At 48.2% G+C, this 51252-nt stretch carries 42 protein-coding genes, 1 tRNA gene and 1 riboswitch; of the genes, 29 read left to right on the top strand and 14 right to left on the bottom strand.

Annotated elements, in window-relative coordinates; all coding sequences use genetic code 11:
• The coding region (locus ACWIP2_RS11640) for a putative sulfate/molybdate transporter (protein ID WP_448520106.1) at positions 1-237 on the top strand (237 nt) is incomplete at its 5' end.
• 138 nt (positions 238-375) lie between these two features.
• Positions 376-504, top strand: a complete 129-nt coding sequence (locus tag ACWIP2_RS11635; protein WP_448520105.1) for a hypothetical protein — start codon at positions 376-378, stop codon at positions 502-504.
• A gap of 10 nt (positions 505-514) precedes the next feature.
• On the opposite strand, the gene porD is transcribed toward ACWIP2_RS11635, so the two are convergent.
• From porD to ACWIP2_RS11615, 4 genes are read right to left on the bottom strand one after another with little or no spacing between them, the layout of a single operon-like run.
• A complete protein-coding gene (gene porD, locus ACWIP2_RS11630; RefSeq protein WP_448520104.1) occupies positions 515-1417 on the bottom strand; it encodes a type IX secretion system protein PorD in 903 nt (300 codons plus the stop codon).
• Positions 1407-2627 (bottom strand): bifunctional phosphopantothenoylcysteine decarboxylase/phosphopantothenate--cysteine ligase CoaBC, encoded by a 1221-nt coding sequence (coaBC, locus tag ACWIP2_RS11625; protein ID WP_448520103.1) that lies wholly within the window; start codon positions 2625-2627, stop codon positions 1407-1409. Before coaBC ends, porD begins: the two co-directional genes overlap by 11 nt.
• Positions 2628-2634: 7 nt before the next feature.
• The gene (locus tag ACWIP2_RS11620) at positions 2635-2958 is read right to left on the bottom strand and encodes a DNA-directed RNA polymerase subunit omega (RefSeq protein WP_448520102.1); all 324 of its coding nucleotides are present in this window, start codon (positions 2956-2958) and stop codon (positions 2635-2637) included.
• A 23-nt stretch (positions 2959-2981) separates the two neighbouring features.
• The gene (locus tag ACWIP2_RS11615) at positions 2982-3857 is read right to left on the bottom strand and encodes an outer membrane protein assembly factor BamD (protein ID WP_448520101.1); all 876 of its coding nucleotides are present in this window, start codon (positions 3855-3857) and stop codon (positions 2982-2984) included.
• Positions 3858-4043: 186 nt separating this feature from the next.
• Between ACWIP2_RS11615 and ACWIP2_RS11610 the strand changes: the two genes are divergently transcribed.
• The 3 genes from ACWIP2_RS11610 to ACWIP2_RS11600 all read left to right on the top strand — a co-directional run bounded on the left by ACWIP2_RS11610 (position 4044) and on the right by ACWIP2_RS11600 (position 6820).
• The gene (locus tag ACWIP2_RS11610; RefSeq protein WP_448520100.1) at positions 4044-4760 is read left to right on the top strand and encodes a CBS domain-containing protein; all 717 of its coding nucleotides are present in this window, start codon (positions 4044-4046) and stop codon (positions 4758-4760) included.
• Positions 4760-5635, top strand: a complete 876-nt coding sequence (locus ACWIP2_RS11605; protein ID WP_448520099.1) for an NAD kinase — start codon at positions 4760-4762, stop codon at positions 5633-5635. Before ACWIP2_RS11610 ends, ACWIP2_RS11605 begins: the two co-directional genes overlap by 1 nt.
• A 96-nt stretch (positions 5636-5731) precedes the next feature.
• Positions 5732-6820, top strand: a complete 1089-nt coding sequence (locus tag ACWIP2_RS11600) for a DUF6089 family protein (protein ID WP_448520098.1) — start codon at positions 5732-5734, stop codon at positions 6818-6820.
• Positions 6821-6867: 47 nt separating this feature from the next.
• Here ACWIP2_RS11600 and ACWIP2_RS11595 read toward each other — a convergent pair whose 3' ends face one another.
• The 5 genes from ACWIP2_RS11595 to ACWIP2_RS11575 all read right to left on the bottom strand — a co-directional run bounded on the left by ACWIP2_RS11595 (position 6868) and on the right by ACWIP2_RS11575 (position 11081).
• Positions 6868-7398 carry a hypothetical protein gene (locus ACWIP2_RS11595; protein WP_448520097.1) on the bottom strand — a complete coding sequence of 177 codons (531 nt, stop codon included), beginning with the start codon at positions 7396-7398 and terminating at the stop codon, positions 6868-6870.
• 3 nt (positions 7399-7401) lie between these two features.
• The gene (locus ACWIP2_RS11590) at positions 7402-8292 is read right to left on the bottom strand and encodes a hypothetical protein (protein WP_448520096.1); all 891 of its coding nucleotides are present in this window, start codon (positions 8290-8292) and stop codon (positions 7402-7404) included.
• Positions 8293-8298: 6 nt separating this feature from the next.
• Positions 8299-8832, bottom strand: a complete 534-nt coding sequence (locus ACWIP2_RS11585) for a hypothetical protein (RefSeq protein ID WP_448520095.1) — start codon at positions 8830-8832, stop codon at positions 8299-8301.
• 33 nt (positions 8833-8865) lie between these two features.
• Positions 8866-9855: an ABC transporter ATP-binding protein gene (locus tag ACWIP2_RS11580; protein ID WP_448520094.1), complete on the bottom strand. Its 990-nt coding sequence runs from the start codon at positions 9853-9855 to the stop codon at positions 8866-8868.
• A gap of 167 nt (positions 9856-10022) precedes the next feature.
• Positions 10023-11081, bottom strand: coding sequence for a hypothetical protein (locus tag ACWIP2_RS11575; RefSeq protein WP_448520093.1), 1059 nt, complete (start codon positions 11079-11081; stop codon positions 10023-10025).
• A gap of 272 nt (positions 11082-11353) precedes the next feature.
• On the opposite strand from ACWIP2_RS11575, the gene rpoB reads away from it, so the two are divergent.
• Complete coding sequence (gene rpoB, locus ACWIP2_RS11570; RefSeq protein WP_448520092.1) at positions 11354-15226, top strand: DNA-directed RNA polymerase subunit beta; 3873 nt, start codon at positions 11354-11356, stop codon at positions 15224-15226.
• Positions 15227-15318: 92 nt separating this feature from the next.
• Positions 15319-15987, top strand: coding sequence for a heme exporter protein CcmB (locus ACWIP2_RS11565; RefSeq protein ID WP_448520091.1), 669 nt, complete (start codon positions 15319-15321; stop codon positions 15985-15987).
• A 220-nt stretch (positions 15988-16207) separates the two neighbouring features.
• On the opposite strand, the gene ACWIP2_RS11560 is transcribed toward ACWIP2_RS11565, so the two are convergent.
• Positions 16208-16816 carry a DUF2911 domain-containing protein gene (locus tag ACWIP2_RS11560; RefSeq protein ID WP_448520090.1) on the bottom strand — a complete coding sequence of 203 codons (609 nt, stop codon included), beginning with the start codon at positions 16814-16816 and terminating at the stop codon, positions 16208-16210.
• Positions 16817-17278: 462 nt separating this feature from the next.
• On the opposite strand from ACWIP2_RS11560, the gene ACWIP2_RS11555 reads away from it, so the two are divergent.
• Both ACWIP2_RS11555 and ACWIP2_RS11550 read left to right on the top strand, forming a co-directional pair.
• Positions 17279-18103 carry a hypothetical protein gene (locus ACWIP2_RS11555; protein WP_448520089.1) on the top strand — a complete coding sequence of 275 codons (825 nt, stop codon included), beginning with the start codon at positions 17279-17281 and terminating at the stop codon, positions 18101-18103.
• Positions 18104-18230: 127 nt separating this feature from the next.
• Positions 18231-18737, top strand: coding sequence for a fasciclin domain-containing protein (locus ACWIP2_RS11550; protein WP_448520088.1), 507 nt, complete (start codon positions 18231-18233; stop codon positions 18735-18737).
• A gap of 49 nt (positions 18738-18786) precedes the next feature.
• Here the strand turns inward: ACWIP2_RS11550 and ACWIP2_RS11545 are convergent, their stop codons facing one another.
• Positions 18787-18978 (bottom strand): hypothetical protein, encoded by a 192-nt coding sequence (locus tag ACWIP2_RS11545; RefSeq protein WP_448520087.1) that lies wholly within the window; start codon positions 18976-18978, stop codon positions 18787-18789.
• Positions 18979-19074: 96 nt separating this feature from the next.
• Between ACWIP2_RS11545 and ACWIP2_RS11540 the strand changes: the two genes are divergently transcribed.
• Entirely contained in the window at positions 19075-19218 is a 144-nt protein-coding gene (locus ACWIP2_RS11540) for a hypothetical protein (protein WP_448520086.1), read from the top strand.
• Positions 19219-19406: 188 nt separating this feature from the next.
• Here the strand turns inward: ACWIP2_RS11540 and ACWIP2_RS11535 are convergent.
• Together ACWIP2_RS11535 and ACWIP2_RS11530 are read right to left on the bottom strand one after the other, a co-directional pair.
• Positions 19407-19480: transfer RNA gene (locus tag ACWIP2_RS11535), tRNA-Ile, on the bottom strand.
• Between the two features lie 68 nt (positions 19481-19548).
• Positions 19549-20463, bottom strand: coding sequence for a DUF3078 domain-containing protein (locus tag ACWIP2_RS11530; RefSeq protein ID WP_448520085.1), 915 nt, complete (start codon positions 20461-20463; stop codon positions 19549-19551).
• Between the two features lie 45 nt (positions 20464-20508).
• On the opposite strand from ACWIP2_RS11530, the gene ACWIP2_RS11525 reads away from it, so the two are divergent.
• The 10 genes from ACWIP2_RS11525 to tgt all read left to right on the top strand — a co-directional run bounded on the left by ACWIP2_RS11525 (position 20509) and on the right by tgt (position 32096).
• Entirely contained in the window at positions 20509-21375 is an 867-nt protein-coding gene (locus ACWIP2_RS11525) for a lysophospholipid acyltransferase family protein (RefSeq protein ID WP_448520084.1), read from the top strand.
• Positions 21365-22546: a thioredoxin family protein gene (locus tag ACWIP2_RS11520; protein WP_448520083.1), complete on the top strand. Its 1182-nt coding sequence runs from the start codon at positions 21365-21367 to the stop codon at positions 22544-22546. The genes ACWIP2_RS11525 and ACWIP2_RS11520 overlap by 11 nt, the downstream gene beginning before the upstream one ends.
• A gap of 37 nt (positions 22547-22583) precedes the next feature.
• On the top strand, positions 22584-23900 hold the full coding sequence (locus ACWIP2_RS11515; protein WP_448520082.1) for an aspartate kinase: 1317 nt from the start codon (positions 22584-22586) through the stop codon (positions 23898-23900).
• A gap of 253 nt (positions 23901-24153) precedes the next feature.
• A riboswitch (cobalamin riboswitch) is annotated at positions 24154-24480 on the top strand.
• 108 nt (positions 24481-24588) lie between these two features.
• Positions 24589-26502, top strand: a complete 1914-nt coding sequence (locus ACWIP2_RS11510; RefSeq protein ID WP_448520081.1) for a TonB-dependent receptor — start codon at positions 24589-24591, stop codon at positions 26500-26502.
• Between the two features lie 4 nt (positions 26503-26506).
• Entirely contained in the window at positions 26507-26869 is a 363-nt protein-coding gene (locus ACWIP2_RS11505) for a cysteine-rich CWC family protein (protein ID WP_448520080.1), read from the top strand.
• A complete protein-coding gene (locus ACWIP2_RS11500) occupies positions 26866-27273 on the top strand; it encodes an acyl-CoA thioesterase (RefSeq protein ID WP_448520079.1) in 408 nt (135 codons plus the stop codon). The genes ACWIP2_RS11505 and ACWIP2_RS11500 overlap by 4 nt, the downstream gene beginning before the upstream one ends.
• Positions 27274-27391: 118 nt before the next feature.
• A complete protein-coding gene (locus ACWIP2_RS11495) occupies positions 27392-28447 on the top strand; it encodes a DUF5074 domain-containing protein (protein WP_448520078.1) in 1056 nt (351 codons plus the stop codon).
• Positions 28448-28708: 261 nt separating this feature from the next.
• Positions 28709-30310, top strand: coding sequence for a Na/Pi cotransporter family protein (locus tag ACWIP2_RS11490; RefSeq protein ID WP_448520077.1), 1602 nt, complete (start codon positions 28709-28711; stop codon positions 30308-30310).
• 46 nt (positions 30311-30356) lie between these two features.
• Entirely contained in the window at positions 30357-30893 is a 537-nt protein-coding gene (locus ACWIP2_RS11485; protein ID WP_448520076.1) for a GDYXXLXY domain-containing protein, read from the top strand.
• A gap of 63 nt (positions 30894-30956) precedes the next feature.
• A complete protein-coding gene (gene tgt, locus ACWIP2_RS11480) occupies positions 30957-32096 on the top strand; it encodes a tRNA guanosine(34) transglycosylase Tgt (RefSeq protein ID WP_448520075.1) in 1140 nt (379 codons plus the stop codon).
• 8 nt (positions 32097-32104) lie between these two features.
• Here the strand turns inward: tgt and ACWIP2_RS11475 are convergent, their stop codons facing one another.
• The gene (locus ACWIP2_RS11475; RefSeq protein ID WP_448520074.1) at positions 32105-33847 is read right to left on the bottom strand and encodes a sodium:solute symporter family protein; all 1743 of its coding nucleotides are present in this window, start codon (positions 33845-33847) and stop codon (positions 32105-32107) included.
• Positions 33848-34004: 157 nt separating this feature from the next.
• Between ACWIP2_RS11475 and secA the strand changes: the two genes are divergently transcribed.
• The 9 genes from secA to ACWIP2_RS11430 all read left to right on the top strand — a co-directional run.
• Positions 34005-37382 carry a preprotein translocase subunit SecA gene (gene secA, locus ACWIP2_RS11470; RefSeq protein WP_448520073.1) on the top strand — a complete coding sequence of 1126 codons (3378 nt, stop codon included), beginning with the start codon at positions 34005-34007 and terminating at the stop codon, positions 37380-37382.
• A 250-nt stretch (positions 37383-37632) separates the two neighbouring features.
• Positions 37633-39939 carry a prolyl oligopeptidase family serine peptidase gene (locus ACWIP2_RS11465; protein ID WP_448520072.1) on the top strand — a complete coding sequence of 769 codons (2307 nt, stop codon included), beginning with the start codon at positions 37633-37635 and terminating at the stop codon, positions 39937-39939.
• A gap of 340 nt (positions 39940-40279) precedes the next feature.
• Positions 40280-41824 carry a sodium:solute symporter family transporter gene (locus ACWIP2_RS11460; RefSeq protein WP_448520071.1) on the top strand — a complete coding sequence of 515 codons (1545 nt, stop codon included), beginning with the start codon at positions 40280-40282 and terminating at the stop codon, positions 41822-41824.
• Between the two features lie 111 nt (positions 41825-41935).
• Positions 41936-42898, top strand: coding sequence for an alpha/beta fold hydrolase (locus ACWIP2_RS11455; RefSeq protein ID WP_448520070.1), 963 nt, complete (start codon positions 41936-41938; stop codon positions 42896-42898).
• Positions 42899-43087: 189 nt separating this feature from the next.
• Positions 43088-45598: a TonB-dependent receptor gene (locus tag ACWIP2_RS11450; RefSeq protein ID WP_448520069.1), complete on the top strand. Its 2511-nt coding sequence runs from the start codon at positions 43088-43090 to the stop codon at positions 45596-45598.
• 241 nt (positions 45599-45839) lie between these two features.
• On the top strand, positions 45840-46580 hold the full coding sequence (fabG, locus tag ACWIP2_RS11445; RefSeq protein WP_448520068.1) for a 3-oxoacyl-ACP reductase FabG: 741 nt from the start codon (positions 45840-45842) through the stop codon (positions 46578-46580).
• Positions 46581-46726: 146 nt separating this feature from the next.
• Positions 46727-47716, top strand: coding sequence for a 3-oxoacyl-ACP synthase III family protein (locus ACWIP2_RS11440; RefSeq protein ID WP_448520067.1), 990 nt, complete (start codon positions 46727-46729; stop codon positions 47714-47716).
• A gap of 203 nt (positions 47717-47919) precedes the next feature.
• Complete coding sequence (locus ACWIP2_RS11435; protein WP_448520066.1) at positions 47920-49407, top strand: class I adenylate-forming enzyme family protein; 1488 nt, start codon at positions 47920-47922, stop codon at positions 49405-49407.
• Positions 49408-49693: 286 nt separating this feature from the next.
• Positions 49694-51252 (top strand): FAD-binding oxidoreductase (locus ACWIP2_RS11430; protein ID WP_448520065.1); only part of this gene is annotated, 1559 nt, incomplete at its 3' end.

Raw genomic sequence — 51252 nt, 5'->3', positions numbered from 1 at the left:
CTCAGAATCAATCGGCAGGAGTCGGGAGGCGCATTCGGCGACGTTGGAGCCGATCTGCCGCTGCTCGTAGCTGTCATTATTGCCTCTGGTTTGGACAGTGTGGGAGTATTGATCGTCTTTGGGCTTTTACAAATCCTGACTGCTGTTACCTATCGGATGCCAATGCCGGTACAGCCGCTGAAGACAATGGCTTTGAGCAGGCTATACAGGTCTTTCCCCTACCTGTGCTGGGGGTGATTCTGTTCGTTGAAGGTTTAAGTCTGCTGGTGCTGGTGCGCGATCTTGCGAATGAAAAACGCAACTTTTTTATTGCGCTATTGGCAGGAATGATGGCGTTTGCAATGCTCTAATAGTGAAGCAGACGGCTACACCCATATGTTCTTTATAGGCGACTGGGACTTCGAAAGTTCGTTTGACGATGGCTTCGGGAGCGATTCAGGCTCGGATGGAGGTTCGGACGGGGGAGGCGATTCGGGCTGTGGTGGTTGCGGCGGGGGCGACTAACAGAAGCCACCTACCTCCCAAGCGCCTGATAGCGATTAGCATTCGTTGGGTCTATGCGCGTGAGCATTGTAGCTACTTCTTTGCGTGTAGCAGCATCTGCCTGAGAGAAAATATTGACAATTTCCTCTGCCTTAGAGTCAAAAAAGGCATTGATCATTACTGCATTGGGACGTACCTGATTGACCTGTGCAATTTTTTTAAGCGCTTCTAAGATATTCTTTCTGCCTGCCTCAGAATTTTCGGCAAAGTAGTCTAATCCTTTGCGGTGGTAGAGGTAGAGTGCCTCGCGGTAGCCATTCAACTGCGGATTGTTCAGGTTTTCAGCAATGAAATAACGATTGCGCGTATCGCTATTGTTCCAACCCTGTGCATTGGCTTGCTGAGAGTTATTCATAATATTGAGCAGACGCTCAATATATGGATTGCCGCCACGAGGGGCAAAACTATCTGCATCTAAAGCCAGTATGGTGTAGGCATAATAGGCAAGCATAGCCGTCAGATTGGTAGAAAATACGTTCTCTGTAAAAATCAGCGGCTGCGAAGGCAGGAATTCAAAGTTGAAACTACGGTCAAAAAAGGTAAGCAGGACGGTTTCGTAACTGGCACCGTACACAGGCCGGCTCGATTGGATCTGCACGTTGGCTGTGTAGCGTCCACTAGCTACATCCGTTCCACTGGTGAGTGTAATAAGGATATTGCATCGAATCCGCTCGTGCTGTTTGTAGTTATCGTTAGTCCAGCGCGTAGTGTTCATAAAGGTAGCGATCGCATCGCGGAGCTGCTGGATGACCTGCCGCTCTTGTGTCTGCACCTGTACATCATTGATGATAACATTTGCGTTTAGCTCTTGCGCCGCCGACCAATGGATCATTACCAGACTCAGCCACAGCATCAGTATTCGCTTAAACCACATGAGATTTTACTTGAAGAAGTTCTGTTAGGTGTTGTACGATGATACGGGAGACTTGGTTTTTTGACAGCAACGGCAGTTGCTCGCGCCTACCATCGCGAAAAAGCAATGATACGCGGTTGGTGTCGTGTCCGAAACCTGCGCCCGTATCGTTGAGCGAATTAAGTACAATTAGATCAAAATTTTTGCGCTGCATTTTATCTTGCGCATGCGCCACCTCGTTTTCAGTTTCCAAAGCAAAGCCCACGTGTACTTGGTCAATTCGCAGTTTCTGCCCTGTTTGAGCGGCAATATCCGGATTTTTAACTAACTCTATTGTCAGTGTATCGCCTTGTTTTTTGATTTTCTGGGTGGCTATCTGCGCAGGTGCATAATCGGCTACGGCGGCGCAATGCACAATGATGTCAGCTTTTGCTAGGCGGGAATCTACTGCGGCTTGCATTTCGCGGGCAGTTTGTACGCGAGTAATCTGCACGAGTGTATGCACTAATTGCAGTGCTACCGGCCCCGAAATCAGGTTTACCTCTGCGCCTGCATCTGCAAAAGCCTGCGCAAGTGCATAACCCATTTTACCGGTAGAATGATTCGTAATGTAACGCACAGGATCTATCGGCTCAATGGTTGGCCCGGCAGTGAGTAGCACTTTCTTACCTTGCAATGGGCGAGCGGCAGTGAAAAAATGTACGATCCAATCGGTTAGTTGCTCAGGCGCTGCCATTCGTCCTTTGCCATGCAGCCCGCTGGCCAGTTCACCTTCTTCGGGCGGAATAATCCGGCAGCCGTCTGCTTCCAATAGCCTGATATTGCGCTGCGTGGCAGGATGCAACCACATATCCAGATCCATTGCCGGGGCAACGGCTACAGGACATCGCGCAGAAAGATACACGGCAGTCAGTAGGTTGTCGCAGTGTCCATTAGCCATTTTTGCCAGCGTATTGGCAGTTGCAGGTGCAACAAGCATCAAATCTGCCCAAAGCCCAAGAGCCACATGGTTGCTCCATTCGCCCGTTTTGCTATCGGCTACGTAGCGGCTAAGCACAGGATTTTTGGAAAGCGTAGCCAGCGTAAGCGGCGAAATAAAATCGGAGGCTGCGGCGGTCATAACGACCTGCACGTCAGCCTCCTGTTTAATTAAAAGCCGTACAAGGGTAGCTATCTTATAGGCAGCAATACTGCCGCATACGCCTATTAAAATTTTCTTCCCTTTCAGCATGAAAGTACTATTCGGTATCCTCGCGATAATATATCAGTTTGCCTTCCAAGTATTCGTCCGTAGCGATAGTGGTCGGTTTTGGCAGACGCTCATAATAACGCGAAATTTCTATTTGCTCGCGGTTCTCGTGGATTTCCTCCAGATTATCAATACCGGTTGAAAACTCTTCCAATTTGCTGGCCAACTCTTCCTTGAGTTTGGAGGCAACCTGACGCGAACGCTTAGAAATGATTACTACGGCTTCGTATAAGTTGCCGTTGGCCAAATCAGCTATCTTAGCAATATCGCGTGTGATCAGCGAGGTATTGCTGTTGTATTTAGACTTTGACATATGTTGTAAATTGCTTTGGATGATTAGTTCTGATAGTTCTGAGCTGTTTTTTCGACGCGTTCCTTTTCTTTTTGAATAGCTGCTTCTGTAGCTGCTACATTTTTGAGCTGCCGCTGCGTTGCCTCAAAAATACTTTCAGCTTGCTTCATAAAGATGCTCTTAGGATATTTATCTATAAAGGCTTGATACATGCTGACAACTTCTGTGAAGCGTTCGCGCTTTTTGTCTATGTAACTGTTATCAGCAAGAGCAAACTGCGCTTCAATCTTCCGATAGGCTACCTCCTCCTGATAACGCGAGTCGGGAAAATCCTTCTGGAAGTTATCGTAAGCAATCACTGCTGATTTGTAGCGTTCCAACTGTTGATAAAGTTTAGCATTTTTGAATGCTTTGGCCTCTAACTTGGCACGTAACGAAGTGATCGCCCCGGCAGCCTGCTGGGCATAGGCACTGTTCGGATAGCGGTTGATAAAATCCTGAAAAGCATCAATTGCAACAGTTGTGTTGCTCTGATCTAAGTGGATTGGGGGCGAACTCATGTAGAGCGAGTAACAGTGCATGTAGAGTGCCTCTTCGGCAAATTTACTGCGGTTGTAGGTATCGTGAAATTTCTTGAACTCTGCCGCACTGGTTTCATACTGCCCTTGCTTATAGTAGCAATAGGCCCAGTAAAATTGGGCTTTTTCGGCTTCGGGAGTACCGCGAATGATCGGTACAAGATCCTCCAGCAATACTCCCGCACGGTAGTAGTCGCCCTTTTTTTCATAGTAATCTATCGCTGCGTTATAACGGAATTTCCAATCCTCGTTTTTGATGATTTTCTGGAACTTACTACAGGCAGTGCCGAGTAGCAGCAAAATAACTGTAAGAGGAACAGGTACTTTTTTTTGCAATGACATAACCACAAAATTAAACTTTCGAAGTGCAATCTGCAAAAAAATATGCGATGCTCCGCTTAATTGACGGCAAGACATAAAATTTCTTTTGTGGTTTATCGTTAAAGTTTTATAGATTTGGCTGTTGACAATCAAAGAAAATGAGTACAAGCAACCCCGTTTTATATTTTCCACTAAACCACAAAGCCTATGGATGCAGGCTTAGCCACCTCGCCGAAAGAACATACCGCGCTGGGAATTTTTGCCAAAGATTTTATGAACTTGGCAATACCGCCTTTGAAACCCACTGACACTGTCGGACGAGCCTTGGCGTGGATGGAAGAGTTTCATGTGCACCAACTGCCGCTGGTAGAAAATGGTGAATACAGGGGTATGTTTTCCGAAACCAAGCTATACGATGCCAACTTGCCCGCAGATCATCTGTTGGGCGACATACCTACCGATTTTAAAGATTGTTTTGTAACCGAAGATCAGCACTTCTACGAGGTAATCCGAGTAGCCGAAACCTTCAAAGTACAGACGATCCCCGTGCTTTCCAACGAGCATATTTTCAAAGGGCTGATTGTACTGCAAGACACTGTAGGGGCGCTGGCACGCACCTTTGCTACCCAAAATCCGGGAGGCATTATTGTGCTTTCGATGCCTGCCTACAGCTACTCACTTGCCGAAATCAGCAGGTTGGTGGAGTCTAACAATGCCAAGATACTCAGCAGCTATGTAGAGCCTGACGCACAGGACGCCAACATGGTTAAGGTAACGCTTAAACTCAGTGTCTTGGAAATATCGAGGGTCATTGCTACTTTAGAGCGATTTGGTTACTACGTGGCGGCGCGATTTGATGCAAGTGACGTTGTAGACATCAATCGCGAACGTTTGGATATTCTCTTAAAATATCTTGAGATCTGATGAAAATAGCTTTGCACAGCCGCCCTTTTGATGCTCACAAAGAACCCTACATAAAAACAATTTTTGAAGAACTGCACCGGGCAGGCGCACAGTTGCGCGTATCTGAATCTTTTAACAAGCACTTAGAAGCGTCCGGACATGAAATAGCCTGCGAGTACACTTTTTCGAGCTATCACGAGCTGGCAGACACCGATCTGATGCTTAGCATTGGTGGCGACGGTACGCTACTGGAAACAATTACTTTGGTGCGCCATACGGGCATTCCCATCTTGGGTATCAATCTTGGCAGGCTTGGTTTTCTGGCTACGCTGTCTAAGGAAAATATCGCCAGCGGTCTCCAAGCCGTCATGGAAGGGCGCTACACCATAGAAGAACGCTCGATGTTGCGCTTAGACAGTAGCATCAACCTATTTGGCGACCTTAACTTTGCCCTGAACGAATGCACGATCAGCAAGCGAGACAGCGCCTCTATGATCATTGTACACACCTACTTAGACGGCGAATACCTGAATGCCTACTGGGCAGATGGATTGATCGTAGCCACTCCGACAGGTTCTACTGCCTATTCTATCAGCGTGGGCGGCCCCGTCGTGCTGCCCGATTCACGCAATTTTATTATTTCGCCGATCAGTCCGCACAATCTCAATGTGCGTCCTTTGGTCATACACGATGAAGGAGTTCTTTCCTTTGAGATAGAAGGACGCAATAATAATTTTCTGGTATCGTTAGACTCGCGTTTCCGAACCGTAGACTCGAATGTAAAACTCTCCCTTCGCAAGTCGGATTTCAGTGCAAGATTAATCCGTTTGGGAGGTGATAACTTTCTGCACACACTCCGACAAAAATTGAACTGGGGAACCGATTCGAGAAATTAAATCCGCGTAAATTTGTAAAATTGTTATTTTGAGGCATTTTTTTTGCGCCAAATTATAGAGCAGTTTGGTGCTGCGTTGTTTCCAAAAAGTATGGTTATGAAATCATCTCTTTTACGCTTTTTACTTTTTCTGCTGCCGGCAGCTATGTTGCTGTGTACACAAGAGTCTAAGGCGCAGTTGATTGAGAAAAGGGAAAACCCTAAATTCAAACAAAACCCTAAACATACATGGTCGTGGTTTAACCGTAAAAAATATTGGAGCGTAGGCGGTAGCATCGGTGCAATGAACTATTTCGGCGACATTACCCCACAGCCTCACTTTGCCAGTATGGACTTAGGCTACACCCGTCCTCACATTGCATTGCATGCGACTAAGCGCTATCGCCCCAATTTCAGCGTGCGCTACTCTCTTTCTTGGGGAAGGGTCAAAGGCGATGATACGACTAATATCGGCCCCGATAAGCCGCGCTGGGAACACAATCAGTTTCGCTACATCCGCAACCTGCGCTTCCGCAACGATATTACCGAGTTTGGCGCTATGGGTATATTGGATCTGGTGTCTAATCGTGGTACTTTTTATCAGCGACCTAAACGCGTTATCCCTTATCTGACAGCTGGGGTATCCGTTTTCAGACATAATCCTATTGCAAGAGCACCGGAAGATTTCGGCGGCGATTGGGTAGCTCTTCAGCCGCTCGGAACCGAAGGTCAGGGACATGCCGACGAATACGGCAAACGTTATTCACGCTGGCAAATTGCTATTCCGATGGGTTTTGGTATGCGCTATCGCATCAGCACCCGCTGGGATCTGGCTTTTGAGGTTTCCTACCGCAAACTCTTTACAGATTACATTGACGACGTTAGCCGTAAGTACGTAGATCTGGGCATATTTGGCGACAATGATCTGGCGCGCGCCATGTCCGATCGCTCGTTGGAGGGCGGCAGAAGAATTGACCAACTGGGGCTGACTTTTCGCCCTAACTTCTATACCTATGTGGGTGCGGATGGTCGTGTTTACAGAACACTCGAAGGTTTTGGCAACGAACAATACGAAGACAATATTCGCGGCAATGCTCGCGACAAAGATGTGCTGATTACCGCAGGCATTCACCTGATGTATATTCTGCCCGGTCAGGTGCGCTGTCCCGAACCGTTCAAAAAACGCTTCCGCAGACATCGCTTGTAGTAGCAACTATTACATACAAAAACCGATAGATTCCGTTTTCACTTTGATTAACCGGCAGCAAAGAACTTTCTGGCTATTTTCCAAAGCAACTGAACAATGCCTTTTGCCGTTACCTTGCCAAAAAAATACAAGTACGCTACGGAAATAACCGGACTGAGCAAAAGTATCCACTCTTCTAACAAAAGCGCGCGATAGACCGGATAGAGATTAGTAAGACTTACGGCACCGGTGAGTCCGCTTTCCCAAAAACTTGCCTGCTTTTGAAAGGAATTAAAAAAGGCTTTGATTTTTTCAAAGTGGATTTGCAGTTGCTCTCTATAACAGTTTTGCCATGCTGTATCTGTGCTCAGATCATGCCACTGCTGTTGATGGTAATAGCCACCCGGATGGGGAATAAAATTGATCACATCGCCAAAGCCAATAATTGTTCGCAGGGTAAAAGAGACCTCGCCAAATGTAAAAGTTGTCTCGATAGTATGTTGCCCTTGACTGAGCAGATTCCGAGCAAAACGAAAACCACGCACAGGTTTGAGCAATAGTTCATAAACAGATACATACAATGCTTTGATGCGACGCATTATTTATTTTCTGCGGAAGATCTGGTTAAACGATTTGCCTGCAAGGTTGATGACTGTCGTAAAAAGTGTATTCCAGAATTGTGTAGAGGTACTGATTGAGCGGTTGTGTACATCCATCACCACCTCCTTGATTTGCTCCGGCATATTGATATATTGTGGGGTAATGTAGGAAGTAATATCGCCTTCTACCTGAATAACAGTTTGAAGTACGATCTGCTCGGTACCGATTTCATAGGCTTTGTAAACCATCCCTAACATATCGGGCAGGAAAGGCAGTTCAGCAGCACTATTGATGTGTCCCCAATCGAGGTCGTTGTTCCATTGGGCAGTCTCGTAATGCGAGCGAAAGGGGACACAACCCAGCGGAATCTCGTTGCGTTGGTAACGTAGGAAATTAAAGTGTTCTTTATCAACGTATTGCAACTGCTTTTCAGGATTCTCGTATTCGTTGGACTGCATCAGGGTATCAGGGGCAAGATCGCGGCGAAACAACTTAAATATACCAATGACATTGTAGCTCTGGCTGCTGATGCGCTGCAAAATTTTGTGCCTGCTGTTGAGTGTATTCAAACGGGCTGGGTCTGTTTCCTTTTGCATCAACTCTTCCATGAGTTTCACTCCGCGTCCGGAGATCAAGGCTAATTCCTTATATGAAAATTCTCCTCCAAACTGCCAGCGAAACACTTTGCCTGCATCCGCGGCTGTTAGGTTAGGATCGCTCGGCGACTTTGCCAAGCCATAATCAATCAGCGTTTCGCGGTACATATCAGCAAGTTTGCGCAACAGTACCCGCTTGTTGCCGGGAATTTTTTCGGCAGACATATTTTGCTTGATAATCGTATTGATCTCTAATCGCAGCAGATCGGAAGCAAGGTTTTTGATAAAATCACTCATTGGACTTTATTGATTATTTGGGGCAAATGGGTTGCTCGGATCGTCGTTGGGGTTGATAACAAAACTACCGGTATTATCAGTAATTATTTCATTGGAAAAACCAACGTTGAGTCCTGTGAAACCATCGCCGGCAGGTGGAAGAGTTGTATTCAGATCAGACTTTGCAGCAGTTCCATAAGCAGGTGGCAGGTTGATGCTCAACGGCTCGTTGCCTTGTAACTGCTGGTACATATTAACCAATGACAGAATGGTTGCAATGTTATTTTGGATCACCTGATAGCCATGTGCTTCTTTTTCTTTATGAAATTCGCGTACCCAATCATAGCGCGAGGCAATCAGTTCTTGACTCATACGAACGGTAATATCGCCCATGAGCATATTAATACGGCTTTCCATAATCAGGCAATCGCCTCCGGCATGCTGTACGTTTTCCTTGCTGTCGAGTTTAAAATCGCCTACAATGGTCTTGATTTCCAAAGTTGTCATGCGCGAAAGGCTATTTTTCACGCGCTCCATGAAAGTATTGAGCTGAGTATCCATATCCTTGAGGGTGTTTGAAAATAATGCAACAAGTTAGTTAAAAATTTGTACAAGTTCTGCCATGTCTGCCTGCCCGCTTCTAGAACCATACCGCCATTCGTAGCGAAAATGTGTTGCCGATGGTCTGATGTAATTGCTTGCATTTGAACTGTGCTGTAGTTGGATGCCTCTTTTTGCCAGCGCTTGGCTCAGCCAGTACACCTCGATTTCCGGTAGCTCTAAGCTGACTGCTACGGTTCGCTGCACTGCTGCGGCAGGAAACACGAAATGCCCCGAACTTTGGTCGAAAGATACATGCGAGCCAGAAAACAGGTTGCTGATTTTACCTTCCAGTACAAATTGCTCGGGCAAACCACTGTGTAGTTTGTTGTCGCGATCAATCAGCCAGAGATGATCAGCCATCCGAATAGCGAGTTCTACGTGGTGTGCGCTCAGCAATATTGCTTTCCGATATGCTTTGGCATATGATGAAAGGCTATTGAGCAATTGCGCACTATTGGCAAGATCTAAGTGTGCCATTGGCTCGTCTAACAACAGCAGGGGGGTATCCTGCGCAAGCGCACGTGCAATGAGTAGTTTCTGACACTGTCCGTCGCTCAGTTCCTCGATCATTAGATCTTGCAGATCGGTTGCGTGAACCGCCTGTAGCGCCCGCTCGATCAACTGCCTGTCGTGCGGTGCAAGCCGCCCTGTCCAGCCCGTGTAAGGCGCTCTACCAAGAGCTACTAACTCATAGCCTGACATAAACTGCGTGTGCGGACGTTCGGTAAGCACAACAGCAACCCGACGCGCCAGCCATTCGCTGCTTTGCTTGGCAATGCTATCTGTTCCGATAGTGATGCTGCCGCCTAGTAAAGGTTGCAAACCTGCCAGCGTGCGAATCAGTGTGGACTTGCCCCCGCCGTTGCGCCCCAAAAGTACCGTTAGCGTAGCCGGATATAAGTTCAGATTCAGTCCTTTTAGTAAGGGCATATCTGCATATCCAATGCTCAATTCACGGGTTTGCAAGGCAGGTGATAGCATTTACCGCAAATTTATTGGCTATAAGGAGAGGCTGTCCGAAAAATAATACAGACTTTGGTCTGTGATCTATTAATTGCTTGATAATCGAACAGCTACAGGCTGAAGTTTGTGCTATATTCATCCTTTTTGGACAGCCTCTCACTTGGTTGTTGTAAAAAGGCCTGCTATTAGTTAATATCAAAGTTATAATCGTCCATCACCTGCTGGTTCTGGTAAGTAACGCGGAAGGTAAACTTACCTCTTTCGAGGCGTGGCCTGATCTCAAACTCGCGTGTTACAATGCCGTTGGCAGCAGGTGTAACGGGAGTATTGATAAAACGATAGGGCTGACCATTGCGGAAAAGAGTAATATATAATGTTCTGTCAGCACCTTCGTCAAACATCTGATCGCCTACGCGGAAAGTAACCGTAATTTTTTCTACGCGGGATGCGTTGTGTGTCTGACCTTTCAGTTCCACTTCGTAGTCTCGTCCAAGTCCGCGTCTGAACAGGTATTTAGCTCTGAAATCCACTACTCGCTTGGCAATAGAGGTAGCTGTGCGATTTTGCATGGTGCGAATTTGCTCTTCCTGCTGCTGAATGATGGACTCGGCTGCTGCCAAAGCATCGCGCAGTTTTTCGTTTTCGGAGATTACACTGTCCAACTTGAGCAAAATAGCTGCCTGATCCTGATACAACTGATCAAAGCGTGCTTTTTCTGCTTTTAGCGCTTCTAACTCTTTCTGCGCACCTTTGAATAAGCGAATAGTTTTGCTCAATTGTCCGCTCAAGTTGCGGTTTTTCTTCATGGCTTCTTCCAGATCTAACTTTGTTTTGGCAAGTTGCCCCTTCAAATCGCTAATGTAGCCGCTCATTCCACGATCGCGCGAAGCAATAATATCGTTTAATCGGCGTTCATATTGGATTTTGTTTGCGCGAAGTTGGTCTAACTTACCAACGGCTTCGTTGGCTTTACCGGTCAACATGCTACGATCGGCATTAACTGCTTCTGCCAACTGGGTAAGTTCTACCCGTACAGAATCTGCATTGGGGTAAGGAAATGCACCTTGTGTGTTATTGATTTCTGCGTCATATCGCATAGCTAATTCGTCTAGATCGGAACGCAGTTCTTTTAAAGCCTTCTGGTCGCGCTCTAAATTGGTGCGATTGACCCATATGGCTCCTGCAATCAGGGTGGTTGCTAAAAGGACAGCTATTACGGCTGCCACTGTTCCTTTGTTGTTCATAAGCAAAAGGGGGTTAATGTTGGGATAAGGATGACAGTGAAATAATTTCTTTAAGTAAAGGTATGTATTTAATTCATTTACAGCAAGAAATGACTTTGCGAAAGTAAGAATTTTTTTTCGCTGCAAGAATTACGCAATTAATTTTTGAACAAAAAAATTTTTGATCTAATTTTGCCAATTGGATGTATCGTTTGTGCGGCATCTTTCAGTCTTTGCCCACATGATACATACATGTAATACATTAGTCATTCACCATCAAAACCCGAAATACTTTGGCTAAAGTCATTGACGGAAGAATCAACTTTTCTTCCATAAATCACCATTTGGAGTATCCGGACTTTCTCGACGTTCAGTTGCAATCTTTTAAGGACTTCTTTCAGTTAGAAACACCTGCCGAAAAACGTCAGCATGAAGGACTGTTCAAAGTATTTAAAGAAAACTTCCCGATTTCTGACTCTCGCGAGAATTTTGTACTCGAGTTTATAGATTACCTAATAGACCCTCCCAAGTACTCGATTGACGAGTGCATTGATCGTGGATTGAGCTACAACGTACCGCTCAAAGCCAAATTGCGCCTGTCTTGCAATGACAAGGACAACGAAGATTTCGAGACAATCGAGCAGGAAGTTTTTCTGGGTAACATCCCATACATGACCCCGCGCGGTTCTTTCGTAATTAATGGCGCAGAGCGTGTAATTGTATCGCAGTTGCACCGCTCGCCGGGCGTGTTCTTCGCCCAAAGCAAACACACCAACGGCACTAAGTTATATTCTGCGCGTATTATTCCTTTCAAAGGATCGTGGATCGAATTTGCAACAGACGTTAATAACGTCATGTATGCCTATATAGACCGCAAGAAGAAATTCCCCGTAACGACACTGCTCCGCGCCATCGGCTACGGTTCAGATAAAGATATTCTAGACATTTTCGGTTTGTCGGAAGAAGTACCTGCTACCCGCGAAAACTTGCAACTGGCGGTGGGCCGCAAGCTGGCGGCGAGGGTGCTGAAAACATGGTATGAGGACTTCACCGACGAAGAAACCGACGAGCTTTACAATATCATGCGCCACGACGTAGTATTTGAACGTGAGCACATTCTAGAACCTGAAGATTTAGACCTGATCATTGATTCGGGTGTATCATCTGTGATTCTGCATCGCGAAGATATTAACCCTTTTGACTACGCAATCATTTACAACACGCTTCAAAAAGATACTTCCAATTCTGAAAAAGAAGCCGTAGAACAGATCTATCGCCAACTTCGCAATACTGAAGCGCCTGACGAAGCAACAGCCCGCGAAATTATTCAGAGCCTGTTTTTTAGCGATAAGCGCTATGATTTGGGCGAGGTAGGTCGTTACAGAATCAATAAGAAACTCAATCTCAATACAAGCATGGATGTGCGCGTATTGACGAAAGAAGATATTATCGAAATTATCAAGTACCTCATCACGCTGATCAACTCCAAAGCAGTAGTTGATGACATTGACCATCTGAGCAACCGCCGCGTGCGTACCGTAGGCGAACAGTTGTACGCTCAGTTTGGTGTAGGTCTGGCGCGTATGGCGCGTACCATCAAAGAACGCATGAACGTGCGCGACAACGAAGACTTCAAGCCGGTTGATCTGATTAATGCCCGCACGCTGTCTTCAGTGATCAACTCCTTTTTTGGTACTAACCAATTGAGCCAGTTCATGGATCAGACCAATCCGCTGGCAGAGATTACGCACAAGCGTCGTATGTCCGCGCTTGGGCCGGGTGGTTTGAGCCGCGAACGCGCAGGTTTCGAAGTACGCGATGTTCACTACACACACTACGGTCGTCTGTGTACGATCGAAACTCCCGAAGGGCCAAACATCGGTTTGATTTCGTCCCTTTGCGTATATGCGAAAGTAAACTCGATGGGATTCATCGAAACGCCTTATCGCAGGGTGCAAAACGGTAAAGTGGACATCAACGACGACCGCGTAGTGTATCTGACTGCCGAAGAGGAGGATAAACATTACATTGCACAGTCAAATGCGGCTGTAAATATTGAAGGTGATTTTGAGGTTGATCGCGTTAAAGCCCGCTACGAAGGCGACTTTCCGATTGTCGAGCCGCATGAGCTTTCTTACATGGACGTTGCCCCGAACCAAATCGTTTCTGTGGCAGCATCCCTGATTCCGTTCCTCGAGCATGACGATGCCAACCGCGCCCTGATGGGATCGAATATGCAGCGTCAGGCCGTACCACTGCTGCGCCCTGAAGCCCCTATTGTAGGAACGGGACTCGAAAAACGGGTTGCTATTGATTCGCGTACGCTGATTATAGCTGAAGGAGATGGTGTAGTTGACTTTGTGGATGCCACTAAGATTGTTATTCGCTACGATCTGTCGGAAGACGACATGCTCGTTAGTTTTGAAGGCAATCTGAAAACCTATAAGCTCACCAAGTTTCGCCGGACTAATCAGGATACCTGTATCAACCTGAAGCCGATTGTCAAAAAAGGCGAGCGCGTGCGCAAAGGACAGGTGCTTTGTGAAGGTTATGCTACCAACAATGGTGAACTGGCGCTTGGTCGTAACCTACGCGTGGCATTCATGCCTTGGCAGGGCTACAACTTCGAAGATGCGATTGTTATCTCGGAGAAGGTAGTACGCGAAGACATTTTCACTTCGATCCACATCGAAGAGTTTGAACTTGAAGTACGCGACACCAAACGCGGCGAAGAAGAACTCACCTCCGAGATTCCTAATGTGAGCGAAGAAGCTGTTCGCAACTTAGACGAAAACGGTATTATTCGCGTTGGTGCCGAAGTAAAAGAAGGCGATATCCTAATTGGTAAAATCACACCTAAGGGCGAAACCGACCCGACCCCAGAAGAGAAACTCCTCCGTGCGATCTTCGGCGACAAAGCAGGTGATGTGAAAGATGCCTCACTGAAAGCCCCCCCGTCTATGCGCGGTGTGGTCATTGATACCAAACTCTTCACACGTCCTAAGAAGGACAAAGACCTGCGTCTCCGCATGAAGCGCGATGTAGAACTGCTCAAGGCTAAGTACAGCAAACAGCTGCTCGCACTCCGCGCCGATATGATTGACAAAATGTTTTTGCTGCTCGATGGTAAAACTAGCAAAGGTGTTTATCATAAATTTGGTGATGAAATCATTGCCAAAGGCATCAAGTTTACTCGTGCCAATATAGAAAGCAACTTGTTCCCACCGAAAAATGCATACCGCGACGAAAGTAACTACAACGTACCGGAAGAGGCAAACCTGATTGCAGACATCAACTTAGACGGCTGGACCGATGACGAGCGCATCAACAGACTGATTGCTAAGTTGGTTAAAAACTACAACGTGAAGCGCAACGAAATCACTGGAACGTTCAAGCGCGATCGGTTCACACTTGAAGTAGGCGACGAATTACCTGCGGGTATCGTACAATTAGCCAAAGTTTACATTGCCAAGAAGCGCAAACTGAAAGTAGGCGACAAGATGGCAGGTCGCCACGGAAACAAAGGTGTAGTTGCCCGTATCGTTCGCGAAGAAGACATGCCGTTCCTCGAAGACGGCCAACCTGTAGATATCGTTCTCAATCCGCTGGGCGTACCTTCGCGTATGAACATCGGTCAGATCTACGAAACTGTACTCGGCTGGGCCGGATTTGTGTTAGGGCGCAAATATGCAACCCCAATTTTCGATGGGGCAACTGAAGATGACGTGCAAAAAGAACTCAGTGAGGCAGGGCTGCCCCCTTGGGGACGCACAGTACTCTACGATGGATTGACCGGCGAACGCTTCGATCAGAAAGTTACAGTAGGTATCATTTACATGCTCAAACTGGGGCACTTGGTAGATGATAAGATGCACGCCCGCTCTATCGGTCCTTACTCGCTCATTACGCAACAGCCGCTCGGTGGTAAAGCACAGTTCGGTGGACAGCGTTTCGGAGAGATGGAAGTTTGGGCATTAGAGGCATTCGGCGCATCTAACATCTTACAGGAGATCCTGACTATTAAGTCTGACGACGTTACAGGACGAGCCAAAGCCTACGAGTGCATCGTTAAGGGCGAAAATATGTCTCGCCCAAATATTCCTGAATCATTCAACGTATTGATCCACGAATTGCGCGGCTTGGCATTGGAAGTTACGATGGATTAAGTCCTCGCACCTTTCTGTCATAAAAACAGCCTCCTTGTTTTCGCGAGGAGGCTGTTTATTTTTAGCCACCAACATATTACGTAACTTGCGGCATGGTTTTGCGTGAAATTATCATCCTTTTGGGCAAGGAGCTGCGTTTGGAATGGCGCAGGAAATACGCTTTTAATGGTATTTTGCTCTACATTGTCTCTACTGTGTTCGTGGCGTATCTGAGTTTCAATCTCAAGAAGAGTCAGCTCAACCCGCTCACATGGAACGCTCTTTTTTGGATCATCCTGCTGTTTACCGCCATTAGTGCCATTGCCAAAAGTTTTGTGCAAGAGCCAGAAAGCCGCCACTATTACTACTACCAACTGGTTCGACCTGAAAGCGTCATCATCTCCAAAATCATTTACAACAGCTTGCTCATGTGCATCATGTCAGCTATTGGCCTGTTGATTTATACCGTCTTGCTGGGCAATCCCGTGCAGGATATGCCATTTTTCCTCTTAGATGTGGCGTTGGGCAGTATTGGGTTTGCTGCCTCTCTGACCTTAGTTTCTGCAATTGCTGCCAAAGCACAAAGCGGCGGCACGCTCATGGCAGTACTGGGTTTTCCTGTCGTACTGCCTATGATTATGCTGCTAATCAAAGTATCGAAAAACGCCATTGATGGGCTTGCACGCAGCCAAAGCGAAGATGAACTGCTGATGCTCGGCGGCATTAATCTGATTGTGCTTGTGGTATCTTTTTTGTTATTCCCGTTCTTGTGGAAAGCATAGCCTCATGCTATTGCCAATCGCATGATGGGTAAGTTACCTCAAAGTAGTTAAATGTCGGCAACATAATAATTGCCCCCTCTTCCGTCGTTCCATAGGAGCTTCACAAATCACCCATACAACTCGAAAGAGGATAGGGACGATTTGAGTACTATCTCTACCTAGCCTTGTGTTTCTTGGGCTTCCGGTTCTTCAACAAAGGCAAGCGAACTACATTTTAACACTATCTTGCTTCTTCAATAGGAAAAGCTATGCGAAGCGCTTCCCAGCGCATAACTACCTCGCCTTTGCCCGGACTGAGAGGCTTGATCTCATAGGTTAAGCGCTGCATGGTGTCAGCCATTACCTGCGGCTTGACTTTGAAGCGCATCACATCCTCTTTCTGCTGATATTCGTCGGTGAGGTGCTGATTCCAGCGCTCGTTGATGATGACTGTCCACTCGTCGGGCGCAGGGATCGTAAAAATGGCATAAGTTCCTGATTTAATGAACTTTCCGTCAATTTTCATCGCCCGCTCAAAGTTGATGGCTGTTGCGTTGTGTGCGCCTGTTACCCATACCTCGTTGTAAGGAACAAGCCCACCCCAAATGATGCGTCCGCGCACGGCAGGTGAGTGATAGCGCACAGCAACCATTGTTTCGCCAATCCTGCCCGAAGTCTCGCGCTGTGGACTGCCTTTGATGGTATCTTTTGCGAAGGGATCTGCAATCGGATCTTTATTTTCGATTTTGAAAGAAATGACTTTAGGTTCGCGCTTTTTTTCCTGAGGGCTGCAGGCAATTGCAAACACAGCAGCAGCGATCAGTACGTAAATAGAAGGTTTGATTTTCATAACGAAAATGTTTCTTCTACAAAACTAAAAAACTGTAAACGCTGTTCGAGCGCATCCGGGAATGTTTTTTATTTTGTGCCATAAGATCCTGCCCGCTTAGTATAATGAATAAAAACAGGCTGATAGTCCACACGAGCAGCGTTTTTATGATTACTTGTAGGGGTAAATGATTGTTTACTGTGTTTACTATCCGACCCCTTGCATCCGTTCCCACTGAACTAAAAAATATTTTTTAACTATCTGATAATCAATGATGAAATTTTTACAAGATGAAGAATCAACACTGAAAAGCGCTGCATTTGCTGCACAATGATTTTACCGCACCCGGATGGATACATGATAATAATTCATCAAAAAAACAATTAAATCGAAAACCCTACCGGCTTTACTTCGTTTTTAGTCAACAGAAAGCAAACAGAGATGATCGTATCTCTGAAAATTACACCCTAACACATCAAGATTATGGAACAAAATCACACTATCGAACGACCGGTTATCATCACATTCATCTGCCTCGTTGGCTTTATGAGTTCCCTCTTTTTATTTTATTTCTGGTATAGCACGATCCTAAGGCCGTATGCCCCTGGTTACGAGGGGTGGTATCGTCCTTACATATTCTTTTCTGCGATAATCGGTCTTATTATGATGATTGGTATCTGGCATATGAAAAAATGGGCTGTGTACCTCTATATTTTAATTACAGCTATTGACATTTTTATATTGGTTTACTTGCGTACATGGAGCTTCAGTATTGTGATTAAATTAGCAACACTCGGCATTCTTCTTTTTCATTTCAATAAGTTCGAAGAACTCAACGAAAGTCAGGCGTATATCAAGCGGGTTGCATCAACCATTTTGCTTGTTGGATTAGGATTTCTTGTTTTTTGGAATGCGTTTTTCAAGGAATATCTTGCATACCAAGATGCGGATACTATACAAAAGTGTCAGCAATACCTTGCAACATATCCTAACGGCATCTACAAAGAGAAGATTACTCTTCGATTGGAAGATAAAATATACATAGCTGCTACCCAAGCTGCAAAAAATTACGATTGCTCAAAAATGGATGACTATCTCAATAGGTATCCGAAAGGGCGCTACAGAACTGCTGCCAGGAAAAGTTTAGAGCAGTGTCGTTATGAGTATGCCGCTGCCGACCAGAATATTGCTGCGCTCGATCAATTTATCCTTGACTATCCTACAAGTGCCTACATCAAAAAGGCAGTTGCCTTGCGGGACTATCTGCTCGAACAGCGCGGTAAAACTAACAAGAGAGCGAGTCGATAATAATGGTTGTTTTTATAGTCCATTTGGGGCACTCAAGGAAAAAAATAATACCGAGTCAAAACTATTTTAATCTACGTAGAGTTGATGAATTGACAATCTTGAGTTGTTGTTTAAAAAACAAGTTACTATGAAAACCGTATTTTCCTTATTTGTGGCATTCCTGTTATCTTCTACAGTGTTTGCTCAGTCTAAAGATGTTGTGGACATTGCTATTGGATCGGAAGACCACACTACGCTGGTTGCTGCCGTAAAAGCAGCTGATCTCGTAACAACTTTGAAGGGCGAAGGGCCTTTTACTGTTTTTGCACCTGTCAACAGCGCATTTGACAAACTGCCCGCCGGTACTGTTGAAACATTACTGAAACCTGAAAATAAGGCGCAATTAGCTAAAATTCTTACTTACCACGTGGTGAGCGGCAACTTAGACGCAGCAGCCGTAGTAGCAGCTATTACAGAAGGCAAAGGAACGGCAGTAGTAACCACAGTAAGCGGCGGTAAACTGACCATATCTTTGGATGGCGCCAAGGTAAAACTCACAGACGAATCAGGTAATTCAGCCTTTGTCACAGCAGCTGACTTAAAAGGCAGCAACGGGGTAATACACGTAATTGACAGTGTATTGCTGCCTAAGTAATTCTTTGTGCTTGCAATAAAAAAGGCTTCCGACACAATGGAAGCCTTTTTTATTTTTCTTCATCCTCATTTTGTGTCATATGCTTCAACTGATGCTTGATGAGCACTTTGACGTAGTGACGGTTGCGCCGTTCTTTCTTTGCGTCAGCTCTTTTTATGTTGCGCTTGTCTTTAACAATGCGGTCCAGTTCATTCAGATGCTCTAACTCCTTTACATCGTTCACAGACGTTCTTTTAGGCATATTATTCCGCTTTAGGAGATTATCTACGTCTATCAACTGTTCTTTTATCGCGATTGTTTTTATGGTATCAGATCACCTCTAAGCACTAATTGGCTAATGCCTGTATCCTTTCCAAGTACCTCCATAGCGGTAGCCGGGCTGTCCTTTGACCTTGTTACAGCAATCGGTGCATACAAAAATCCAAGTGCTACCTTTGGATATTTGTACCCTGTACATGGTAGTGGCTTCTACTTTACATAAAGCACAAAACTTAGTTTTCATCTTTTAGAGTATGGCTTTTGGGAATGAGGCTAAACGATTGGTTGAAAAATCGCTTGTAACCTTACACCCCTGTTAGTGTAACCAAAATAAAACCGTTGCACGCACCGCCAAACGCTGTTTAAATGCATTTGGCGGCGCGTACAACGGCTGTTTTTGTGCAAAAAAAGTGGGCCCAACAGGGCTTGAACCTGTGACCCCCTGATTATGAGTCAGATGCTCTGACCAACTGAGCTATGGGCCCGTTTCAGCAGTGGCTGAAATCGCTGCAAATATAAGACATTTGCTGTTTTGTTGAAAAAAGCCTGCATTTTATTTTTTCGGACGCGCTGCGGTGAATAAAAAGCCTACGTTTAGCAATTGATTCCATTGGAGGGCAGTGTCCTGATCGGTATCGTAGAGCGCTGTTGCACCAAAGTTGACCTTGATGTATTTGTTGACAGCCATTTCGAGCAAAACATCTAACCGATGGTCAGGATCGAACTGTTGGTAATTGGCAAACAGCAGGTAGCGAGCCTTCAGTGCAATATTTGCTGCCAACTGGGCATTAATGTCGGCTTGGATCTGTGCTGCGGCAACTTCGCTGCGTACCCGCTGGCCTGCTGCTACGCCGTAGCGCTTGCCGTCGGGTGTAGTAGGTAAAATACCATCATCTGTTACAATAGTGAAACGCGGTGAGAATGGACTCATTTTCAGCGAAAACCAAGGCTTGGGCTTGTAGTCAAAACCAATTGCAAGGGTTAAAAATGCAGGGGCAAACAGGTTGGAAATGCGCGGTTGATCGGTTTGTGCATAGTCGAAACCCGGTGCAAATTGTGAAAGAAAATTACCTGAGAAAAACACATCCCACTTATCGGCAATCGCATAACCTGCTACACTGTTCAAAAAAATGCGGTCTGCGTTCTTGCGCTGCCCGATACCCGCTGTCCAAACCAGTCCATAGATCAGTTCTGCGTCATTTGCCCACGACCATTTCGCCTTCCGGTAATTTGCTTTTGCGGTAAATACCGTACCTATTGCGATCGAATTAGTGCCTCCTGCTTTCCAGTTGCTGCTGAAAGACCCCTGATTGAAGTTGATACCCAGACTCATGCGCTTTGTCCAGTAGCTGGTGTCTTTCACAGCGGTCGAGTCTGCCTGTGCAAATGACAGCCTACAGAGCAGGCAACAGAGGATGCATAAAAAGATTGGCAGTGCTGATCTGCCTCCGAGTAAGTTTGTTTGCATAAATACATTAACTTTTGCGAAAGATAGACAGCCTATCTGCTAAAAATGTACTTTTACAGCATGTTTTTCATCCGATTGATTTCGCGCCTGCCTTGGGCTGTGCTGCATCTGATCAGCGATTTTCTATTCTTACTGACCTATTATCTGATCGGTTATCGCAAAAACGTGGTTCTACATAACCTGAAGCTGGCTTTTCCTGAAAAAAATGCCAATGAACATCGAGCTATTGCCAAAGAATTTTACAGGCATTTGTGCGATATTATTATAGAAATCATTAAAACGCTGACTATCTCGCCTGAAGATTTTCAGCGGCATATACGCGTAGAAAATCCCGAACTGTTGGGGCAATATTTGGACAAAGGACAGTCCTGTATTGTGATGGCAGGGCATGTATCGCACTGGGAGTGGACACCACCTGCGCTACAACTACTTTTTCCAAGCTACAGCTTCTGCCCTGTCTATAAAACGCTATCTAACTCATTTTCAGATAGATTAGTTTTGCAAATCCGCTCTCGTTTTGGTGTAGTGCCTATAACTAAAGAAAATACCCTACGCGAGGTGGTGCGTCGCAAAAAATCAAGCAATACATTTGTTATCGGGCTGGTTGCCGACCAAAGCCCAGCCGGGCATGAGTTAGACTTCCAAACCACCTTCTTTAATCTGCCTACCTATTTCTATACGGGTGGAGATAAATTGGCGCGACAAACAGGTTTTCCTGTACTTTATTCTGAAATTGAGCGCATAGCCCGTAGCCAATATGTGCTTCGTTTACAACTAATCGAGCCTAAGCAAGGTTATCCCAATGAAATTATCGAACTTTATGCACGATTGTTAGAACAATCTATCCGCAGGCATCCTGCACATTGGCTTTGGAGTCATAAACGTTGGAAATTTTTATCACATGAAAAATAAAGCGATTTTTTTTGCAAGTTTTTTATGGTTAATGCTCATCGCTGCCCATGTACAAAGTCAGGGAATTGATTTTGAAGCGGGAGACTGGATGACCGTGCTTGCCAAAGCAAAAGCAACAAATCGGCTTATTTTTGTGGATGTATATACCGACTGGTGCGCACCGTGTAAAAAATTGGAAAAAGAGGTTTTTACTCATCCCGAAGTAGCAAGTTTTTTTAATCAAAATTTTGTCAATTTTAAGATCAATGCAGAAGAAGGAGAGGGTGTAGAGTTCTCCAGCATTTTTGAAGTAGATGCATACCCTTGTGCGCTGTTCATAAATGCGGAAGGAAGGTTAGTACATCGTACAGTCGGCTATTTTAAGCCCAAGGCTTTTATTGAAAACGGCAGACAAGCCTTAGACCCTGAGCGACAGCTAATTACGCTGGCTCAAAGATATGAAAGCGGCGATCGTAGCAAACAGCTGTTGCGCAATTATGCTTATTCACTGTTTACTGCGGGCGATGCAAAGGCTACGCTCATCGCGCGAGAACTGCTTACCAGCCAATCTCCCGAAAGCTGGTATCAGCCTGAAAATTGGGAGCTTATTCGCACGATGGAACTGGATATGGAAGGCCCTGTATTTAACTATATCGCAAAAAATCCGAAAATATTTGCTCCCTACGAGCCTGAATATAGCCAGTACATCCACTTAGTAACAGGCAGAGCCATGTTCAAAGTAGGCAGAAGCCAACAGGTGAAGCGCTTACAGACCTTAAAGCAAACGCTGAAGTACTATTTTCCACAAGATTCGGCAAAACATATTGCAAGGGCCGACTTTTATTTTTACACAATCGGAAATCACAACGAAACAAAATATGCTGCTGCTGCCCACTATTTAGATCACTATTGCACCGACTGGCAGGAACTCAACGAGATGGCTTGGAACTATTACGAGCAGGAGGAAACCCAACCACAACTCCAAAAGGCGCTTGAGTGGGCAGAAAAATCTGTGCGACTGAACAAAACTTATCAGAACATGGACACCAAAGCACATCTGCTTTACAAATTGGGCCAAAATAGTGCTGCTGCCACTGCTGCCCGCGAAGCAATTGCTTTGGGCGAAGCTACAGGCATGGAGATAAGCATGACCAAAGAACTCTTATTGAAAATCACACAGCCCAAACGCTGAAAAACCTATCCGTACATTATTATTTATCTACCAACCCATGAAAGTTTTAAAATTTGGTGGCACTTCAGTAGGAAGTGCGCAGCGAATGCAAAATCTTGAAAAGCTAATCAACACTCCTGAAAGAAAAATTGTAGTACTTTCGGCAATGTCAGGCACTACTAATGCATTGATTAAGATCAGCGAAGCACTTTTTGCAAAAAATTATCAGGATGCGCACCGTAAGATTGATGAGTTGGAGGCAAAATACCATGCAGTAGTTGCAGAACTTTATACTACCGAAGCAGGTAAGAACAAAGGCACTCGCCTGATCTACGATCACTTTGGCTACATGCGCGTATTGGCAAAAAATATGTTCAATGCCCGCAAAGAAAAAGCGATGCTTGCTGAAGGTGAAATTTTGTCTACCAACCTGATGTATTACTATTTAGAAGAGCGCGGTATTGCTGCTATCCTGCTCGATGCACTGGACTTTATGCGCATAGACGAAAACGAAGAACCTGATCTGCCCTTTATTACCGAGCATCTGAACGCAGAATTAGCTAAATATCCTGAAACGCGACTCTTTGTAACACAGGGCTATATTTGCCTGAATTCTTACGGCGAGGTAGATAACCTCAAGCGCGGTGGCAGCGACTATACCGCCTCGCTGATTGGAGCGGCAATCATGGCCGAAGAAATCCAGATTTGGACGGATATAGACGGCATGCACAACAACGATCCGCGAATTGTTGCCCGCACAGTACCCGTTGCCGAACTTTCTTTCGACGAGGCAGCCGAGTTAGCCTATTTTGGTGCAAAAATTTTGCATCCACAGAGTGTAAATCCTGCGCGTTTGAAAAAAATTCCGGTGCGCTTGCTTAATACTATGCAGCCCGAACAGCCCGGCACACTCATCAGCGACCATACTACCGGACATGGCATCAAGGCTGTTGCTGCGAAGGACAATATTACCGCTATCCGCGTACAATCCGGGCGTATGTTTCTCGCCTATGGGTTTTTAAAAATGCTTTTCGAGGTATTCGAACGCTACAAAACCCCGATAGATATGATTACAACTTCGGAGGTTGCTGTTTCGCTGACAATTGATAATACTAACTACCTACAGGAAATAGTTGCTGATTTACAACAGTTTAGTACTGTTGAGGTGGAACACGGACAAACAATCATTTGTATTGTAGGCGATATGATGGCGCAGGAGCAAGACCACTTGGCACGAGTACTCGACTCGGTAAGAGGCATTCCGATCCGCATGGTATCCTACGGCGGCAGTAGAAATAACATCTCACTGCTGGTAAACAGCAATTATAAAAATGACGTGCTCAAGGCACTCAACAAAGGCATTTTTGGTTTGTAGTTCCCTCAAATAAGTACTGCTTCAGCGTTCTTCGCGGTAAACTTAACTGCGAGGAACGTAACGCAGTATAGATCGCAGTGCCTTACTCTTAACACACATAAGGCTGAAACGTGCTTGATTGCTTTTGTATCAAGTTAGGTAAGCAATTTAAAACACACATTCTTGATGCTGACTTGACTACAAGAACACAACGCACAAGATTTGTGATAACATTTAATTTGAACAAATACTTGCTATCCTGCAAATTTTGCTACATTTGCGCTGATGTTAGGGTGCTGTGCAATACAGGCTGTTGCACGGCTTAAAAGGGAATCCGGTGTAAGTCCGGAGCTGTCCCCGCAACTGTAAGCTCATTTACAAAGTACAAGCACTAGGCAAAAATTGTGGTTGTGTCTTGCCACAGCCGTTGTTTGTGTCGCCACCGCCGTTGTTTGTGTCCCCACAAACAACTTTTGCAAGCCGCTTGTCCTTCTGTATAACCAAGCTGCTGACCAACCCTATTGCCACTGAAACCTTCGGGTTTTGGGAAGGCGGTCAGCGGCGAGCAAGTCAGGAGACCTGCCCACATCGCACGATTCAAGGCTTTCGGGTGAAAGGCTAAGGATACTTCGGAAATTTTTCCGCAGCGTCATTTGGTTTTTGCTGTATGGCTTTGGGTTGAATTGTTAAAAATTCAAACCTGAATGCAATGTTTGTTTGTGGAAAAAAGGCTGCTTTATCGGCAGTCCTGATGGTTTGTATTTACACTTTGCCAAAAACATGGGCGCAAACGCCTGATTCGGCGCGTACGCTGCGCGAAGTAATCGTGCGCGGCATTCCGGAAAGCAAATTTGCTGTTGGCGCAACCCTCTGGCAGCCCGACAGCGTCCTTGTCTCGCGTCTGGCAAGCGCCTCGCTCAGCGACCTGCTGATGCGGCAGTCGGCCGTTTACATGCGCGAATACGGCGCGGGCATGTTGGGAACAGTTTCCATGCGCGGCACAGGCCCTTCGCAAACAGCGATGCTCTGGAACGGTATTAACATAAATCTTCCTACACTGGGGCAGATTGATTTCAATATTATTCCCCTCACCGCAAGCACGCGCATAGCCATACAACCCGGCAGCGGTTCTTCCCTCTACGGCAGCGATGCCATCGGCGGAACGGTACATCTGCGCACCGACACCGACTGGCAAAGCGGCTTGCAAGCGCATTTGCAACAAGAATTTGGCAGCTTTGGGCGCTATTTTACGCGCTTGCAGGCAGGCGGCGGCAGCGAAAAATTGCAGGTGCAAACAGGCTTCTACCGCTTGCAACAGCAAAATGATTTCCCGTTTCGCAACATTGCAAAGGCAGGCGCGCCTACGGAACGGCAGCAAAACGCCGCCGTTAGTCATTGGGGAATTACCCCTGAGATTTACTGGAAACCCGACAACAGGCGGCAGCTTTCGCTGAAAACGTGGTATCATAACCACTTTCGGCAGGTGCAGCCTACAATGGCGGCGCAAGAAGTCCGCGATGAACAGCGCGACGAAAATCTGCGATTAGCAATTGATTATGAGCAATTGACAGGCAACAGCGGCGTGTTTCGCGCAAAAACGGCTTTTGTTTTTGATGAAATTATTTTCAATGGCAACCGTTCGGCTACTTGGCGCTACATCGCGCAGACGCGGCATGAACAAAACTGGAATAGCCGACTCTCAACCGAAGTAGGCGGCAATGTGCAACATACCACCGCCGCAGTACGCGCCTATCGCGGCAACATCAGCGAACAACGGGCAGACTGGTTTCTGCTGTCGCGCTTGCAACTAACCCCCAACTGGCTGCTTTCGGCAACGGTTCGGCAAACGATTGTGCCGGGTTTCAGCGCGCCCATAGCGCCTGCTTTTGGCAGTCAATGGCAAAGGCAACTCACAAAAAATCAGGTGCTTACGTGGAAAATGCAAGCGGCTAAGGGCTACCGCGTACCTACTCTGAACGACCGATTCTGGCAGCCGGGCGGCAACCCCGACATCCGCCCCGAACATAGCTACAATGCGGAAACCTCGCTGGGTTGGCAGCGTCGCAATACGGGCAGTTATTGGCAGATAAACGCCACACTGTTCCGCATGTGGGTGCAGGACTGGATTTTGTGGTTGCCCAATGGCAGTTTCTGGTCGCCCGAAAATGCGCGGGAAGTACGCGTAACGGGTGTGGAAATCAGTGGCTTGTATCATCGCAATATTACAGGCGGCTACTGGGAACTGCGCGGACACTATGCCCTAAATCAATCGCTGAATCAGGTGGCGTTGAATGAAAACGACCGCTCGGCAGGCAAGCAACTGCCCTATACGCCGCTGCATCGGGCGCAAGGTTCGGCAAGGCTGTTTTGGCAAGGCTGGCTGCTGCAAGCCGATGCCAACTACACAGGCACGCGCTATCCAACGGCGGATAACGAAACGTCGCTCAAACCTTTTTGGCTAAGTAATCTGCTGATTTCCAAAGACTTTACTACGAAAAAAGTTCACTGGCAGACGTTGTTGCGCATTAATAATCTGCTCAATGCCGACTATCAGAACTTTCAACTACGCGCCATGCCCGGCAGGCATTTTCAGGTGGGAGTAATGATTGGCAAACCTGTTTGACGATATGTCCTTACATGAACCCAAATATTGTCCCCGATGCAAGGTCTTGTTTGAATGCAAGCCCGGAGACGTAGCCAACTGTCAGTGTAGCGAAGTAACTATTTCCGATAAGTTGAAAAGCCTATTGTCAAACGCTTACTGGTCTGATTGTCTTTGCAAGGGCTGCTTAAATCATTTGAATAATCTTAGCCGGCAGGCGGAAACCGCTCCCTCTGCCGCTAAGGGCAGCCGCCCGATAGAAGGTGTACATTACTACAAAGAAAACGGTTATTGGGTGTTCACCGAATTGTACCATTTTCAGCGCGGCTATTGCTGCCAAAGCGGTTGCCGCCACTGTGTTTACGGATTTAAACAAAATCAACAATGAATGTAGAAGAAATTAACTCATTAGCTATTGAGAAACGCATAGCCAATGCTGAAACGCGGATTTTCAAAGCCGTATTTCCCAACCTGACCAACCATTATGACACGCTCTTCGGCGGAACAGCTATGTCGCTGATGGATGAGGTGGCATTTATCGCCGCTACGCGCTTTACGCGCAAAAAAGTGGTAACGGTTGCAAGCGACAAAATAGACTTCAATAAGCCTATCCCTGCCGGAACAATTGTAGAGCTTGTCGGACGAGTTGTTCGGATTGGTCGAACAAGTTTACAGGTTGAGGTAGAAATTTTTGTAGAGCAGATGTACGACGAGGGAAGAGAATTAGCCATCAAAGGTAAATTTACCTTCGTTGCGCTCGACGGCAACCGCCGCCCTGTCCCCATCCTTTAAAAACGCTTGCTCCGCCGTTGTTCGTGTCCCCACGAACAACACCTAACCAACGGTTGCTTGTGGATGACGTGCAACAAACCACTTAATGTTAATATTTTCAACGAAAACAATGTTTGAGATGATTCAAAAATTCACATCCCGATTTTCATGGCTGCTTATTTGGCTGCTGTTCCTTGCAGCTTGTTCAAGCGACAAAGAGAACGTCCCTGCCGGCAAGTACGACAACGGCGTAATCATTGTCAATGAAGGTAATTTCAGCGACTCGGACGGCGAGCTTTCCTTCTGGAATCGCGCGACGCAGCAAGCGACGCAGCAGATTTTTCAGGCTGAAAATCAGCGACCTTTTGCTGGCATCATTCAGTCGGTGCGTTTGCACAACAACCGCCTGTATGCCGTTGCCAATCGCGCCGATAAAGTAGAAGTTTTGGAGGCTGGCTCTATGAAGTCGGTGGCTACTATCAGCGATGCGGGGCGCATGATTAATCCGCAAGACTTTGCAGCCGTTGGTAATCGCGGCTTTGTAACTTGTTGGGGTCCGTTCAGCCCGACTTTTTCGCGCGATAACCCCGCGCTGGTTGTACTTGATTTGCAAAGCAATCAGATTGTAAACAGCCTTCGTTTGCCTGCTTTCCCGCAAGGAATTTTGGCAGCGAATAGCAAAATTTTTGTCGCGCTGGCAGGCGCTCGCAATGTGGCGGTTATTAATCCTGAAACCGCACAAATTGAGGCAAGCATTGAGGTATTGCAAAGTCCGCAGCGGCTGCTGTTAGATGCCAACAACCGCATCTGGGTAATTGGCGGCGGCGGGTTTACGCGCATCAATCCGAACACCAATCAGGTGGAAGCCACTATTGCCTCATCAGCGACAGTGCGCCCCAACGGCAAGGCAACAATGAACGCCGACCGCACGCGCATTTACTTTCTGGTAGGTGGCTTTAATACGCCGCAAAGTGTGTATGAACTGCCCATTACAGCGACAAGCCTACCTTCTACGCCGATTTTTTCGCAAAATAACATCTACGGCATCGGCTGCGACCCGCAAGACGGCAGTATTTGGCTGGCAGATAGCAATGCTTTTCAAGGCAACGGTACTATTATCCGCATCCGCCCCGACGGTACGCGCATCGGAACTATTCCGGCAGGCAGAGGGCCTAACGGGTTTCTGTTTCGGTAGCGTACAAACCTGACGGGTTTTGAAACCCGTCAGGCTTGTTCTGTCGTTTTTCGTGTCTGCATAAACAACATCTAATCAATAGTTGCTTGTGAACAACGCGTAAGTCTTTTGTGCGCGACGTGCAACAAGCAACGGCTCAGTGAACTTAGCGTTTTTAAACATAGCGTACTTTGCGGTAAAACAGGTTCAGCCGTAAAGTACGCTATGATTTTCATAAAGGTATGTTACATTTCGTTGCACTACTTACTCAATTTTTTATTGATGGATTGGAGTGAAATTCAGATATGGCCTGTGCTTGCCGGCTTGGGCTTGTTTCTTTTCGGAATGCTGATGATGGAAGAGGCGCTCAAGGCACTGACCGGACGCTCTTTTAAAAAGTTTTTGCGCAAGCATACCAATAATTCTATTAAAGCTGTGCTTTCGGGCGCATTGATTACGGCTATTCTGCAAAGCAGCTCGATGGTATCCCTGTTGGTGATGTCTTTTGCAGGTGCAGGTATTATCGGGTTGAAAAACGGCATCGGTATTATCATGGGCGCTAATCTGGGCACTACTATGACGGGGTGGCTGGTATCGTTCATTGGTTTCAAACTCAATATCGGCGCTGCTATCCTGCCCTTTCTGGCAATTGGTGGCTTAGGTACTATTTTCCTCAAAGCCGAACGACCTGCGCAGTTCAGCAAGCTGCTCATGGGCTTTAGCTTCATGTTCATGGGGCTGGACTATATGAAAAACGGCTTCATGGAGTTTGCTACTCATTTCGACTTCAGCTTTCTGGAAGGCAAGCCCGGCATCTTATTTACGCTGATAGGTATGGGGCTTTCTGCAGCTATCCAGTCCAGTTCTGCCGCGATGATGATCATCCTATCCTCGCTGGCGGCGGGTATGGTTTCGTTGCAGCAGGCTTTCTATCTGGTCGTAGGCAGCGACATCGGTACAACCGTTACGGCAGTAATTGCAACGATCAATGGCAATACGATGCGCAGAAAGGTCGGCTGGTCGCAGGTAGGTTTCAACGTGGTTAATGCCCTCTTTGCTATCATAGCTATGAGCGGTTTCCACTACCTGATTACCGAAATACTGGCGGTGAAAGATCCACTCATTGCGGTGGTTGTATTCCACAGCTTGCTGAACCTGAGCGGTATCATCCTGCTGCTGCCCTTTCTGAATCCGCTGACGCAACTGCTGGAGCGCCGTATTATGAACGGGGACGATAAAATTACCCGCTACCTGAGTATTGTAAGTCCGCAGGAAAGCCATGCGGCATCCGAAGCGCTGCAAAAAGAATCCATCCACTTTCTTACGGATGCTATTCGGGTGAATGAGTACTTTTTCTATCTCTTGCAGCCCGGCAAAGGAAGTGCCAACGATGCTTATTTCCACCTGAAAAGCTATGAAACAGAGGTAGTGGAATTTTACATGCAAACCCTTCAGGTAGCGCTTACCAAAGAGGAAGCCACAAAAATTAATAACATGACGGCAAGCATCCGCAATGCGACGCTTTCGGTCAAAGATCTGAAAGACACCCGACACAACCTCGAGGAACTCAGCAACAGCGCAACCGATGCGCTCTATGGCTTCTTCAAAAAACTGCAGGGCAACCAAAAGAGTTTTTATAGTGAGTTGAAGCAGTTGCTGGAGCACGTGCCGGTAGTTGCTGCAAGTGATATAGAGCAAATCAGCCGCACACAGGCGCGGTTCTATCAGGAAGAAGTAGATGCTTTGTACCGTATTTTTTCCGAAACGAGAGAGATGAATATTGCCTCGCTGCTCAATACGGTGCGCGATATAAACAACTCGAATGAGTCGCTGCTCCGCTCGCTAACCTATCTGACCGCATCGCCGATGCACCCTGAAGACTAAGGCAAGGTTTTGTACGTTTGCCAATTAAAAAATGTAAATTGGAAGCATGAAAAACTTTCGGCTGTGGCATCTGATTGCCTTTCAGGTCTTGATTCTGGTTGGCATGTTTGTAAAGGCGTACTACCCGCTGTGGGCAGGGGAGGAGGTAGTGCTGCGGGTAGTTCCACGCGATCCGCGCGATATTTTTCGCGGCGATTACGTGGCTCTGAACTACGCCTTCTCTACCATCTGTTTAGACAGCCTTCCCAACGACCTGACAGCGGGAAAAACCTACCACTTTGGCGATGCGCTTTACCTAACCTTAAAAAAAGAAGGCAATTTTCATGTGCCTGCCGGCTTGTACCAGAATCGCCCTGAAGGGGTGTTATTCTTGCGCGTGATGCCCTCGTATAGCTATACAAACGACAAATCTTACAGATATATCAACCTCACAGGCGGCATTGAGTCCTATTTTACCAACAGCGAACAGGCGCAAAAATTGGAGAACATGATCACACAACAGAACAGCGATTCGGTTACGGTCAGTGTTGCCGTTGCGATTGCTGCCGACGGAGCGGCGCGTATCAAGCGCATCAGTTTCTGAGCCTGCCGCTTGGCATAACTTTTTACAGCATAACTTTGCTGCCCAAACAGAATTGATACGCCCATGCCACGCCTTTCGTTCCAATTACAGGCAACAGATACTGCTACTTCCGCCCGTGCAGGCGAAATTACGACCGATCATGGTACGATTCAAACGCCTATTTTTATGCCTGTAGGAACAGTGGCGACCGTCAAAGCCGTACATACCCGCGAACTGGAACAGGACGTAAAGGCACAAATCATTTTAGGCAACACATACCATCTCTACCTGCGCCCCGGACTCTCGATTCTGGAACAGGCGGGTGGCTTGCACAAGTTCAACGGCTGGAGCAAGCCTATCCTGACCGATAGCGGTGGCTATCAGGTCTTTTCCCTGTCCGATCGCCGCAAGCTCAACGAAGAGGGCGCCATGTTCCAATCGCACATAGACGGCTCCAAGCACCTTTTTACTCCCGAAAAAGTAATGGATATTCAGCGCATTATCGGTGCGGATATCATCATGGCTTTTGACGAGTGCCCGCCCTATCCTTGCGAATACGGCTATGCCAAAAAGTCAATGGAACTGACACACCGCTGGCTGCGCCGTTGCATCAACCGTTTCGACAGCACCCAGCCGCGCTATGGCTACGACCAGACACTTTTTCCGATTTTGCAGGGAAGCGTTTACAAAGATCTCCGCAAAGCATCAGCCGAAGAAATTGCGTCTTTAGACCGCGAAGGCAATGCCATTGGCGGGCTTTCCGTGGGCGAACCTGCTGAGGAAATGTACGAAATGACAGGCTTAGTCTGCGAAATCCTACCCAAGAACAAGCCCCGCTACCTGATGGGCGTAGGCACTCCTGCTAATATCCTCGAATGTATTGCGCTGGGCGTAGATATGTTCGATTGTGTAATGCCTACCCGCAACGGTCGCAACGGAATGTTGTTCACTTCAGAAGGCATTATCAACATCAAAAACGAAAAGTGGAAAAGTGATTTTACACCGCTCGATCCGCAGGTAGGAGGCTACGTCAATACTTTCTACAGCAAAGCCTACTTGCGCCACCTGATTGTTGCGGGCGAACTGCTGGGCGGGCAAATCGCCAGCCTGCAAAATCTGAGTTTCTATCTCTGGCTGGTTGGACAGGCGCGTCAGCACATTTTGGCAGGTACTTTCGGCGAATGGAAAAAACAAATGCTCGAAAAAGTAACGCGCCGCTTGTAGCGCATCAACTATTGCTTGAGCAGCCTGTTCAGCAGCAGTGCTGCCAGCAGAAATGCTCCGGCATAAATGGCAGCGCTTGACCACTCCATCAGCACCGCTTTCCCGATTCCAAATAGCGCGGCATAGCACAAAACCAGTCCTGTGCCCCATTTGGCAAAAAGTACGGGCAATTTGTTTTCCACAGGCAATTCCAGCGATTCGGCAATAGGCTTCCATGCGCCCTGTGGGCGGACATCGCGGTAAAATTGCTGCAAATGTGCCCGATCCGTTGGTGGGGTGAGGAAAGTTACCACCAGCCATACAAGGGTCGTAAAGCCGATGGTCAGGAAAAAGCTATCGGGAAATTCCATTTGGAAGACAAAGCGCGAAACCGAGTAACCGATAAAAGGAGCAATCGTCGCTGCAATTTCGCCCCACGCATTCACGCGCCACCAGTACCAGCGCAAAATCAGCACCAGCCCCAGCCCTGCGCCGCACTCGATCATAAAATTGAATGCGCCCGAGAGCGTTTCTATCTGCGAGGTGATAATGAGCGATACGAGCATCAGCAAAAAAGTAGTCAGCCGCGAAGCAGCTACGAACTGCCGCTGACTTGCATCGGGGCGAATGAAGCGTTTATAGAGGTCGTTGATAATGTAGCTTGCCCCCCAATTGAGTTGAGTAGAAACCGTGCTCATGTAAGCTGCCAGAAAAGCAACGAGCAGCAGCCCGCGCAGTCCTTCGGGCAGAAAATCTTTCATAGCCAGCACATAGCCGAGCTTTCGGTCGGCTTCGGGCAGTTCGGGATAGAGGATAAGCGCACACAAACCGACCAGCATCCATGGCCAAGGACGCAGCGCATAGTGTGCAATCTGAAAAAGGAGCATGGCTTTGACGGCGTGTTCTTCGTTGCGGGCGCTCATCATGCGCTGGGCGATGTAGCCGCCGCCGCCTGGTTCTGCACCCGGATACCAGCTTGCCCACCATTGCATCCCTACATAAGCCAGAAAGCTACCTAAACCGAGGCTAAAGGTTTTGGCAGTTGTACCCGTTGCCGCAGCGCCGCTAAAGTCTAAGGAAGGAAAAAAGTTCAGCATCCAATCAGGCAGTTGGGCTTTCATGCCGCTGATGCCGCCGATTTTTTCTGAGCTAACTACAATCACCGCCAGCAGCACACAGCCCGTCATAGCGATAATAAACTGCACAAAATCCGTAATGGCGACTCCCATTAGCCCCGAAAGGCTGGAGTAGGCTACTACCAGCAGCATAGCCGCGCCAATCCACCAGAGCAATTCCTGATCGGGGACGTTGAAAAAAATCTTGATCAGTGCGCCCAGCGCCAGATTGACCCATGCAATAATAACGGCATTCATAAAAATACCGAGATAAACCGCCTTAAAGCCGCGCAGGAAGGCTGCGGGCTTGCCGCTGTAGCGTTTTTCTACCAGTTCTACGTCGGTCAGAATGTTGGCTCTGCGCCACAGGTCGGCGAAAAAGAAGGTAGAAAGCATACCGCCAATGAGGAAATTCCACCAGAGCCAGTTGCCGCTGATACCGTTTTTGGCAACCAACTCTGTTACGAGCAGCGGGGTATCGGCTGCGAATGTCGTCGCTACCATCGAAGTGCCTGCAATCCACCAGGGCAGGTTACGCCCACCAAGGAAGAAATTTTCCATACCTTTGCCTGCCTGTCCGGCATAGCCAATGCCAATGCCCAGTGATACAAGTAAGAAGGCTACGATCACTACCCAGTCTATTCCGCTTAGTTCCATAGAGAGTCTGTCAGGGACTGATTTGTTTTTGTTTACGGCTCGCAAATACGTTAAATAGGCAGGAAATCCCAAATCGGATTTGTAACTTTGCGAATTCACAGCCAGAATGTCAGTCGGGTGGCTGGTTGGCACATTTTTGAACCACCTGTAAACTGTTATGTTAGACTTTCTCACCAAAGGCTTCGCTAAACTGTTTGGCACCAAGTCCGAACGCGACCTGAAACAGATTTATCCGCTGGTTGCGGCTATTAATGAAGAATATGCTAAGCTCAAGGCATTGAGCGATGATGAACTCAGAGGTAAAACCTCTGCCTTTAAAGAGCTAATCGCGCAAGAGTTGGCCGATTTGGACAGCCAACTTGCCGATCTGCATAATCGTGTGGCTGAAACACCCAGTATAGATATCGAGGCGAAAGAGCAAATTTTCCAACAGATAGATCGCTTGGAGAAAGAGCATGACAAGAAGTTGGAGGAGGTACTGCTCAAGATATTGCCACAGGCTTTCGCCGTAGTGCGCGAAACGGCTCTCCGCTGGACAAATAATAAGCAATTAGTTGTTACAGCTACTCCTTTTGACCATGAAGTTGCTGCTACCCGTCAAGGCGTAACCATAGAAGGCGACAAAGCCATCTGGCACAACCAGTGGATGGCAGCAGGCAATCCGGTAACATGGGAGATGGTACATTATGATGTACAACTTATCGGCGGGATCGTGTTGCATCAGGGTAAGATCGCTGAAATGGCAACCGGTGAAGGTAAAACGCTCGTAGCTACCCTTCCTGCTTATCTGAATGCTTTAGGCGGCAAAGGCGTACACATTGTTACGGTAAACGACTATCTTGCCCGCCGCGACAGCGAGTGGATGGGTCCATTGTTCGAGTTCCACGGCCTGCGCGTAGATTGCATAGACAAGCATCAGCCCAACACTCCGATGCGTCGCCGCGCCTACATGGCAGATATTACCTATGGCACTAACAATGAATTTGGTTTTGACTACCTGCGCGACAACATGGCGCGCGAGATACCTGAATTGGTACAGCGCAAGCACCATTATGCAATGGTGGACGAGGTGGACTCTGTATTGATTGATGATGCCCGTACACCGCTCATCATCTCCGGCCCTGTCGGTGCGGGCAACGAAGACGAGCAACTCTACTATGACCTCAAACCACGCGTCAGCCGCTTGGTTGAAGCCCAAAAACAACTGACTATCAAATTTTTGAACGAAGCCAAAAAGCTATTGGCAGAGGGTAAAGATGAAGAAGGTGGGCTGGCTTTGTTCCGTGCATACAGAGGGCTTCCCAAAAGTAAACCACTCATTAAATACCTTAGCGAGCCGGGCATCAAAGCCAAAATGCAGAAAGTAGAGAACTTCTACATGCAGGACAACTCTAAGATGATGCCTGAAGCTGACAAGCCGCTGTATTTCGTTATTGACGAAAAACACAACTCGGTAGAGCTGACGCAAAACGGCATCAATTTTATCACAGAGGCAGGAGAAGACGCAGGATTTTTCGTGTTGCCCGATATTGGTGTAGAAATAGCCAACATAGACAACAATCCTGAAATCAGCGAAGAAGAAAAACTGATCGCCAGAGATAAGGTGCTGACAGACTATACCGTCAAAAATCAGCGCATTCATAGCGTAAACCAGTTGCTGAAGGCCTATACCTTGTTTGAACGCGATGTGGATTACATCATAGTAGATGGCAAAGTAAAAATTGTGGATGAGCAAACCGGTCGCGTGATGGAGGGTCGCCGCTACTCGGACGGTCTGCATCAGGCACTGGAAGCCAAAGAAAACGTGAAAGTAGAAGAATCCACCCAGACGTATGCTACCATTACTCTGCAAAACTACTTCCGCATGTACCACAAACTCGCCGGTATGACCGGCACAGCCAGCACAGAGGCAGGCGAGTTCTGGGAAATCTATAAGTTAGACGTAGTAGAAATTCCGACTAACAAGCCGGTTATCCGCAAAGACGAGGAAGATAAAGTTTACAAAACAGTTCGCGAAAAATACAACGCCGTAGTGGCTGAAATTCAGAGCCTTGTAGCCGCAGGCAGGCCGGTACTTGTAGGTACTACTTCGGTAGAAAACTCTGAAATTATCAGCCGTATGCTGCAATTGCGTAAAATTCCACATCAGGTATTGAACGCCAAGCAACATGCCCGCGAGGCCGAAATTATAGCCAATGCAGGTATTCCCGGCACAGTAACGATTGCTACCAACATGGCAGGGCGCGGTACAGATATTAAACTTACGCCCGAATCTAAGCAGGCAGGCGGGCTTGCCATTATCGGTACAGAACGCCACGAAAGTCGCCGTGTGGATCGCCAGTTGCGCGGTCGTGCAGGTCGTCAAGGCGATCCGGGTTCTTCGCAGTTTTTTGTCAGCCTCGAAGACGAACTGATGCGTCTCTTTGGATCAGAGCGCATTGCAGGCATTATGGACAGGCTGGGGCTGGAAGAGGGCGAAGTGATCCAGCACTCGATGATTACCAAATCTATTGAACGCGCCCAGAAAAAAGTTGAAGAAAATAACTTCGGCATTCGCAAGCGCTTGCTGGAATACGATGACGTAATGAACGCGCAGCGCGAAGTAATCTACCGCCGCCGTCGCAATGCCCTCTTTGGCGAGCGTCTGTCGCTCGATATTATGACAATGTTCTACGACACTTGTCAGGAAATTGTGGATAATAACAAAGGCAACTACGAAAGTTTTAAACTCAATATTCTGTCGCAGTTCGGGCTTACTTCATCCATTACGAGAGAGCAATTTGCTCAGAGCAATATTGTTGAACTTTTATACGACGAAATATACAACTGCTACCTGAACAAGAACAAGCAGTTGGCAGATATGATTTTCCCTGTGTTGAGCCACGCTTACCAGACTCAAGGGGCAACTTTCCGCGATGTCGCTATGGTATTTACTGATGGCAGACGCAGGATCAATATTGTTACTAATTTGCAACAAGCCGTAGCAACAGGCGGCATGGCGCTTATTTTTAATATGGAGCAGGCCGTTACGCTGGCGCTCATAGATCAGTACTGGAAAGAGCACCTGCGCGAGATGGACGATCTGCGCCAGTCTGTGCAGTTTGCCACATTAGAGCAAAAAGACCCACTCTTGATCTATAAATTTGAGGCATTTGAACTGTTCAAAGCCCTTGTTGGCGAACTGAACGTACAGATTTCTTCTTTCCTGTTCCGCGCAATACCACAGGACGATAGTCAGGATGCTGTTCAAAATGCGCAGGCAGTGGCAGCAGCTAACAACCGCCGTCAGCAACAGCAGCCTAAACTTTCAGCAAACAAGCCTGAGGCAGCAACTGTCAGCACCCGCAGCGACAACAAAACGGCGTACAGCACCAACAACCGCCGTCAGGTAGAGATTACCAAGCCCGTAGTAGCCCCAAAATTGCCCAAGCGCAACGATAAGGTAACAGTTCGCTACATGGACGGACGCATCGTAGAAACCAAGTTCAAAAACGTCGAGCAAGACCTGCGAGATAACAAATGTATTCTAATGTAGCACCTTATGCTAACAATGAATCATCTACCATGCAGTTTTTATTCCGTAGGGATTACACATCGGTAGCATGAAAATCAATCCTGCCTCCCTTTTCCTGAGGCTGTCCAAAAAGGCTGAATGTAGCACAGGCTTCAGTTTATAGCTATTTGATGATCAGTTATTTAGCAAATCACAGACTAAAGTCCGTGTTACTTTGGACAGCCTCAACTGTAGCGTATCTTTAAGCCGCTCAAATTTTCCACACAACCACATGAAAACAAAACTTACCTTTCTGTTGCTATGGGTGGCGGCGGTAGCACTGGCGCAAAACTCCCAACTGACCGTCTCCTACATCATGCGCAACCCCAAATGGATGGGGACTTCACCCGACAATATGCGCTGGGCTGACGATGGCAAAACGCTGTATTTTGATTGGAGTGATGACAAAAACCTGCACGCCGTTGACCCTGTAACAGGCAAATGGCGCAAGGTAGCCAACGACGAGCAGCGCAGCCTTGCCTTTGGCGGGCAATACAACAACAGCCGCACCAAACGCGTGTATGCCAAAGATGGCGATATTTTCATCAAAGACATGACTTCGGGCGCAGTTACGCAACTCACCCAAACCACCGAAGCCGAGTTTGCGCCGCGTCTGAGTGCCGAAGGCGACCGCGTATTCTTCCAGCAAGGCACAAACCTGTTTGCGATTCATCTCAAATCAGGGCGGTTGGAGCAACTCACCGACTTCCGACGCGGAAACAAACCTGCCAATACCCAAAAAACCGAGCAAGCGCAGTGGTTAGAAGCCGACCAGCAACGCTTATTCTCTGTTTTGCGGGAGCGCAAAGCCGCTGAGGATGAGCGCAAAGCACGCCAAGAGCAGCTGCGCCCTGTTCGCCCCAAAGAATATTACTTTCAGGAAAAGCAGTTAGACAACCTCAGCATCAGCCCTGACGGCAACTTTGTGCTGTTCCGCATAGGTATGCGCCCGACAGGCAGCAAGCCAACCGCCGTACCTGACTACATGGCAGCATCGGGCTATACCGAAAACCTGAACGCCCGTCCCAAAGTCGGCGACCAACTCCCCACCTACGAAGTTGCCCTCTACGACCGCCGCCGCGATACGCTGCTCTACCTTTCTACCGCTCAACTGCCGGGCATTGATGAGCAGCCCGCTTATCTGGCAAATCCTGCCAAAAAGAAGCGCGAACTTACGCCTTTGGGGATGCAGTGGAGCGAAAACAGTCGCTATGCCATGCTCGTATTGCGTGCGCAGGACAACAAAGACCTTTGGATTACCATTGTTGACCCGCAGTCGGGCAGCCTGAAAACCATTGACCGCCAACGCGATGAGGCATGGATTGCCGGACCCGGTATCGGGTCCAATAATGGCTGGATAGATAACCAAACGATTTGGTTTCAGTCCGAAGAAACGGGCTGGTCGCACTTGTACGTTGCCAATGTGGAAAACGGCGCGAAAAAAGCCCTCACTTCGGGCAAATATGAAGTGCGCTTTGCCCAACTCAGCCGCGATAAGAAGCACTTTTACATTGCCACAAGTGAAATACATCCGGGCGAAGACCATCTGTACAAAATCCCTGTAGCAGGCGGAGTGGCTCAGCGCCTAACCTATCTGACAGGCGGCAATGAGTTTGCTATTTCGCCTGATGAGCGTTTTATCGCCATCCGCCACTCGTACAGCAACCGCCCTTGGGAGCTGTATGTGATGGAAAACAAGCCCAACGCTGTGCCGCGCCAAATTACACAGTCGCAGTCGGAGGAATTCAAAAAGTACAGTTGGCGCGACCCCGAAGTACTGACTTTCAAAGCTGTCGATGGCGCGGATGTGTACGCCCGTCTCTATCAGCCCAAGGCAGAGGTAAAAAACGGCGCTGCCGTGATTTTCGTGCATGGCGCGGGCTACCTGCAAAATGCCCACAAGCGTTGGAGTACCTACTTCCGCGAGTACATGTTCCACAACCTACTGACCGACAAGGGCTACACCGTTTTAGACATTGACTATCGCGGCAGCGCAGGCTACGGACGCGACTGGCGCACGGGCATTTACCGACACATGGGCGGCAAAGATCTCAGCGACCACGTGGACGGCGCAAAGTTCCTTGCTGAAAAATATGGTATTGACCCGCAGCGCATCGGTATTTATGGCGGCAGCTACGGCGGATTTATCACCCTGATGGCAATGTTCACTGCGCCCGATGTATTTGCTGCCGGCGCGGCGCTTCGCCCTGTTACGCATTGGGCGCACTACAACCACGGCTACACAAGCAACATTTTGAATATTCCCGTGTTAGATAGCGCCGCTTATGCCAAAAGTTCGCCGATTTACCACGCCGAAGGGTTGAAAGGTTCGCTGCTCATCTGCCACGGCATGGTGGATGTAAACGTGCATTTTCAGGATGTTGTATTGCTGGCGCAGCGCCTCATTGAACTGGAAAAAGATAACTGGGAAGTGGCGATTTATCCCGTAGAAGACCACGGCTTCGTAGAACCCAGCAGCTGGACGGACGAATACAAGCGCATTCTGAAACTGTTTGACGATAAACTACTCAAACGGTAGTTAATGCAACGCAGCAAAGAGTCATCTCAAATTGGGATGACTCTTTTTTATGTCGTAAGGGCATCATCGCCTCCAATAGCTTTTCCATTCACCTGAAAAAATACCGCCTTTCGCCTGCTTAGAGCCGCCGTTGGCAAGTTTGGCAAGCGCGGTAATTTTCATTTTTATACTTTCGGAAACATAAGACTTTGGATGGAAAATTTAACCGTCAAGGGCGTAACAATGAAGCGCCACGATACTTGTACCATACGCTTTAGCGTGTGAAAGTCAAGCAAAGCGCGCTAAACGCTCGGTGTCCTTGGCGGTAAAAATTCAAAGTCGGTAAATCTGAAAATGAACAATGACTGAACTTGCCTCCGAACAATTAGTAATTGCCGGTTGGGTCAGCATTGCGGCGTATGCCCTGCTGATTCTTTTCTTTGTGGTGCGCGGCGCGCGAAAAATCACGAACCTCTCGGATTATGCGGTGGGCAGCGTGCTTTTTTCGCCGGTGGCAGTCGGGCTTTCGCTGGCGGCTTCCATGACCTCTGCCGCCACATTCATCATCAATCCGGGATTTGTCGCTTTCTACGGCATCAGCGGCGTGCTTTCTATGGCGATTATGTTGCCGCTGGGCGCGCTGGTTTCATTGGTCGTGCTTACCAAAGGTTTCCGCAAAGTGGGTATGAGCGTGAAGGCGCTTACCATGGCGCAATGGATTGGTACGCGCTATGGCAGTTCCTCATTCGCGATGTTTTTTGCGGCGCTTTCGCTGCTGCTGCTGACCTTTATCGTGCTGATTTGCGTAGGGCTGACCAAGATAATTTCCCAAACGCTCAACCTCTCGGAACTGCCTGTGCTGATAGGCATTGTCGTTTTCATTTTTGGCTACATGATGTTTGGCGGCGCTAATTCTATGGTTTATACCAACATGATTCAGGCGCTGCTCATGGTTGTCGTTGCCGTTATATTGCTGACTTCGGGCTACGAACATTTTTCGGCAGGCGTGAAGGGCTTCATGGATAAGCTCGCGGCGATTGACCCGATGCTTGTTGCGCCGCTGAATCCACAGTCTTTTCTCTTTCGCGATTGGTTTGAGGTAGCATTCTGCCAATTGGTAGTGGGCGTAGCGATTGTTTGCCAACCGCATATCATCACGCGCTCGCTGTTGCTGAAAAATGACAAGGATGTGAACCGCTACTTGATAACGGGTATTATCGTTGAAATCCTGTTTTTCTTCGTGGTTTTTGCAGGTTTGTATGCCCGCCTGCGCTTCCCTGATTTGACAATTAACGGGCAGGCTGTGCCGCTGGACGGCATTCTGTCGGCTTATGTGGTGAGCGAGTTTCCCGTTTATGTAGGGCTGATAGTCGTGCTGGGGCTGATTTCCGCCGGACTTTCCACGCTGGAAGGGCTGATTCAGTCGCTTTCAACCTCTATCAGCAGCGATTTGCTCAAACCGCTGGCAGGCAAGTGGCTCATCCGCGATGAACAAAATCCGCAAGGGCTGATTCCCGCAATTTTGCTGAACCGTTTGGTGATTGTTGCGCTTGGCGTATTGGCAATTGTCGTATCGTGGCAGCAATTGGTCGCGCCTGATTTGAGCGTGGGCATTTTCGCACAAAACGGCGTGTATGCCTATTTCTCAGCGGCTTTTGTGCCTGTGCTGTTTGGTACGTTTATCAAAAATGTGCCGCTGCGCGTGCCTGTGGCAGGCGCGATAACGGCTACCATTGTACATTTTGGCGTGTACTACGGCAGACTTACGCCTTACATGGACGCTTCCGTGCGCAATCCGGGCATCGCCGCCGCGCTGGCAATTCTCTCGGCGGTGGCTGTGGCGGGGCTGCTGTATGTGGTCAGTGCGAAAGTGAAAGTTGTTCAACCGCAAAGTGCGCAAAGATGAAAACCGCAAAGAGGCGCTAAGTTGAATTTCAATCAAAAGAGCTTTGCGTCTTTGCGAAAACCATAGCGTGCTCTGCGGTAAAAAATCAAAAAAATAAAATCAACAACCCATATGAAACTTGTTCCATTTTTCTTGCTGTTTGTGCTGACCGCCGCCTGCGGTGGCGGTGCGGAACTTCGTTGGGACAGCGCCAACGACAAGCGCCCCGCATTTGCGCCGCAGTATGCCTTCGCCGTGAAAGAAACCGAATATCCGAAAGGGTACAAAATGGCTTACACGGACGAAGGCGCAGGCGATACAGCAATCGTATTTATCCATGGGCTGGGCGGCTACCTGAAACACTGGGAAGCCGTCGCCGATTCGCTGAAAGACTCGGCGCGCTGCATTGCTGTGGACTTACCCGGCTATGGCAAATCGTCCCGCGCAGAGTTTGCCGCAACAGACTTCATGGACTTCTACGCCGATGCGGCGCTGCATCTGATAAATGAACTGCAACTCAAAACCGTTGTGCTGGCAGGGCACAGCATGGGCGGTCAAATTGCGATGGTTGCCGCGCTCAAAGCTCCCGAAAAAATTGCCGCGCTTGTTTTAGCCGCTCCGGCAGGTTTTGAAACATTTAGCGCTGCGGAAAGCTATACGATGAAATCTTTCGCTACCGCCGAATTTTTCGCCAAACAAAGTGAAGAAGAAATCCGCAAGAGTTTTGCCGCCAATTTTTTCCAAATGCCCGCACAGGCAGAACAACTGATTCAGGAACGGCTGGCAATGCGCGACAGCTACGGATTTGAGGCTTACTGCCAAACGGTCGCCAATGGCGTAAAAGGCATGTTAGACCACCCGGTCAAAGAGCAACTACCCAACATCCGCCAGAAAACGCTGGTACTGTTCGGCGCAAACGATATGTTGATTCCTAACAGACTGATGCACAAAGATTTAACCACGCAACAAGTGGCGGAAGAAGGAACGAAGGCAATGCCTAACGCCCGCTTGGTGATGATTCCCGAAGCGGGACATCTGCTGACCTTTGAAAAACCACAGGCGGTAGCGGTAGAGATTCGGCGGTTTTTGAAATAGCGCGTAGCACGCGGATGTTGGCGGACGGTAAAATATTTAACCGCAAAGAGCGCAAAAGGTAAAAACGCAAAGGACACAAAGAGGATAAAATCTTAGCGCTCTCTGCGGCAATCACAGCGTACTCTGCGGTAAAGCTTAATACACAAAAACTATTCACCCAACTAATTGAAAATCAAGTAAAAAATGAAAATGATGAAAACGTTTCTACTCACGGTTGCCCTGCTGCTCGGCGCGGCGCAGGCATGGGCGCAAAACGGTACGATTACGGGTACTGTTACAGCCAATAACGAGCCGCTCATTGGCGCATCGGTTGTTGTGGCAGGTTCTATTACAGGCAGCACAACCGACGCTTTGGGTAAGTATTCTATCAGCATTAAGCCCGGCACCTACAAACTGCGCATTTCGTTTATTGGCTATGAAACGCAGGAACAAACCGTTACCGTTACCGCAGGACAAACCACCACCTTAGACATCGCAATGGTAGAGGGCGCGTTGGTAGGTCAAGAAGTAATCATTTCCGCTTCTCGCCGCCCTGAAAAACTCACCGAAGCCCCCGCCACTATCGTTACTTTTGGCGCAAAAGAAATCAGCGAACTGCCTTCGTTCAACGTAGGCGAGCTGTTGGCGCGTCAGAAAGGGGTGGATTATGTGCGTTCGGGCGTATTGGGCGTAGGCATCAACGTGCGCGGTTTTAATTCGGCTTTTAACCCGAAAAACCTGCAAATGAACGACGGTCGCCTTTCCACGCTGATTGCCACAGGTTTGCCGCTGGGCGCGCTCAGCACGGTGGTAAAAGAGGATGTGGAACGCGTGGAAGTCGTATTAGGTCCTTCTTCGGCTTTGTACGGTCCTAATGCGCACAACGGTTTGGTAAACACCATCAGCAAAGACCCGCGAACTTCGCAAGGAACAACCGTCGCTCTGGGGGTTGGCAATCAGAGCGTTATAAGCGGACGTTTGCGACATGCGCAAGTAATCAACAAAAAATTAGCTTTCAAACTGTCTGCCGAATATACCGAAGGTGAAGAATTTCCTTACACCGATACGGTTTATTTCAACAACACAGCCTTCCCTACCTTTACAGGCGGCGCCGTTCCAGCGCGATTCTCAGCCGTTCCCGAACTGGATTTAGACAGAAAATTTAGCAGCCTTCGCGGCGAGGCGGCGCTATATTACTCGCTTAACGATAACTCCGACCTGATTTTGGCATACGGCGGCAGCAACAGCAACAACATCGGCGTAACCAACGCCGGTCGCAACCAAATCAAAGACTGGCAAATTCATTACCTGCATTTGCGCTATGTGTCGCCGCGTGTGTTTGCGCAGGTCTATCATACGATTTCCAAAACCGACGATACCTACGCGATGAACCAACGCACGCAAAACTACTTGTCATTCATCAATGCGGGATTTCCCGAGGCGGAAGCTCGCCGCCGCTCGATGAATGAACAATGGTTTGGCATTTCGCCTACGGTTGGCGTGGCGTTGAATCGCGGCGCGCTTTTCCGCGACGACTCGCGCCGCTGGAACGCAGAGGTGCAGTACAACAACAACTTTGCAGGCTTTGATGTAATTGTAGGGGGGCAATTCCAACGCGATATTGCCCAAAGCTACAATACCTACCTGTTGGATGCCAACGGCGCGTTAGAAATTGACCAAGTAGGTTTTTACGCCCAAATAGAACGCGCTCTGGGCAACGGCTTTAAAGCGACCGTAGCGGCGCGCGCCGATAATCACGAGTTGTACGGCTTTAACTTCATCCCCAAAGCGGCGATTACCAAAACTTTTAAAAGCGGTACCGCCCGCATTACCTACGGACAAGGCATCTCTGCGCCTACTATTTTGAATCTGGAAGCCAATATCTTCGGCGGCTTGCTGTTGGGTAACGGCAAAGGCTTCACTTTAAGCGACGGCACGCAAATTCCCGGTCTGAAAGTTGAAAAAATCAGCACTTTTGAAGTAGGTTACAAGGGAACAATTGGCAAAAACTTGTTCATTGACGTGAACGCTTATCACAACACATCCCGCGACTTCCTCAGCCCTGCCCTGAACATTGCCACCAACGGACGCACCGTAACCCAACGCGGCGGCGTTCCGATGAGTCAGGTAATACCCGGCACGCCTGCCACAGGCGCGCCTTTGGTGCTCACTTACCTCAACTTTGGCAACGTACAAACTTACGGCGCGGATTTAGGCGTTACCTACGCCTTTACCCAACAATTAAGCGCCACTTTCAACTACGGATGGTTCGGTTACAGCTTAGATAAGAATGATTTGGCAAATGACGGCAACAAAGACGGTCGCGTAACGGATTTAGATTTGCCAATCAATACGCCCGCTAACAAAGCGAGTTTGGCGCTGAATTATTCAAGCGCCAAGTGGTTTGGCTCTATCTTTACGCGCTGGGTTGAACGTTACAATTTCTTTTCTGGCATCCATGTAGCCTCCGAAACCATCCCTGAATTGAACATTCGCGAAAACGCGCGTTTTGGTCGTACTTTCAACTACGGCCCGCTGGGCGGCTTTGTGAACGTGGACGTATCTGCCGGTTATCGCTTTGGCAAAACGCTTACGCTTTCCGGTCAGGTGAGCAACCTGTTCAACGCGCGTGTGTATGAGTTCGTCGGTTCGCCGATTATCGGTCGCTTGTATAGTCTGGAATTGAAAGTGAATATTCCTGCTATTGGCAGTAAGAAGTAGTTTTGAAACTCTTGAGTAGTTCGTGAGGACACGAACTACGGCAAGAGAACGCAAACTACGATAAAGTAATACGCCGTGGTTTGTGTCCCCACAAACCACTCGTAAAATAGAAGCAGCAGTTCGTGAGGACACGAACTACGGCAAGAGGACACGAACTACGGTAAAGTCATCTCCCCAAACCTGACAGGTTTCGGAAGCCTGTCAGGTTTAATAAGTGAGCCAATCAAAAACACCATAACCCATGAAATTACAAGGAAAAGTTGCTGTGATTACGGGCGGGGCTGCCGGCATCGGGAAAGCCGCTTGTTACAAATTTGCCGCCGAAGGCGCCGCTATCGCAATCTGGGATATGAACCAAGCCGCAGGCGCGGCGCTGGCTGCCGAACTTTCAGACAAAGGCGCAAGGGCGGCATTTTACAAAGTCAATACCGCCGACTATGCAGCCGTAGAGGCGGCGGCCAAAGAAGTACACGCCGCTTTCGGTCGCATTGACATTTTGATTAACAATGCAGGCATCACCCGCGACGCTTCGCTGAAAAAAATGACGCCCGACTTGTGGCAACAAGTGATTGATGTAAACTTAACAGGCGTATTCAATTGCGGCAAAGTCATTTCCGAATACATGGTGGCGCAGAACTACGGGCGGATTATCAATACCTCATCGGTGGTGGCGCTGTACGGCAATTTCGGGCAAACCAACTATGTGGCAGCCAAAGCGGGCGTTATCGGCATGACCAAAGTATGGGCAAAGGAACTAGGCAGAAAAGGCGTTACCGCCAACGCCGTAGCGCCGGGTTTCATCGCCACGGACATGGTCAAAACTATCCCGAAGGAAATTTTAGACCAAATCACCTCGCGTGTGCCGCTGGCGCGCATGGGACAACCCGAAGACATCGCCAATGCCTACGCCTTTCTGGCTTCTGACGATGCGGCATACATCAACGGCGCGGTCATCAGCGTAGACGGCGGCGCGACGTTGTAAATCCTTTCCAAAATTGAACAGCACACGGATAAGCAGATGACGCAGATGGGCATGGATTATTTTGTTGTTCGTGTCCTCACGAACAACAAACAGCGTAAATCTGCGAAATCCGCCAAAATCCGCATTCTCTAAAAAATCAAAAAAATATGAATAACGCCGTTATTTTAGGTTCGGGCAGCTATGCTCCGGAACAAATATTGCCCAATAGTTACTTCAACGAACTGCTGGGCGAAGATGTAAGCACGTGGCTGGAACAGAACGTTCACATCTACGAACGCCGTTGGTGTCGCGATGATGAGGCTACTTCCGACTTGTGCCTCCAAGCGGCGCAGAAAGCGCTGGCAGCCGCCAAGGTCGCTCCCGAAGAACTGAATCTGATTATTGTAGCGACCGATACGCCCGAGTATATTTCGCCTTCTACGGCCTCCAAGTTGCAGTATCAATTAGGCGCTACCCGTTCGGGCGCGTTTGACCTGAACAGTGCTTGTGCGGGTTTTGTAACCGCGCTGGATGTGGCTGCCAAATATATCCGCGCCGATGAGCGATACCAAAAAATTCTGGTCGTGGGCGCTTACGCAATGAGCAAGCACCTCAACAAACGCGACAAAAAAACCGTTACGCTCTTTGCCGATGGCGCAGGTGCGGTTGTGCTGGGCGCAACAAGCGACCCTAACCGCGGCTTTATCGCTTCCCAACTGATTGCACAGGGGCAATATTGCGACTGGATGGGCATCTACGCAGGCGGCACGCGCCAACCTGTAACCGAAGAGGTGTTGCAAGCCAAAACGCATCAATTGCAGTTTGTCAAAAAATTCCCTGTGGAAATCAATCCCGACACATGGACGGCGATGATTCAGCATCTTTGCGAGCGCATTGGCGTACAGCCCGATGAGGTACGGCAGTATTTCATCACCCAACTGAATATCAACAGTATTTGGGAAACGCTGCGGCGGCTCAACCTGCCAAACGAAAAAGCGCATACTATTATGCAGCGCTATGGCTACACGGGTTCTGCCTGTATCCCGATGGCGTTTGATGACGCGGCGCAAAAAGGCATCGTCAAACAAGGCGATTTGGTATTTTTCGTTGGTTCAGGCGGCGGGCTGTCGTTCGCATCGGCGGCGTTTAGGTTGTGATTATTTATCTAACCGCAAAGGACGCTAAGGTTTTCCGCCAAGGACACAAAGAATGATGCTTCTACTTAGCGCTCACTGCGTTTAAACCTTAGCGCTCTTTGCGATAAAGAATCCCAACAAACAAGAAAAACCTTAGCGTTCACCGCGTTTAAACCTTAGCGCTCTTCGCGGTAAAAACTAAAACATTTAAAATCCTTGCACCTATGACAACCGATTGGATTGGCAAATGGTCTGATTATCAACCTGATAAAATAGCGGTCAGCGCTTACGAAACAGGGCGGCGCCTCACCTACGGGCAGTTGCACCAACAGGCGGAGCAAACTGCGCGTTGGTGGGCTTCGTTGGGCATCCGCACAGGCGACCGCGTGGCGGCGCTGCTGGATTTCTGTACCGAATATGTCGTGCTGTTCAGCGCAGCGCAGAAAACAGGCGTTATCCTTGTGCCTTTGAACTATCGCCTCTCGCCGCGTGAGCTGGACTACCTGCTCTCCGATGCGCAGCCTCGCCTAGTGATAAGCGCCGAAAAATACCTGCCGCTCTTACAGGAACAAGCTCACTATGAGGCTGTTACTCATCGGCTGACATTGTCAGATTATCAGCAAATCCTGACCGATGGAATCGCTTCGGGCGCGTGGCATTTTACCTCGCCAACAGAAGACAGCCCCCTGTTTATTCTTTATACATCAGGCACGACGGGCTTCCCCAAAGGCGCAATTTATACGCACAAAATGGCGTTTTGGAACAGCATTAATACCGCATTGCGCTTAGACCTTACATCCAACGACCACACTGTGATTTGTATGCCGCCGTTTCATACAGGCGGCTGGAACGTCTTTCTGACGCCGTTTTTGCACCACGGCGCATCGGTTACGCTGATGCAGAAATTTGACCCTACCGATGTGCTGAACGTACTGGCAGCCCAACGCAGCACCATTTTCATGGCGGTGCCTACCATGTTGAAAATGATGGCGGATGCGCCCAACTTTGAGCAGGCAGATTTATCGGCAATTCGTTACTTCATCGTGGGCGGCGAACCCATGCCTATTCCGCTGATTGAAACATGGCATCATCGCAAGGGTATCCCCATCCGTCAGGGCTTTGGCATGACCGAAGCGGGGCCTAACCTGTTTTCCCTGCATCAGGACGATGCTATCCGCAAGAAAGGCTCTATCGGCAAGCCCAATTTTTACGTGGAAGTGAAATTAGTGAACGAAGAAGGGCAAGAAGTTGCCACAGGCGAAATCGGCGAATTGCTTATCAAAGGGCCAATGGTAACGCCCGGTTACTGGCAAAAGCCCGAAGCGACGGCGCAAAGTTTTCAAGGCGAATGGTTTTGCTCGGGCGACCTTCTTAAACGCGACGAAGAGGGCTATTTCTTTGTGATGGACAGAAAAAAGAACATGTTCATTTCGGGCGGTGAAAATGTATATCCCGCTGAAATTGAACACTTTTTGCGACAACACGAGCGTATTGCAGAAGTCGCGGTTATCCCGATTCCGCACGAAAAATGGGGCGAAGTCGGCAAGGCGTTCATAGTGCCGCAAAACGGCGCGATGCTCACCGAAAAGGAAGTGCTGGACTTTTGCCAAGGGCGGCTGGCGCGCTACAAAATCCCCAAAGAAATTGTATTTATCAACGAATTGCCGAAAAATTCAACGGGCAAAATAGACCGCCGCAAGTTGGCTGAGTAAATGGGTAAATACGCTGGCATCAATCAGCCCGCGGGAAAATTTTCTGCGGGTTTTTTTGTGCCTGATTAGGCAATTTAAATTTACAGTTGCACGTCGCCGTTGCACTTAGCTCACACGTAACCAAAAGTTGTTTGTGTGGACACGAACAACGGCAGTGGGAACAGGCAATCATTCTCTGTGGTCTTTGCGAAAAATCATTGCGCCTTTTGCGGTTGAATCTTTTCATCGCTGCGGTTGAATTCATTTTAGTGTAAATTGCCTATATCAAGTCAATGGATATTTACCTATGATAAAGGCCTTTGAGCAGTTGAACAGGCAGTTGCAGGGCGAACTGCACACCGACCGCGCGATGCGCATTTTGTATGCGACCGATGCCTCTGCCTATCGCGAAATGCCGCTGGCAGTCGCTATGCCCCAAACAAGCGCCGATTTGCAAAAGCTGATTCAGTTTGCCGATCAGTTCGGTACTTCACTGATTCCACGCACGGCTGGAACTTCGCTGGCGGGGCAGGTGGTAGGCAACGGTATCGTGGTAGATGTATCTAAATATTTCAATAAAATACTGGCAATCAACGTAGAACAGCGCTGGGTTCGCGTACAGCCCGGCGTTATTCGCGATGATTTGAACCTTTTCCTCAAACCGCACGGGCTGTTTTTCGGTCCTGAAACTTCCACCGCCAACCGGGCGATGATTGGCGGCATGATTGGCAATAATTCCTGCGGACTGCATTCGGTCGTTTACGGCAGCACCCGCGATCATCTGCTGGAAGTAACCGCCCTGCTTGCCGATGGCAATGAAGTTGTTTTCAAGGCGATTTCCGAACAGGAATTTGCCGACAAGTGCGCAGGCAAAACCACAGTCAGCGAACTGGAACAGCGCATTTACCTGCAAATCAGGGACTTGCTGACAAATGAGAGCAACCGCGACGAAATTCGCCGACAGTTTCCCAATGCCCGCGTAACGCGCCGCAACACGGGTTACGCGCTGGATGCGATGCTGGATGCACAACCTTTCAGCCCGCAGGGACTGCCTTTTAACTTTTGCCGCCTTATTGCAGGCTCAGAGGGTACGCTGGCAATTATTACCGAAGCAAAACTCAATCTGGTGTCTGTTCCGCTGCCGCATGTAGGCTTGTTGTGCGCTCATTTTCAGTCCATTAACGACTCACTGCGCGCCAATGTGATTGCGATGAGGCATCGCCCTGAAGCAAGCGAATTGGTAGATGACTACATTTTGGAACTAACCAAAACCAATCCCGAACAGCAACAAAACCGCTTTTTCGTGGAAGGCAACCCCAAGGCGATTCTGATGGTGGAATTTACCGCCGAGTCACGCGCTGAGGTAGAAGCGAAAGCCGCGCGATTAGTAGCTGATTTTCAGGCAAATAACTTAGGTTATGCCTTCCCCTTGCTGCACGGCGAAGATACCAAAAAAGCATGGAACTTGCGCAAAGCGGGGCTGGGCATTATGTACAACATCGCCGGCGATGCCAAACCCGTTAATCTGATTGAAGACTGCGCCGTGGCGGTGGAAGACCTGCCCGACTACATTGCCGAGTTGGACGCGCTGGCGCGTTCCAAAGGCATTCAGTTGGAGTACAGCGCACATGCGGGCGCGGGTGAATTGCACCCCCTGCCGCTGATGAATCTCAAAACTGCCGAAGGGCAACGTCTATTTCGTGAGTTGTTGGCAGATACCGTTCAATTAGTCAAAAAATACAACGGCTCGCTTTCCGGCGAACACGGCGACGGCAGGCTGCGCGGCGAGTTCATCGCCCAGATGGTCGGGGAACGCTGCTACGAAATGTTCCGACAAATCAAGCAAACGTGGGATCCCAGAGGCAT

Source organism: Rhodoflexus sp. (assembly GCF_053489755.1).
This window is presented reverse-complemented; position numbering and strand designations above follow the sequence as displayed.

What these genes read in the sequence shown, in the direction of transcription:
- secA (WP_448520073.1), top strand. Translation starts at nt 34,005, where the DNA reads ATGTTAGACTTTCTCACCAAAGGCTTCGCTAAACTGTTTGGCACCAAG.
- ACWIP2_RS11495 (WP_448520078.1), top strand. Translation starts at nt 27,392, where the DNA reads ATGATTCAAAAATTCACATCCCGATTTTCATGGCTGCTTATTTGGCTG.
- ACWIP2_RS11515 (WP_448520082.1), top strand. Translation starts at nt 22,584, where the DNA reads ATGAAAGTTTTAAAATTTGGTGGCACTTCAGTAGGAAGTGCGCAGCGA.
- ACWIP2_RS11530 (WP_448520085.1), bottom strand. Translation starts at nt 20,463, where the DNA reads ATGCAAACAAACTTACTCGGAGGCAGATCAGCACTGCCAATCTTTTTA.
- ACWIP2_RS11600 (WP_448520098.1), top strand. Translation starts at nt 5,732, where the DNA reads ATGAAATCATCTCTTTTACGCTTTTTACTTTTTCTGCTGCCGGCAGCT.
- ACWIP2_RS11610 (WP_448520100.1), top strand. Translation starts at nt 4,044, where the DNA reads ATGGATGCAGGCTTAGCCACCTCGCCGAAAGAACATACCGCGCTGGGA.
- ACWIP2_RS11575 (WP_448520093.1), bottom strand. Translation starts at nt 11,081, where the DNA reads ATGAACAACAAAGGAACAGTGGCAGCCGTAATAGCTGTCCTTTTAGCA.
- coaBC (WP_448520103.1), bottom strand. Translation starts at nt 2,627, where the DNA reads ATGCTGAAAGGGAAGAAAATTTTAATAGGCGTATGCGGCAGTATTGCT.
- ACWIP2_RS11555 (WP_448520089.1), top strand. Translation starts at nt 17,279, where the DNA reads ATGGAACAAAATCACACTATCGAACGACCGGTTATCATCACATTCATC.
- ACWIP2_RS11565 (WP_448520091.1), top strand. Translation starts at nt 15,319, where the DNA reads ATGGTTTTGCGTGAAATTATCATCCTTTTGGGCAAGGAGCTGCGTTTG.
- ACWIP2_RS11505 (WP_448520080.1), top strand. Translation starts at nt 26,507, where the DNA reads ATGTCCTTACATGAACCCAAATATTGTCCCCGATGCAAGGTCTTGTTT.
- ACWIP2_RS11585 (WP_448520095.1), bottom strand. Translation starts at nt 8,832, where the DNA reads ATGGATACTCAGCTCAATACTTTCATGGAGCGCGTGAAAAATAGCCTT.
- ACWIP2_RS11510 (WP_448520081.1), top strand. Translation starts at nt 24,589, where the DNA reads ATGTTTGTTTGTGGAAAAAAGGCTGCTTTATCGGCAGTCCTGATGGTT.
- ACWIP2_RS11590 (WP_448520096.1), bottom strand. Translation starts at nt 8,292, where the DNA reads ATGAGTGATTTTATCAAAAACCTTGCTTCCGATCTGCTGCGATTAGAG.
- tgt (WP_448520075.1), top strand. Translation starts at nt 30,957, where the DNA reads ATGCCACGCCTTTCGTTCCAATTACAGGCAACAGATACTGCTACTTCC.
- ACWIP2_RS11615 (WP_448520101.1), bottom strand. Translation starts at nt 3,857, where the DNA reads ATGTCATTGCAAAAAAAAGTACCTGTTCCTCTTACAGTTATTTTGCTG.
- ACWIP2_RS11560 (WP_448520090.1), bottom strand. Translation starts at nt 16,816, where the DNA reads ATGAAAATCAAACCTTCTATTTACGTACTGATCGCTGCTGCTGTGTTT.
- ACWIP2_RS11520 (WP_448520083.1), top strand. Translation starts at nt 21,365, where the DNA reads ATGAAAAATAAAGCGATTTTTTTTGCAAGTTTTTTATGGTTAATGCTC.
- ACWIP2_RS11475 (WP_448520074.1), bottom strand. Translation starts at nt 33,847, where the DNA reads ATGGAACTAAGCGGAATAGACTGGGTAGTGATCGTAGCCTTCTTACTT.
- ACWIP2_RS11490 (WP_448520077.1), top strand. Translation starts at nt 28,709, where the DNA reads ATGGATTGGAGTGAAATTCAGATATGGCCTGTGCTTGCCGGCTTGGGC.
- ACWIP2_RS11525 (WP_448520084.1), top strand. Translation starts at nt 20,509, where the DNA reads ATGTACTTTTACAGCATGTTTTTCATCCGATTGATTTCGCGCCTGCCT.
- ACWIP2_RS11460 (WP_448520071.1), top strand. Translation starts at nt 40,280, where the DNA reads ATGACTGAACTTGCCTCCGAACAATTAGTAATTGCCGGTTGGGTCAGC.
- ACWIP2_RS11465 (WP_448520072.1), top strand. Translation starts at nt 37,633, where the DNA reads ATGAAAACAAAACTTACCTTTCTGTTGCTATGGGTGGCGGCGGTAGCA.
- ACWIP2_RS11580 (WP_448520094.1), bottom strand. Translation starts at nt 9,855, where the DNA reads ATGCTATCACCTGCCTTGCAAACCCGTGAATTGAGCATTGGATATGCA.
- ACWIP2_RS11635 (WP_448520105.1), top strand. Translation starts at nt 376, where the DNA reads ATGTTCTTTATAGGCGACTGGGACTTCGAAAGTTCGTTTGACGATGGC.
- ACWIP2_RS11455 (WP_448520070.1), top strand. Translation starts at nt 41,936, where the DNA reads ATGAAACTTGTTCCATTTTTCTTGCTGTTTGTGCTGACCGCCGCCTGC.
- ACWIP2_RS11440 (WP_448520067.1), top strand. Translation starts at nt 46,727, where the DNA reads ATGAATAACGCCGTTATTTTAGGTTCGGGCAGCTATGCTCCGGAACAA.
- ACWIP2_RS11500 (WP_448520079.1), top strand. Translation starts at nt 26,866, where the DNA reads ATGAATGTAGAAGAAATTAACTCATTAGCTATTGAGAAACGCATAGCC.
- ACWIP2_RS11450 (WP_448520069.1), top strand. Translation starts at nt 43,088, where the DNA reads ATGATGAAAACGTTTCTACTCACGGTTGCCCTGCTGCTCGGCGCGGCG.
- ACWIP2_RS11595 (WP_448520097.1), bottom strand. Translation starts at nt 7,398, where the DNA reads ATGCGTCGCATCAAAGCATTGTATGTATCTGTTTATGAACTATTGCTC.
- ACWIP2_RS11550 (WP_448520088.1), top strand. Translation starts at nt 18,231, where the DNA reads ATGAAAACCGTATTTTCCTTATTTGTGGCATTCCTGTTATCTTCTACA.
- ACWIP2_RS11545 (WP_448520087.1), bottom strand. Translation starts at nt 18,978, where the DNA reads ATGCCTAAAAGAACGTCTGTGAACGATGTAAAGGAGTTAGAGCATCTG.
- ACWIP2_RS11605 (WP_448520099.1), top strand. Translation starts at nt 4,760, where the DNA reads ATGAAAATAGCTTTGCACAGCCGCCCTTTTGATGCTCACAAAGAACCC.
- ACWIP2_RS11485 (WP_448520076.1), top strand. Translation starts at nt 30,357, where the DNA reads ATGAAAAACTTTCGGCTGTGGCATCTGATTGCCTTTCAGGTCTTGATT.
- ACWIP2_RS11540 (WP_448520086.1), top strand. Translation starts at nt 19,075, where the DNA reads ATGCCTGTATCCTTTCCAAGTACCTCCATAGCGGTAGCCGGGCTGTCC.
- ACWIP2_RS11435 (WP_448520066.1), top strand. Translation starts at nt 47,920, where the DNA reads ATGACAACCGATTGGATTGGCAAATGGTCTGATTATCAACCTGATAAA.
- fabG (WP_448520068.1), top strand. Translation starts at nt 45,840, where the DNA reads ATGAAATTACAAGGAAAAGTTGCTGTGATTACGGGCGGGGCTGCCGGC.
- porD (WP_448520104.1), bottom strand. Translation starts at nt 1,417, where the DNA reads ATGTGGTTTAAGCGAATACTGATGCTGTGGCTGAGTCTGGTAATGATC.
- ACWIP2_RS11620 (WP_448520102.1), bottom strand. Translation starts at nt 2,958, where the DNA reads ATGTCAAAGTCTAAATACAACAGCAATACCTCGCTGATCACACGCGAT.